Source organism: Rhodoferax sp. RT5P35 (assembly GCF_056521385.1).
Genome location: NZ_JBWMAX010000014.1, coordinates 57,286 through 114,956 on the forward strand (window position 1 = coordinate 57,286; position 57,671 = coordinate 114,956).

A 57,671-nucleotide genomic window follows, 5' to 3' on the forward strand; every position below is an offset into this window, starting at 1 on the left:
CAAACCCATGACCCAGCCTTTGATGCCTTTGCCATCCTCGGGCTTGGGCGGGGCATTGGTCTCGGCCACCAGCACGTCGCCATTGGGCAGCACGTACAGCCAGCGCGGGTGCGCCAGGCCGGTGGCCAGTGCCGCCACCTGGGTACCCGGCGCAGCGGTGGGTCGCATGCCCTGCGCCCAAGGCTGGGCGGGTGCAATGTTCACCGTGGGGACCAGCGACGCCACAGGCTGGGGCAACACGGGCTGCGGCCCCGTGCCGTCCGACACCGACAACCTCGCCATCTCCCCACAGGCCCCCAGCAAGGCCACGCCCAGGCAGGTAAAAATGGCAGTCGCTCTCACCCTAAATCCTGCCCATCAGCAACAGCACAATAACGATCACCACGACCAGCCCCAAGCCGCCGGTAGGCCCATATCCCCAGCTGCTGCTGTGCGACCAGGTGGGCAGCACGCCGATCAGCATCAAAATTAAAACGATCAGAATGATGGTGGTAATACTCATAAAAATTTCCTTGTGTTGGGTAGCCTGCAGCGGTTGCTACATGCCCTCAATCTAGGGCCTGGCGGTTCGATTTACCGTGCGCTAGCGCACATAACGGGGATACGCCTGGCGCAATTGCTCCAGCGCGTCGGCACACTCCAACACCACAGGGCTCACCGGATGGCCTGTGGAATCACTTACCACGGTATCGCGCAGGCGCTTCAACACCGCAGCAAACAAAAGCTCCCAGTCTTCGAGCGCGACCCAGAAGGCCTCGTCGGGCAGGGGATTCGGTGGATAAGATGCAGGCATAAAAGCGTGAAATAAACGTAACAGTGGACTGTATGGGCGTTAATACCTAGACAAAGTGTCAAAAGACATGGTGGTTTTCCCCCCACAGCTACCTACCCCAAGGAAACCCCATGGACGAAGTCCTGTGCAGCGCCTGTCCCCTGCGGCCGCTGCCTTTGTTTATTGAACACAACGGCGACGAGCTGGCACTGGTGCAGTCACTCAAACGCCGAGAAATCCATTTGCGCGCGGGCGAAACCCTGATCTTTGAGGGCCAAACCGATGCGCCGCTGTACACCCTGCGTTCTGGCTGGGCCTTTCGCTACAAAACCCTGAGCGACGGGCGGCGGCAAATTTTGACGTTTTTGCTGGCGGGCGACTTCATCGGCGTGCAACAAAAAATGGGGGATGCCTCGGCCCACGGCGTGCAGATGCTCACCGATGGGCAGCTCTGCGTGTTCCAGCGCGATGCCCTGTGGGAGTTGCACCGCCAGTCCCCCACCATGGGTTTCAACATCACCTGGCTGACCGCGCACGAGGAATCCATGGTGGACGACACCCTGCTGTCAGTCGGGCGGCGCAGCGCCGAAGAACGCATCGCCATGCTGTTGATCATCCTGTTCAAACGCGCCGCAGCCTTGCAGGCGGACGGCGGAAAGGCTGGCGTGCCATTTCCCCTGACCCAGCAGCACATTGCCGACGGCCTGGGCCTGTCGCTGGTGCACACCAACAAAACCCTGCGCAAGCTGGAGCGCCGGGGCCTGCACCGCATGCAAGACGGGCGCTTGGTGATGCAGGATGTGAAAGCGCTGGCCCGGCTGGCCGACCTGTACGGCGATGGCAAGCCCGCTCCACGCCCCCTTATTTAGCTATATGTTTAATAGCTAAAAGCGTATATTTCGTATGCGCTAGAGGCCTAAAAACCACTTATTTTTTGACTGGCGAGCGCTGTGTCAAGGCGGCACAGCCCGCTGCGCCGCGCTTGGCGGCATCGGCATCGCCCGGATCCACCCAAGGGATCAGAGCCGCCAGCGGATTCACCAGCGCCAACAGCAGCGAAGCCGCCGCCTTTTTCGCCAACGGGGCTTTCTCCAGCGACACCTCAGGCTTGCTGAACGTGCCCTGCACCTTGATCGGCGTGCGCACACTCAGCGGGCTGAAATCTTTGGGGATCACCACAGCGCGCAGGTCCAGGGCCTCGGTGGCCAGCGACAGCGAACCATCTATCCACACCGCCGAATCGGCCGTATCCACCACCATCACTTTGGGGCGGAAGCTGCCGCCTTTGGCCACCAGGTCGGCCACCGCGCACTGCACAGGCAGGGCATCGTCGCCCTTGACCAGCATGCCCAGGCCCTGGGCTATGTCCAGCCCGGCCAGCTCCACACCCAGGTGGGACACCGCACCGTTGCGCAAGGTGGTGCGGGCCGTTCCTTGCAGGCTGGCCAAAATCTCCGCCGTCGACCGGCCCTGCCCCGCCAGCTTGGCCTCGCCATACAGCTGGCCCGATACATACGGCGGTGCCCCATTGGAGCGGGTGATTTTGAGCCAGCGTTCCAGCCGCACCGCGTCCCAGCGCAGATCGGCCGTCCACAGCGCCGTCTCGGCCCGGCCGTCCAGCGCCAGATCGCCACGCAACTGGCCCTGGGCTGTACGGGCCACCAGATCGCGCAGGCTCAGCACCCCGCCCGCCAATTGCAGGTGCACCGACAAGGGCTGCAAGGGTTCCAGGTAGCTGGTGTTCAGGTTCACCTCACCGATGTTGATCAGTACGTTGGCATCCATGGCGCGCAGGGCGGCCAGGTCGAACGGACGGTCCGGCAGCACCCGCCCCTTGGCCTTGGTGTTGTTGGCCACAGGTGCTTCCGCATCGGCCATCTCGGTGGAGGTGGTACCCACCACCGGCCCCAGATCGGCCAGCAACAGGCGGCTGCCGCCCAGCTTGCCCGACAGCATCGGCACCCGGCCCACGGATTCGTAATTGAACGCACCATTCAGGCGGCTGGCACCCACGGTGGCGTCAGTCACCACCACCTGCCAGCGGCCGCCGGTTTTGACCAACGTGCCATCGGTTCTGAACGCGGCCGTGGTCGGCAGCGTCACCCCCAGTGGGTCGCCTACCGCCGCCAGCGATGGCCCTTTCAGGCTGAAATGGCCGCTGAAGTTTTGCGGCTGCAGCGCATCGGGGGCCGTGCCTTTGAAGTCCAAATGCGCTTTGCCCACAGTGGCGTTGATGGCCACCGCCACCGGCAACACAGCTACCTTGCCGCCCTCGGAGGGCAGCACGGCCGACGAGGCCAGCAAAATCTTCAAAGGCAACTTGCGGTAGCGGCCATTGGCTTCTATCTTGACCACACTGCTGGTCTGCCCATCACCAGAAACGCTGCCCGGCACCAGCGACAAAGTGGCATCCATGTTGGCCGACAGCGGGGCATCCACGTAGTGCACCAGGCCACCGCTGATCTGCAACCTGCCAAATTGCGGAAGGCGGGTCGGGGTGTCGGTCTTGTCCGCAGGCGCAGCAGCGTTGCCAAACTGCCAAGAGGCCCGGCCGTCGGCCCGGCGCTCTATGTTGCCGTCCAGGGTACGGGCTTGCAGGCTCTGGATGCGGACTGGCTCGCCCCGGTAGGCTCGCCACAGATCCACATAGCGCAGTTCCAGTGCCACGTCTTGCGCCCGCAGCATGTTGGGCGCGCTGCTCCAGGCCGGGGCAGCAATCTCCAGCAGCGGCGATTCCAGACGGATACCGCCAACAAAGCGCACCGCAAAGCCGGTTGCAGCTTGGCCGTCTTCGGCAAAGCGCAGCTTGCGGTCCAACTTTTCAGAAAGAAAGTTTTGCAGCGGTACCGCCAGAAACGGCCAGCCCAGCCACTCGCCCACCGCCACCCCACCTGCGGCGCAAAGCAGCACCGCCACCAGCCCCACGCGCCATGGGCGGCCAGTTCGTATCACAGTTGTATTCATAGGGGCATGGTAACGGGGGCCAAGAACCGGGTTACGACAAATCCGTCAAGGTTTCATGCGACCCCAGGCCCAGCGGGCGACCCACCACGGCCGATGCGGCCATGGCCACCAGCCGCACCATGCGGCTGTGCGGCACGTCCCAGTATTCGGCGGCATGCGGCACAATTTTCAGCAGGCACAGGTGGGTAGACTCCACGCCATCGGGGAACCAGGGCCGGGCCATGGGGGTCCACAGGCGCTCCAGCTCCTCGCGGTCGGTGTGGATCTCGCCCTGGCCGGAGATTGACACATAGGTGGCCTTCTCGATATCGCTAAAAGCCAGGTTGACCACCTGCAAATGCTCTATTTTTTCAGAACGCAAGTCGGTGAAGAACCACAGCGCGCCCTGGGCATCCATCTCCAGCGGCACCATCGGCTGGCTGACCAGCGCGCCGTGGTGGTCAAAGGTGGTCAGCATGGCTACGCGGATGGATTCAATCAGTCCGCAGATGTGGTTGAGTTCGGGTTTGGTTTGGGGTTCGATGTGCATGGGTTTCTCCGAGTGGGCAATAGCCGCATCTTCGGGGGGAGGCCGCCCCCACGCCATCGGTCACAACCGGCTCTGCGTGTGGGTGCTCTCCTACACCTGCCGCACCCACTACCCCAATGCTACAAAGCGCTCCGCCCGCGCGGCATTCAACACATCGGCCGGGTTCGACTCCAGCACGTCGGCCGGGCGCTCACCCTCCAGCCAGGGGTTGGGCTGGGCAAACCAGGCAGCCAGCGCCCAGGGCGAATACACCGGGTTCAGCTCGGCCAGCACCGGGGCCAGTTGCGGCAACGGCACCATGTCCACCAGGTCAAACTGGAATACCGGCATCCAGCTTTGCGCATGCCAGTCCAGGCAGACCACTTCGCGCCGCGCCATCCAGCGCGCCACCCTCGCCAAGTCCGGCCCGCCACGCCGCATGAACAGCTCCAGCGTCTCCTGCGCCCGCGCCAGCCCGCCGCTGGGCCGGTACGCGTCCAGCAAAGCGATGAACTGCAGATCCACCCCCAATGCCATCGGCGTGTGGCTGTCGCGGACCGCAAAAAAGGGAGCAAACGGCAAAGGCGAAGGCATGGCAAAGGTCTGCATGGAATCTCCATGGGAGTAGATGGGAACAGTCTCTAAGGTAAGAGCGCCCACCGGCCCGGTCTGTGCGTTGGCACACGTACGCAAACAAATCTGCAGCCCAGACAAAATTCCTAAATGCATAGCATCTAGCGTAGGCAGGATATACGGCTAATGCCCTTTTTCCTTCTAAACCGCCTATGTGTTCTACCGCACGGACGGGAAGTGCGCTGCGGCCTAAGGTAGTGGGATTGCAACCCCAGCGAAGCAGCTCCCATGCCCAAACGAACCACTCCCACAGTGCGCTCGGTCAACACCGCCACACCGGCCCGGCGCAAGCCGAACACACTCGGCTCCAGCAAGCCCAAGCTGCCGCACGAGCGAGACCAGTCGGTGGGCATGACGGACGGAGCCCCCAGCAAAACCGTGCAACAGGCCTACCGGGATGTCACCCAGGGCCAGCAAGACACCGACCGCGGCCCCGAGGCCGACCGCGCTTACCAAAAGCTGAAAAAGTAAGCCCCCCACAAGGATTTCCCATGACCCCCTCCTCCAACCAAGACAAGGCCCAAGAACTGGCCCAGGACAAGGCCGACTTCACCGCCGAAGGCGCACCGCCGCCCGGCAAGGTGGCGACTGCCCCGCCCGTCATCCTGGCACTCGCCGAGCCGCTCACCACCAACCAGGGCCTGGCCTTCCCCGACAACCACAATTCTCTGAAAGCCGGTGGCCGCGGCCCCACGCTGTTGGAAGACTTCATCCTGCGCGAGAAAATCACCCACTTTGACCACGAGCGCATCCCGGAGCGCGCAGTCCACGCCCGGGGCGCAGGCGCGCACGGCTTCTTCGAGGTGTATGAAGACATGGGCGAGCTGACCAAGGCGGGCTTTTTATCCACCCCCGGCGTGCAGACCCCGGTGTTCGCCCGCTTCTCCACCGTGGCCGGGTCGCGCGGCTCGGCGGATACGGCGCGCGATGCACGCGGCTTTGCCGTGAAGTTCTATACGGCAGAAGGCAACTACGACTTGGTGGGCAACAACATCCCGGTGTTCTTCATCCAGGACGCGATCAAGTTCCCCGACCTCATTCACGCCGTCAAGCCCGAGCCGCACAACGAAATTCCCCAGGCCGCCAGCGCCCACGACACCTTTTGGGACTTTGTGACGCTGATGCCCGAATCCACCCACATGCTGATGTGGGTGATGTCTGACCGTGCCATTCCCCGCAGCCTGCGCATGATGGAAGGCTTTGGCGTGCACACCTTCCGGCTGGTGAATGCCGCAGGCGTGGCCAGCTTTGTGAAGTTCCACTGGAAGCCCCTGCTCGGCGTGCACGCCCTGGCTTGGGACGAGGCGCAAAAGCTGGCCGGCAAAGATGCCGATTTCCACCGCCGCGACCTGTGGGAAGCCATCGAAGCCGGGCACTTCCCCGAGTGGGAACTGGGCGTGCAGGTGGTGCCAGAGGAAGACGAGTTCCGCTTCAGCTTCGACCTGCTGGACCCGACCAAGCTACTGCCCGAAGAGCTGGTGCCGGTGCGCCGCATTGGCCGCATGGTGCTCAACCGCAACCCCGACAATTACTTCGCCGAGACCGAGCAGGTGGCCTTCCACCCCGGCCACCTGGTACCGGGCATCGACTTTTCGAACGACCCGCTGCTGCAGGGGCGGCTGTTTTCGTACACCGACACCCAGCTATCACGCCTGGGCGGGGCCAACTTCCACGAGCTGCCGATCAACCAGGCCAAGTGCCCGATGCACAACTTCCAACGCGACGGCATGCACCGCCAGCAGGTCAACACCGGACGGGTGGCCTACGAGCCGAATACGCTCGCACATGGAAACCCAGGTAGCGAATTCCGCGTGGACGGCCGACAAGCCCGTGCCAGCGGCTTTGCCAGCGTGCCCGAAGCATCGCCCGCCTCGGAATCCCCCAAGCTCCGCCAGCGCAGCCCCAGCTTTGACGACCATTTCTCCCAGGCCCGCATGTTTTGGATCAGCCAGAGCCCGGCCGAGCAAGACCATCTGGTCGCCGCCTTCCAGTTCGAACTGTCCAAACTGGGCACGCCCGCCATCCGCCAGCGCATGGTGGACAACCTGGCCCATGTGGATGCCGACCTGGCCACCCGCGTAGCCGCGCCACTGGGCATAGGCGCACCCGATGCGCAGGCCGCCACCCAGTGGCCTGGTTTTCGGCACGCGCCACACCCGGTGGACGTGGTGGCCTCGCCCGCTTTGAGCATGCGGCCCACCGGGCCCGGCAGTGTCACCACCCGCCAGGTCGCCATCCTGGTGTGCAATGGGGTGGATGCCACCTCGGTTGACGCCGTGCAGCAGGCTCTGGCGGCAGCCGGTGCCAGCAGCAAAATCATCGCTGCTGCGCTGGGCAGGGTCGAGGTGGCCAATGGTGGCCACCTGGCGGTGGACTGCACCCTGATGACCACGCCGTCGGTGGTGTTCGACGCCGTCTACCTGCCCTGCATGGGCGTGCACGCCGCGGCGCTGATGGCCGATGGAGACGCGGTGCACTTTGTGCTGGAGGCCTACAAACATTGCAAACCCATCGCCGCCTCTGGCTCCGGGGCCGGGCTGCTGGCCAGCCTGGGCATCACCATGCCCACCGACCCCGGCGTGACCCAGCCGCAACCCGGCGTGGTACTTGCTTCGGCAGGCGTGTTGCCACCGAGCTTTGCGCCCGCGTTCATACAGGCCATCGCCCAGCACCGCCACTGGGACCGGCATGGGCTGGCAACGGTTCCGGCCTGAAATTCCTATATTGATAGCTACCAGCGCATATAAAACCTGTGCTAGAGCCCGATTTGACGCTTAACTTTAAGGAGCGACACCATGCCCACCATCACCACCCAGGACAACACCCCGCTGTACGTGAAGGACTGGGGTACCGGCCGCCCGGTCATCCTGCTGCATGGCTGGCCGCTGTCGGCCGACAGCTGGGACGACCAGGCCATGGCGATAGCCGAGGCGGGCTACCGGGCCATCGCCTACGACCGGCGCGGCTTTGGCCGCTCGGGCCAGCCCTGGAGCGGCTACGACTACGACACCCTGGCCGATGACCTGGCGGCGGTGGTTGACTATGCCGGTGCGGCCAACACCACCTTGGTAGGCTTCTCGATGGGCGGCGGCGAGGTAGCGCGCTACATGTCGCGCCACGCTGGCAAGGGCGTGGTGCAGACGGCACTGGTGTCGTCTGTACTGCCGTTTCGCCTCAAGACGGCAGACAACCCCGAAGGAGCACCGCAAGCCGGGTTTACGTCCATCGCTGAGGCCCTGCGCGAGGACCGGGCAGCGTTTTTCACCGACTTCTTCAACGACTTCTTTGGTGTGGGCCTGCTGGTGCAGCCGGTCAGCGACGAAACCCTGGAATGGGCCCGCCATGTCGCCATGCAGGCCAGCCTGCGCGCCACGCTGGAATGCCTGAAAGCCTTCAGCACCACCGACTTCCGCGCCGACCTGCCTGCCTTCAAGGTGCCTACATTGGTCATCCACGGCACCGATGACCTCACCGTACCAATAGAAACCTCGGCCCAGCCCACGGCGAAAGAAATTGGCATGTCCACCCTGCTGGAATACAAAGGCGCCCCCCACGGCCTGTTTGCCACCCACAAAGAACGCCTGACGCACGACCTGCTGGCATTTTTGGCCAAATAGGTGTAACCAAGTGCAATGCTGAGTGCGCTCCACCCTTCCAGCATTGACATGGTCAATGGCTTGCATTACAAACTTTGGCCCTATGCAATTGCGGTGCAGGCGACGGGTATACAGGCTGCTATCAAAAGAATTTTTTTGATAGTAAACCCACTCTAGCGCTCAGTTATTGCATTGGTACTACGCAAATCAACACACTAACAAACCTTATACAGAAAGGCAAACCAGCACGCTGTCTGCCCGCGCCGCGGGTTCCACACATCGGAAGTGCATGGCACACGGTTTTTCACTTTATGCGGATACAGCCGCTTGGGCTCCCGAACACACCCGCAGCGTTGGAGACGCTTACATGCCAAAAGCACCTCACTCCACCGTGAGCGAGTCGATCCAGGGAACGCTGACGCAACGCGCTGGTGGTGCACCCGATGCCACCGCCGTGGTCAATGCGGTCACGCGCACCTGGCAGTTCATGGCGACCCAGCTAGAACCGGTGATCGGGGTGCGCGGTGTCGGCGTGCTGCTGGAGCGCGCGCTGTACCTGACGGGTAAAAACTTTCCCTGGCTGGCACAGACCGGGCCGCTCGAGGCCGGGGCCGATCTGCTGGCACATCTACAAGCCCGGTTTGCCAACCGCGATGCGAAAGAAGCGGCCGAGGCGGGCTGCGGCCTGCTGGTCACATTTACCGAACTCCTGGCCAGCCTGATTGGCGAGCCCCTGACCGAACGCCTTCTGGCCTCTGTGTGGCTGGATGCCCCTCCCCCCACCTGAAAAGGACCCGCATGACCCATCCCGTTACCCTGCGCCGACTCGCCACCGGCGTACCCGGGTTAGATGCCATTCTGGGCGGTGGCCTGCCCGAGTTTTCTTTCAACCTGGTGACCGGGCCGCCCGGCGCGGGCAAAACCACGCTGGCGCACCAACTCATGTTTGCCCTGGCCACACCGCAGCAGCCCGCGCTATTTTTCACTGCCCTGGGCGAACCGCCCTGGAAAATGCTGCGCTACCAGCAGCAGTTCTCGTTTTTTGCGCTAGACAAGATCGGTAGCAGCATCCGTTTTGTGGATTTGGGGGAGGAACTGGCCCAGGGTGATTTTGCGCAGGTGCTGGCACGTGTCACCACCGAGGTGAAGGCCTTCGGCCCGGCCTTTGTGTTTATGGATTCCTTTCGCGCGGTGGTGGCCGAAGTCCACCAGCGCGACAGCAGCAATACCGGCATGCGCCGCTTTACCCAACAGCTGGGCACAACCCTGGCGGGCTGGCAAACCACCAGCTTTTTGATCGGTGAATATTCGCCCCACAGCGACCCGCACCCGGTATTCACCGTGGCCGACGGCATTCTGGCGCTGGACCAGAGCGTGCAGCGCAATTCCATGGTGCGCAAGATCCAGGTGGTAAAAATGCGCGGCCAGGCCCCCAGCCCCGGGGTGCACACCCTGCGCATCACCGGCGATGGGCTCAGCATCTTTGCGTCGGCCGTGGTGCCCGACGACAGCAGCGCCACCCCGCAGATCACGGCCCCCGCCCGCGCCGAAACCCGCATCCCCATGGGCGTGCCGCTGTTGGATGGCATGTTGGGCGGTGGCCTGCCCGCAGGCTATTCGCTGCTGGTGGCCGGGCCGTCCGGCTCGGGCAAAAGCATTTTGGCCACTGCCTTTTTGCAAGAGGGCGTGCGCCTGGGCGAAGCGGGTGTGATCGTGGCTTTTGAGCAAACCCCCAGCCGCTCGCGCAGCCACACCATCGACGACATGGTGCGCGCGGGCTGCCTGGGGCTGATCAACACCCGCCTGCTAGACCTGTCGATAGACGAGATCGTGCAAAGCATGGTGCAGAAAATCACCAGCCTGAAAGCCACCCGGGTGGTGATTGACTCGCTGTCGGGCTTCGAGCTGGCAGTGGCTCCCACCTTCCGCGAAGACTTTCGCGAGTCGCTGTTTCGCATGGTGGCGGTGTTGTCGGGCATGGGCGTAACGGTGCTGATGACCTCGGAGCTGGAGGACCGCTACACCGACCTGCGCTTCAGCCCCTACGGCACGGCGTTTTTAACCGACGCGATCATCGTCCAGCGCTACATCGAGCTAGACAGCAGCTTGCAGCGCGTGATGGCAGTGGTCAAAGTACGCGACAGCCACCATAGCAACGACATCCGGCGCTACGAGATCACCAACGACGGCATCGCCATTGGCAAGCCGGTGCTGCATTACGAAGGGCTGCTGGGTGGGCGACCCATGCATACCCAGGCAGTCCACACACTGGTAAGGAGCGGCACATGACTTCCCACATACCGTCCCTGGAGCAAAAGGATGTGCTGGCCGGATCGGCCGAAGCCCAGGCTTGGGAAAAGCAGTCCTACCTGCTGGCCCAGCGCGAAGCAGCGGTAGAGCTGCGCGAAAAAGCCCTGCGGCTTCAAGAAGATGCCGCCCAGGCCAAAACCGCATTGGAAGAGCAAACGGCGACCCAGCTGCGCGAAGCCAACGAGCACCTCATCATGGCGACGGTACATGCCCAAACCCTGACCGAGGCGGCCGAAGATGCCACTGCCCAGATGTCGCACATGGCCCAGCACGACATCCTCACCGGCCTGCCGAACCGCGCTTTGCTCACCGACCGGCTGGCCCAGTCCATGGCGCTGGCGCAGCGCCATGACCAAAAGGTGGTGCTGGTCTATCTGGACCTAGACAACTTCAAGCACATCAATGACTCGCTGGGCCATGCCGTGGGCGATGAACTGCTGCAGGCGGTAGCCCAACGCCTGAATGAAAGTGTGCGCCAGTCGGATACCGTCTGCCGCCAGGGCGGCGACGAATTTGTGCTGCTGTTGGCCGAGGTGGATACGGTGAAGGATGCCGCCCGCGCAGCCGCCATGCTGATTGAGGCCACCTCCACGCCCTATGTGGTGGGCCGCCAGCAACTCCATGTATCGGCCAGCATTGGCCTGAGCATTTACCCCGACGACGGCAGTGACGTGGAAACCCTGCTGCGCAATGCCGACACCGCGATGTACCACGCCAAGAAAAACGGGCGCAGCAACTTCCAGATGTTTTCGCCCGACATGCATGCGCGGGCGCTGGCACGGCAGTCCATCGAATTGGCCTTGCAGCAGGTGCTGCAAAGCGAAGGACTGGTGCTGCACTACCAACCCAGGCTGAACCTGGCCACCGGCAAAATCACGGCCACCGAGGCCTTGGTGCGCCTGGAACGGCTAGACCAGCCGCTGCTGTACCCGGCCCATTTTGTCGGCATTGCCGAAGAGTGCGGCCTGATCGTGCCGCTGGGCCAGTGGGTGCTGCGTACCGCCTGCCAGCAGGCGGTAACGTGGTTACAGGCCGGGCATGCTTTTGGACGCATAGCCGTCAATGTGTCGGCAGCAGAATTTCACGGCAAAGATTTCCTGCCAGGCGTGCAAGCCGTGCTGGAAGAAACCGGCCTGCCCCCGGCAGGCCTGGAGCTGGAGCTGAAAGAAAGCAGCCTGATGCAAGACACCCAGGCCACCACCACGATTTTGCGGGCGCTTAAAGAGCTGGGGGTACACATCACCGTTGACGACTTTGGCACCGGGCACTCCAGCCTGGGTGTGCTGCGCCGCTTCCCCCTAGATACGCTGAAGATCGACCCGTCCCTGGTACAAGGCATCGACAGTGCCCAAGGGGACATCCCTTTGGTCAATGCCATCATCGCCGTCGGCAAGAGCCTGGACCTGCAGGTGCTGGCCGAAGGGGTAGAGACGCAGGCGCAATTCAGCCACTTGCAGTCACAAGGCTGCGCCGAGGGCCAGGGCTTCTATTTCAGCCGGCCGTTGGCAGCCGACATCTACACAGAGCTGTTGCAAGACCATGCCATTTAGCCCAGCCTGGACAAGCATAAAACTTGGCATTAAATTGGCCTCTAGCCCATACAAAACATGCGCTAGCAGCTATATTTTTAGGAGCATTGTATTTTTGCTGGTGCAGCGACTACACTTCCAACCGCTGAAGTGCCTGCATGACCCTTCTTCGTAACCGGAGAACACCATGGCAGCCAACGCAAAAACCCGCAAGTCCCCAGCAACCGCCAACGTAGTGCTGGCAGACATCCGTCTTTCTCCCGTCGCCCCCAGCTTCCCCATCGTCGGCATAGGCGCATCTGCAGGTGGGTTGGCCGCGTTTGAAGCCTTCTTTTCCGGCATGCCCGCAGACAGGGAGCCCGGCATGGCTTTCGTGCTGGTGCAGCACCTAGCCCCCGACCACAGCAGCATACTGACCGCACTGGTGCAGCGCTACACCCGCATGCAGGTGCGCGAGGTGGAAGACGGCATGGGGGTGCAGGTCAACTGCGCTTACATCATCCCGCCCAACCGCGACATGGCGTTTTTGAACGGCACCCTGCACCTGCTGGAGCCCACCGCGCCGCGCGGCCACCGCCTGCCTATCGACTATTTGTTCCGCTCGCTGGCACAAGACCAGCACGAGCGGGCCATTGGCATTGTGTTGTCGGGCACCGGCAGCGACGGCACGCTGGGCGTGCGCGCCATCAAGGGTGAAGGCGGCATGGTGATGGTGCAAAACCCCGGCTCGGCAGAATTTGACGGTATGCCACGCAGTACGCTGGCCACCGGCATGGTCGACTTTGAGCTGCCCCCGGCCGAAATGGCGGCCCAGCTGATGGCATACGTGGCCCACGCGTTTGGCCGACCGCCGAATGTCGCCTCGGCCAGCGTACCCCTCACTGAAAATGCCCTGAAAAAAATCTTTATCTTGCTGCGCACCCACACCGGACACGATTTTTCGCAGTACAAACCCAATACCATCTATCGGCGTATTGAGCGGCGCATGGCCGTGCACCAAATTGCCACGTTGGACAGCTACGTCAAGTACCTGCAGCACGCCCCGGTCGAGGTGGATGCACTGTTCCACGACCTGCTGATCGGCGTGACCAATTTCTTCCGCGACCCCGAGGCCTTTGCGGTACTGGAGACAGAGGCGATTCCCAAGCTGTTCGCCAACAACCCCCCCGGATCGGTGGTGCGCGTGTGGTCGGCCGGTTGTTCGACAGGCGAAGAAGCTTATTCACTGGCCATCTTGCTGCAAGAGCGGCTAAACGTGCTCAAGCTCAGCTACAAGGTACAGGTGTTTGCCACCGACCTGGATAACCGCGCCATTGCCACCGCCCGTGCCGGACTGTATCCGGCCAGCATTGCCGACGACATCTCGCCCGAGCGGCTGGCCCGCTTTTTCACCGCCGAACCCGATGGAAGCGCCTACCGGGTGCACAAGGGTATCCGCGACATGCTGGTGTTCTCGGAGCACGACCTGATCAAAGACCCGCCGTTTTCCAAGCTCGATCTGGTCAGCTGCCGCAACCTGCTGATCTACATGGGTGCCGAGCTGCAGAAAAAGGTCATGGCACTGTTCCACTACGCTTTGCTGCCTGGTGGCATGCTATTTCTGGGCAGCTCCGAAACCGCAGGCGAGCTGACAGACATGTTTGCCGTGGTCGACCGCAAAGCTAAGGCCTACCAGCGCAAGGAAGATTTCCGGGGTGCCCAGCGTGCCGCGTTAGGCCGGTTCTTACCACCACTGATAACCCGCGAAATGGAGCTGCCGACAGTGATAGACAAAGTTGCCAACCTCACGAAGCTGTCGCTGCGCACCCTGACCGAGCAAACCCTCTTACAGCACCTGGCACCGGCGGCGGCACTGGTCAATGGCCAGGGCGATATCCTGTACCTGCATGGCCGCACAGGCATGTTTCTGGAGCCCGCGCCAGGCGAGGCGGGCGTCAACAACATCCTGAAGATGGCCCGCGAAGGCTTGCGCCGCGACCTCACCACCGTGCTGCACAAGGCGGCTGCCAGCAAGGAGCCCGCGTTGGCCTCGAACCTGCGGGTCAAAACCAATGGCCACTTCAGCATGGTGCACCTGGCGGTGTGCCCGGTGGCCACGGGTGGTACATCGGCGCTGGAGTCACCGCTGTATCTGGTGGTGCTGGAGGTGGCTGCGGTGCAGGATGCGCCTACGCGTCTGCCGCCGCCGCCGACAACCACCCGCCTGGATTCGCAGGAACAGATCAATGCGCTGAACGAAGAGCTGCAAGCCAAAGAAGAGTACCTGCACGCGGCCAACGAAGAGCTGGAAACCTCGAACGAAGAGCTCAAGTCCTCCAACGAAGAAATGCAGTCGGTGAACGAAGAACTGCAGTCCACCAACGAGGAACTAGAAACCTCCAAGGAAGAGCTGCAGTCCATCAACGAAGAGCTGGCCACCGTTAACACCGAGCTACAGACCAAGGTAACCGACCTGTCCCGCGCCAACAACGACATGAACAACCTGCTGGCGGGCACCGGTATTGGCACCATTTTTGTAGACTACGGCCTGCGCATCCTGCGCTTTACCCCGGCGGCCACGCTGATCATTAACCTGATTTTGAGCGATGTGGGCCGCCCGGTGGGCCATATCGCGTCCAACCTGCTGGGCTACGACCGGTTGGTGGCCGATGTGCAGGCAGTGCTTAAAAACCTGCAGCCGATCGAGGCCGATGTAGAGACACTGGAGCACCGGCACTACACCATGCGCATCCTGCCCTACCGCACGCTGGACAACGTGATCGAGGGCGTGGTGATCACCTTTGTCGAGACCACTGACATCGTGCGCACCCGTGTTGCCCTGCGCAAGGCCAACGAACTGCTGCGCCTGGCGGTGGTGGTGCGCGATGCTTTCGATGCCATCACCGTACAAGACCTGGAAGGCCGCATCCTGGCCTGGAACCCCGGTGCCGTGCGCATGTACGGCTGGACCGAAGCTGAGGCCTTGCAAATGAATGTGCGCGACCGCCTGCCGCCGGGCGTGGCGGCCCTGGCCCTGTATACCGATCCCACTGCACAAGCCACCTTACAACCTACAACCCAGCGTTTGACAAAAGACGGTAAGGTACTGACCATCTCCTTGACATCCACCGAGCTGCTGGATGCCAACGGTCGCATCTATGCTATCGCCACCACCGAACGCAGTGAAGACAACGCCACCAATGAGGCCCGCCATGGATAAAACATACGCTGCCCAAGCCTTGCGCATACATGCTGAAGCCATCGCCCGTGACAAAACCGCGCTGCACACCATCCCGCCCGAAAACCTGACGCTGGACGACGTGCTGCTCGTGGTACACGAGCTGCAGGTACACCAGATCGAGCTGGAAATGCAAAACGACGAGCTGCTCCGCACCCAGTTGCTACTGGAAACGGCCAGGGCCCGCTACTTCGAGCTGTACGACCTGGCCCCCGTGGGCTATTGCACGGTAAGCGAAAGCGGGCTGGTGGTGGAGGCCAATCTGGCTGCTGCGGCGCTGCTGGGTTTGCCGCGTGCTGCCTTAGTGGGGCAGCGCATCAGCCGATTCATTGACAAAGACCACCAAGACACGTACTACCGCCTGCGTCGGCAACTATTGGAAACCAGCGCACCCCAAACCTGCGAACTGCAGGTGGTGACCCAGGACGGCCATACGTGCTGGGTGCAACTGACCACCAGTGCTGCCCAGGATGCCGCCGGTGCACCCGAACAGCACCTGGTGCTGGCCGACATCAGCGAATCCAAAGTCATGGCAGCCGCCATGCAAGCCAGCGAGACACGCTACCGAGCGCTGGTAGACGGCTCGCCCGAGGCCACCAGCGAACGCAAGCGGCAAGACGGCAACAATTAAGCCCCGGTCGTGCTAGGCCGCCATCGACATCAAATCGCGCGGGCGTGACTTGCTGGCACCCTCGAATTCGCAGGCACCCTGCTCCAACCGAGGGCGGTTCAGCACCTCAATGTGGCCGCGCCGGTACGCGATGACCCCCGCCAGTTGCAGCTTGCGGGCGGCCGCTGTGACCCCCTCGCGGCGCACGCCAAGCAGGTTGGCGGCCAGTTCCTGGGTCATGGCCATTTTGTTGGTGGGCAGGCGGTCCAGCCCCTGGAGCAGACGGCGGCAAAACTGCTGGTCGATCGAGTGGTGCCGGATGTAGGCGGCAGTCTGCGTCACCTGGGCGATCAACGCCTGGGTGTAGCGCAGCAGCATGCGCATCACCGGGCCACCCGTTTCGGCCTCGGCGTTCACGCGGTGCGCACTCAGCCGGTAACCTTGCCCGGCACTTTGCACCACCGCTTCATGGGGACTCACATCGCCGCCCATGAAAAGCGACAGGCCCACCACGCCGTCCAGCCCCACCACGGCCACTTCTGACGAAGCACCACCCTCGCCCAGGTACATCAGCGAGACGATGGCGGTGGTCGGAAACACCACATAGCCGGGCGTGCTGCCTGAACGGCATAGCACCTTGCCCAGCGGCAGGTCCACCCATTCCAGATACGGCTGCCAGCGTTTCCAATCGGCATCTGACAAGGAAGCCAGCAACTGGTTCTGGCGCGGGTCGGAAACGGTTTGCAGAGTGGTAGGCATGGAAGTCCTCAAAAAAACACAGACTTCATCATTGCCATCTGCACTGGCATCGGCTATCGGCGGGGGTCGGTATTGCGCGTCGGCATCGTCCTACACGTCGCGGAACTTGTAGCCAGCGTCCTACCCGGGGCGGCGCAATGTCCGACAGACATCCCACATCCCCCTTCCTACCATAGAGTTACGGAATAGCCGGGGCACCCAGCCCTGGTGAACCGGCCACCGTTTGTCTTGTGTTCAACCTTACCCGCGCCGTGCGGATGGAGAGTTTCATGCCTGCTTTTGCTACCGCCTCCCTTGCTTCCACCGACTACGCCGGCCCTAACTGGAGCACCTCGTCTTATGGTGATGCCACTGCCAGCCAACCCATGGAACTGGCGGCCCTGGGCGAGCACCTAAGCCTGTGCCAGGGTGGCAACAAGCGCTGGTCCACCCTGCGCTATGTGGGCAGCAGGCTGCACCGGTTTGCCGCGTCGCGTTTCGTTACCACCCTGGCAGTAGCCGCTTTGTTGATTGGTGCCACTTTGCTGGTGCTGTAACAGATGGCGACCGAGTTGCTGCGCCTGGTGCCAAGTGCATCCCCCATCCTGTGCCAGATGTTGGACGGGGTGCGTGGCCCGGTGCAGCCGCCGATACGGTCCGAAATTTTTGGCCTGCAGCGCTTTGCGCAACACGGCCGCAGCCTGGGTGAAACACACCGCGCCGAGCGGCCCAGCCTAGGGGCGGCCAGCTTTTTCCCGCGTCTGCGGGAAAACATCCACACGCTGGACGAGGCCCACCGCTACATCGGTGTACAGGCCGCGACCGGTTACGACGTTAGCCCGGCAGCCGAGTGGCTGCTAGACAACTTCCATTTGATCGAAGCCCAGCTGGAAGAAATCCACGCTGGGCTGCCGCGCAGCTATTTCCGCGCCTTGCCGGTACTGCAAGACGAGCCGCTGGCCGGGCTGCCCCGCGTCTACGGCATCGCCTGGGCCTTTGTAGCGCACACCGATGGCGCATTTGACGAGGCGCTGCTGGTGCAGTTCCTCAGCGCTTACCAGGAAACCCGCGAGCTGAACCTGGCCGAGATGTGGGCCTTACCCACCACCTTGCGTGTGGTGCTGGTGGAAAACCTGCGCCGCCTGGCCGAGCGCGTGGCCACCAACAAGGCGGCCCGCGAGATCGCCAACCTGTGCTGCGACCACCTGGCTACAACTCCCCTGACTGCCCTGGACGCGTTGCTGGAGCTGATGCAGCAGCGCGGTGTGGGCCGGATGTTTCTGACCCAGATGGCGCTGCGCCTGCAAGACAACCGTAGCAGCGCAGATGGACAGGCCGAGACCCAAGTTAACAACTGGCTGCTAAATGCCCTGCCCGACTTTGCCGCCGCCCAAACCCAACACAACGTAGACCAGGCCGCCGACAACCTGAGCGTGAGCAACGCCGTGAAGTCGCTACGCGCCATTGGCGATGCCGACTGGCCCGACATCGTCTCGCGCACCAGTCTGCTGATGCAGCGCATGCTAGCCTCCCCCATCTTTGAAGCCGAGCACCCCAGCACCCGCGATGCCACCCTGCACGGCATTGAGCGTCTCGCCAAACGCAGCGGCCACAGCGAAGCCTCGGTGGCGCAAACCCTGCTGGGTCTGATGCAGACCGGCAACCCGTTCGATGCGGCCACCGGTGTACCCAGCTACTGGCTGGAAGGCGCGGGCCGTCCGGTGCTGGTCAAATCCCTGGGCCTGCGTGAAGACGCCGCGGCACTGTGGCGTTCCATCACCCGCCGCGCCGCCCTGCCCGCCTATCTGGGCGCTTTGGGTGTAGTCAGCGTGGGCTTGGTCGCCTGGATGCTGCACCATCCCACCGGCGGACTGGCCCTGGTTTTGCTGACAGCGGCGCTGATGCTGTTCCCGGCATCGGAAGCCATCGTGGCCATCCTCAACCGACTGATCAGCGAATCGGTGCGGCCACAGCACCTGCCGCGCCTGGGCCTGCTCGACGGCATACCGCCTGCACACCGGGTGCTGGTGGTGATTCCCGCCATGCTGACCAGCGCAGCGTCCAGCCACGAGCTGGTGCACCGACTGCACCTGCACTACATTGCCAACCCCGAGCCCTGCGCCCAGTTCGGCCTGCTGTCCGACTGGGTGGATGCCGATACTGAACGCACCCCGGCCGATGCCGACCTGCTGTCTACTGCCGCCCAGGAGATAAGCGCCCTGAACCTGCGCTACCCGACGCCTTTGGGCTCCGCCCCGCGCTTCATCTTGCTGCACCGCGAGCGCAGTTTCAGCCAGACCGAACAACGCTGGATTGGCTGGGAGCGTAAGCGCGGCAAACTGGAGTTACTGGTGGAAGCCCTGGCTACCGACTCACCTACCGCCTTCATGTATTTGGGCGACACCTCGCGCATTGCGCCCCGCACGCCCTACATCGTGACCCTGGACAGCGACACCCAGTTGCCACCCGGCCGCCTGCGCGAGCTGGTCGGTGTGGCTGCGCACCCGCACAACCAGCCCCGGCTGGATGCCAGCGGGCGCAGCGTGGTGCAAGGCTACGGCATCCTGCAGCCGCGCGTGGCCACCCCGTTGCCTGCGCGCAAGGACTTCACCCTGTACCACTGGCTGTTTGCCGGGCAGTGCGGCATTGACCCCTACAGCGCCGCCACCTCCGAGGTCTACCAGGACGTGTTTGGCGAAGGTAGCTTCACCGGCAAGGGCTTGCTGCATGTGCAGGCCCTGCACGCCGTGCTGTCGGGCCGACTGCCCGAAGGCCAGGTGCTCAGCCACGACCTGCTGGAGGGTTCGTTGGCGCGCTGCGCTGCGGTGACCGACATCAGCGTGATCGAAGACGCGCCTTTCCACGCCGATGTGGCAGCCTCGCGTGTGCACCGCTGGACCCGTGGCGACTGGCAACTGCTGGCGATTTTGCTGAACTCCGGGCGCTACCCGCTGCGCGCCATCAACGTGTGGAAGATGTTTGACAACCTGCGCCGCTCGCTGGTAGCCCCCGCATCCCTGCTGTTGCTTCTGCTTGCGCTGTGCGCTCCTGGTGTATCGCCCTGGGCCGCCCTGGCGCTGGTGGCGGCGGCTTTTTCTGCCGGGCCGCTGATGGGTGCGGTCGCAGGCTTTTCGCCCAGCCGCGACGACCTGGCCATGCGCCACTTTTACCGCCAGGCCGGGTCTGACCTGGCCCGCACGGCGTGGGGTGGGCTATGGCACGTAGCCCAGTTGCTGATGCACGCGCTGCTGGCGGTGGACGCGATTGGCCGGGCGCTGTACCGCATGTTCGTAAGCCACCGGCATCTGCTGCAATGGACTACGGCCGCGGCGGCCCAGGCCCAGGCACGCACCCATTTGCCAGCGCTGGTACGCGCGCACTGGAGCCTGCCAGTGGTGGCGCTACTGCTGTTGGCCGGGATGCTGGCAGTGGGCACGGCACATCCGGTATTGGCCACCGTGCTGTGCCTGCTGTGGGCAGCGTCGCCAGTGTGGATCTGGTGGACCAGCCGCCCTTCGTACAAAAACGGTGCAAGCAGCGAAGATGCCCGCCTGCCCGCCGCCGACCTGGCACGGCTGCACGGCATTGCCCGCGACACCTGGCGCTGGTTTGAGCGCTGCATCGGACCGGATGACAACTATCTGCCGCCCGACAACCTGCAAACCCTGCCGGTGGACATGCTGGCGCACCGCACCTCGCCGACCAACATCGGCCTGTACTTGCTTAGTGTGGCCTGCGCCCGCCAGTTTGGCTGGATCGGCACCCAAGACCTGCTGGCGCGCCTGGAGGCCACCCTGGCCACGCTGGGCCGTATGCAACGCCACCGGGGCCACTTCTACAACTGGTACGACACGCAGACCTGCGCACCGCTGCTGCCGCTGTATGTGTCCACCGTGGACAGCGGCAACCTCAGCGGCCATTTGCTGGCCGTGGCCCAGGCCTGCCGGGAAATGGCCGCTGCGCCCTATGACACCACGGCAGCTGAGCGCGCGCTGCTGGCGTCTCGCAACCGCATCGCCCCGCTGCTGGTCCGCCGCCGCCACCTGACCCCGGCCCAGCGCCAACAGCTGCGCTGGATGTTGGCCGACCACCGCGCCACCCGCCAGTCTGCCGCGCTAGACCTCGGGAGCAACGCCCAAGCCGATAGGCAACGCCTGCTGGATCTGGCACACGCCATGGAAGACATGGCCTGGGCGGCCGACTACCGCTTCCTGTACCACCGCAAGCGGCACCTGCTGCACATTGGCTACCGCGTGGCCGAGCAGCAACTGGATGCCGGCTTTTACGACTTGCTGGCCTCCGAGTCGCGCCTGACCAGCCTGCTGGCCATTGCCAAAGGCGATGTACCGGTGCGCCACTGGTCATCGCTGGGTCGGCCGTTTTACGCTATCGGGTCCGACGCGGGCCTGCGCTCGTGGTCGGGTTCGATGTTCGAGTACCTGATGCCCACCCTGGTGCTGGTCGAGCCCCCCGGTAGCGTGCTGCAAGAGGCCTGCCACGCCGCGCTGCAGGAACAAATAGCCTTCGCCCAGGCACGCAAGGTGCCGTGGGGCATTTCCGAATCCGCTTACGCCGGGCAAGACCACACCCTGGCCTACCAGTACGCGCCGCAGGGCGTGCCCCGGCTGGCACTGCGCCGCACGCCGGTCGACGAATTGGTCATCGCCCCCTATGCTACCGGGCTTGCAGTGCAGGTATCGCCTGCACTAGCAGCTGCGAATTTTGTAGCACTGGAGAATTTGGGTGCGCACGGGCGCTACGGCTTTATCGAGGCGCTGGACTTCACCCCGGCACGCCAGGCCGATGGGGAAGCTTTTACCCCGGTCAGCACCTTCATGGCACACCACCAGGGCATGACCCTGGTGGCCCTGGCGAATCTGCTGCTGGACGGCCCGGCCCAACGCTGGGGCATGGCCAATCCCTCCATCGAGGCGGTGACCTCGCTGCTGCACGAACGTGCGCCGCGTGAGGTGTCTCTGCTGAACGCCCCCCCGGCCGGGCCACCCAGCCAGCTGATGCAGCAGCGGGCCCCAGGTTTGCTGCGCGAAGTGGTGCCCGGAGGCACCGCGCTGGAGCCCACGCACCTGCTGTCCAACGGGCGCTACCACGTGGCGCTGCGGGCCAATGGCGCGGGCTGGAGCCGCCGCAGCAGCACTGGCATCACCCGCTGGCGCGACGACGCACTGCGCGATGCCTATGGCAGCTTCTTTTATCTGCGTTGGAGCGAAGAGCAGCCACTGGTGTCCATCACCCAGCACCCGGCCCCCGACCCGGCCGCTGACTACCACAGCACCTACCACGCCGACCGGGTCTGCTTCGAGGCCGCATGGCCGGGCGTGCAAGCGCACACCACCGTGTGGGTCAGCCCGGAGGACGACATCGAGTTTCGCCAAGTGGAGCTGCGCAACCTGGGCGACAAGCCGCTGGAGATCGAACTGGTGTCGGCCTTTGAAGTCACGCTGTCCGATGCGCGGGCCGACGAAGCCCACCCGGCCTTCACCAACCTGTTTGTCCGGGCCCAGTGGCAGGCGGAAGACCAGGCCCTGGTATTCGAGCGCAGCCCGCGCCTGCCCACCGAGCAGGCCTTGCAAGCCGCCCATTTCATGGTCGATACCGACCCACAGGTGCTGGGCGTGCGCATCCAGACCGACCGCCAGCACTGGCTGGGGCGCAACCGCGATGCCAGCCAGCCGCAGGCCCTGTTTGCAGCGCCGCCCGCATCGGGCGCGCTCGATACCGGTCTGGACCCGGTCTGTGCCATGGCCGTCAAACTGCGCATTGCCGCGCACGGCAAGGCCCGGCTGACCTTTGCCACCGCGGCCAGCGACAACGCCGACACCCTGCAGGCCGTGATCGACAAGTACCGCCAGCACAGCCATGTGAAGCGCTCGTCGCTGATGTCGGCCACGCTGGCCGGCATACGCCTGCGCACCTGGGGTTTGTCGCCCGACAACCTGGTGGCCATCCAGACCCTGACCAGTGCCCTGGCGCTGAGCCTGTCCCGCCCGAATGTGCGCACAGCTGCCGATGGCATGGCCCCGGTGAGTGACCGGCGGCTGCTGTGGCGTTTTGGTATCTCGGGCGACCGCCCCATTCTGCTGGTGTCTGCCAGTGCCATGGAAGGCCTGGGCCTGCTGCGGGCGCTGGCCAAGGCGCTGCGCCTGTGGTCCTGGGGCGGACTGGGCTGCGACCTGGTGGTGGTAAATGCCGAGCCCGCGTCCTACCTGATGGCACTGCACCGCGAGATCGGCATCCTGCGCGACCGCCATGCAGCCGACCGGGGTGGCGAATCCGCGCCCACCACCATGTACTTGCTGCGCGCTGATGAACTGACCCCCGACGAATACAGCACCCTGCATGCCCAGGCCCGCGTGCGCCTGCTGGCCGATGGCCGTCCGCTGCTACACCACGTGCAGGCCTGGGCCGCGCTGCACGAGCAAGCACTGGAGAACCGGCACACTGTCTCGACCCTGGATGTGCCCCTGGTGCCTTTGCGCCACGCAGTCGTGTCGGCTCCCGCCGGGGTGTTTACCGCCGAGGGCGAATTCCGCTTTGATGTCAGCCCCACGCTGCGCACCGTGCGGCCTTGGACCAATGTGCTGGCGAACCCGGCGTTTGGCGCGCACATCACCGAAGCTGGTGGGGGCTACAGCTGGGGCATGAACAGCCGTCTGAACCAGCTCACCACCTGGTCCAACGACCCGGTGGGTGACACGCCCTCAGAATGGTTTTTACTGCAGGACCGCAAGACGCTGGAGGTGTGGAGCATTGCCCCCAACGCCTGGGGTGACCCGCAGGCGGTCTACCACGTGGCCCACGGCCAGGGCAGCACCACCATCCGCCACCGCCGGGGCGACATCGACGTGGCTGCCACCTGGTGCGTAGACCCCGACACGGCGGTGAAGCACGTACGGATCCACACCATCAACCGGGGCCACCGTAGCCTGCAACTGCGCATCATCGGCATGGCCGAATGGCTGATGGGGGCCAACCGCAGCGACCGCAGCAGCGTGCATACAGGCGTATTCCAGCAGAGAGCCACCACGGCGCTGCTGTGCACCCAGCGCGAACGCAGTGCAGGCTTTGGCGAAGGCACGGCCTTCCTGGCCTTGACCGGCGACGACCACCACGCGGTAGACGACTGGACCTGCGACCGCCGCGAATGCTTTGATGCGCGCGGCCGCCTGGTACTGCCCGACCATTTTGGCCACGTTACGGGTGCCGGGCTAGACCCCTGCGCAGCCCTGTCCACCACGCTGCAACTGGCCGCAGGCGACACCGCCGACCGGGTGTTTTTGCTGGGCTTTGCCGCCAACCCATCGCTGGCGCGCGGGTTGGTACTGCAAGCCGCTGCGGTCAATGCCACGCAGCGCCTGGACTTGGCTCGCGTACATTGGGACACGCTGCTCGGGGCCACCGTTGTGGCCACGCCCGACCCGCTGTTCGATGCCATGGTGAACCACTGGCTGCTGTACCAAACGGTAGCCTGCCGCCTGTGGGCCAAATCGGGCTTTTACCAGGCCGGTGGGGCCACGGGTTTCCGCGACCAGTTGCAAGATGCGATGGCATTGGCTTGGGCCGCACCCGGCATGCTGCGCGAGCAGATCACCGTGTGCGCGGCGCGCCAGTTCCCCGAGGGCGACGTGCAGCACTGGTGGCACGCTCCGACCGGAGCGGGCGTGCGCACGCACTTTTCGGACGACCTGCTGTGGCTGCCGCACGCCTGCGCCCACTATCTGCGCAGCACGGGCGATGCCACGTTGCTAGAGGTCCAGGTTCCGTTCCTGGAAGGTGCGGCCATTCCCGAAGGCGCAGAAGACGCGTACTACACACCTGAGACCGGCATGGACAGCGCCACGGTGTACGAGCACGCCGCGCGCACCATCGACCGCAGCCTGGCGGTGGGCACGCACGGCCTGCCCTTGATGGGCAGCGGCGACTGGAACGACGGCATGAACCGCGTGGGTATTGAAGGCCGGGGTGAATCGGTGTGGCTGGGCTGGTTCCTGTGCCAGGTGGTGGCCGAATTTGCGCCGCTGGCCCACGCCCGCGGCGACAGTGCCCGTGCGGAGCGCTGGGAGCAGGCGGCAGAGGGTTGGAAGACCGCGCTGGTCGGCCCCGCCTGGGACGGCCAGTGGTTCAAACGCGCATTTTTTGACAACGGTGAGGCCCTGGGCTCGCACTTCAACCCCGAGGCCAAAATCGATCTGATCGCGCAGGCCTGGGCCGTGCTGTCCCAAGCCGCACCCGTGGCCTTGCAACGCATTGCGCTGACAGCCATGGAGCAGCATTTGGTCGACCCGCAGGCCGGTTTGATCAAGCTGCTGGACCCGCCGTTGGCACACGCCGTGCCCAGTGCCGGTTATATCCAGGCCTACCCGCCGGGTGTGCGTGAAAACGGCGGCCAGTACTCGCATGCCGGGGTCTGGGCAATGATGGCGCAGGCGTCCTTTGTGCAGGGCCAGCCCGACAGCAGCGTGGCCGAGCGGGACACCGCCTACCGCTACTTCACCTACCTGAACCCGGCCCACAGGGCCAGCAACCCGGCGCAGAACGCAGCCTATGGCATTGAACCCTATGTGATGGCCGGCGATGTGTACACCCAGCCGCCTTACGTGGGGCGTGGTGGCTGGAGCTGGTACACCGGGTCGGCGGGCTGGATGCACCGCGCAGCCATCGCGTCCATCTTTGGCCTGGAACAGGGTGCGGATACGCTGCGCTTCACCCCCTGCCTGCCCTCGCACTGGCCGCAGGCCGAGCTGACTTTGCGCCGGGGTGAACGCATCATGCGCTTCATCTTTACCCGCAATACACCGGATACCGTGCTGGTCGCCAATGGACCGAACGCCCAGTTGCTGCGCGTAGACGAAACGTTGCCTTGGGCCGGCCTGGATGCGCAGACTTGCTTCGTGGTCCCGCTTTAAGTTTCAGAACTACACACTTAGGCTAAGGGCCGGGCTGCCGCAGACCAACCGACACGCTCATGCGGCATCCTCCTACAAGGCCTAGCGGCACAGGCCGATAGGGCGCATCGAACCTCGGTTTTAAAGTTCAGTCATCGGTTGGGCAATACCCAAACCCTTAGACCGACCAACCAAGGAAATACGATGGCCGCCAAGAATGAACCCACGAATATCACGCAACTGCAGACCACGAACGTTGATCGCATGGTGTTGAACGAAGCGGCTCTCGGCGCCGCCCGCCGTAGCCTGGACCAGGGCTCCGTAACCCCTAGCTACGGCCCGTGGCGTGAAGACATCATCCAGCTACTGAACGACTCGCTGGCTACCGAACTGGTGTGTGTGCTGCGCTACAAACGCCACCACTTCACCGCTGACGGTTTGGCTTCCTCTGCCATTGCAGCCGAATTTTTGGTGCATGCCACCGAGGAATCTGGCCATGCAGACCGGTTGGCACAGCGGATCGTGCAGCTCGGTGGTGAGCCCGACTTTTCGCCGGACACGTTGACCAAGCGCAGCCACGCCGCTTACGACGATTCAAAAGAATTGAAAGAAATGATCAAAGCCAATCTGGTGGCCGAACGCGTGGCGATCGAAGCCTACAGCCAGATGATTGCGTTGATTGGCGACAAAGATTCGACCACCCGCCGTTTGCTGGAAGACATTTTGAGCGACGAGCAAGAGCATGCGGACGAGCTAAAGGACTGGCTGGCCGCCTAGCGTTTTTGCCCTGGCTGGTGGGGCCATTCACCATGCAAAATCTACTTTTTTATCAACTGGAGTACTTAAAATGAAACTGACCTTCCGCACTACCCTTGCTGCTTCCATCACCGCTATCGTCTTGCTGACCACCGCCGGCTGTGCCGTGACCCGTGGCCAGGAATCTGTGGGTGCCTACGTGGACGACTCGGCAGTAACCACCAGCGTCAAGGCACGTTTTGTCGAAAACAAGGAAGTTGACGCATCGGCCATCAGCGTGGAAACCCTGAACGGTACCGTCATGTTGTCTGGCTTTGCCAAGAACATGACCGAAAAGAATACGGCTGAAAGCATTGCCCGCAACGTCAAGGGCGTGAAGGCTGTGAAGAACGTGATCACCATCCGTCCTTAATTTTTAACCCGCAACTGCAAGGAGACAGCTATGAATTGGGACACTATCCAAGGTAACTGGAAACAGGCTACTGGCAAAGTTAAAGAGCAATGGGGCAAGCTGACCGACGACGACCTTGATGTGGTGGCCGGTAAGCGTGACCAGCTCGCTGGCAAGATCCAGGAACGCTATGGCATTGCCAAGGACGAAGCTGAAAAGCAATTGTCCGAATGGGAAAAGAAGTCTAAAGACGACTCCTGGACCAAATAAGCCAACCGTCTGACGGTTAAAGCGCCCCAAGATCGGCTGCGATCTCGGGGCGTTTTAGCGTGTGCTGCGAGCCGCTTGGCGGATCGCCTCCAGCGTCACGTGGCCCAGCAAGGCACCGGTGGCATGCACCACCTGCGCGTCCACCGTACCCGCATCCAGCATGGCCGACAAGGCATCACGCAGCGGCGTGGCCGCTGGCAGACTAGGTGCACCGGCGCTAGCAGCCCCATGTTCTGCGTACGCCCCCACGCTCAGCAAAGCCAGGCGCTTGAGCGAACGGTCGCCGCCCACAAAGGCCTCAACGAACGCATCGGCCGGTTGGGCCAGAATCCGCTCAGGGGTGTCGTACTGCACTACTTTTCCCGCTTTTAGAATGGCAATCCGCGTACCCATGCGGATTGCCTCGTCGATATCGTGGGTAACAAACACAATGGTTTTGCCCAGCTCGCGCAGAATGCGCAAAAACTCGGTTTGCAGGCTGGCGCGGGTGATGGGGTCAATCGCGCCAAAGGGCTCGTCCATCAGCATGACCGGCGGGTCTGCCGCCAATGCGCGGGCCACACCGATGCGCTGCTTTTGGCCACCCGACAGTTCACGCGGATAGCGGTGGCGGTACTGGCCGGGCTCCATGTGCACCAGGGCCAGTAATTCGTCTACCCGTTTGGCGGTGCGGGCCGCATCCCAACCCAGCATTTTGGGCACGGTGGCCACGTTTTCGCCAATCGTCATGTGCGGGAACAGGCCTACTTGCTGTATCACATAGCCAATCGAGCGGCGCAGTTCCACCGGGTCCAGTTGCATCACGTCACGGCCACCCACTTCGATGCGGCCCGAGTCAGGTTCTTCCATGCGGTTGACCATGCGCATGGTGGTGGTTTTGCCGCAACCCGACGGGCCGATCAGCACGCATATTTCACCTGTGTTGATGGTGAGCGACAGGCCATCGACTGCAAAGCTGCCGCTGGTGCCGAATTGTTTGCGTAAACCGTCAAGTGTGATCATGCAGAACGAAGCCCCATGGGTGTCATACGGCGCTGGAGCACGCCAAAAAGAAAGTCGGTTGCCAGCGCTAGCAGGGTCACTGGAATGGCCCCCACCAGCAGCTGCGGTACGGCCATCATGGCAATACCGGCGGTAATGAAGTCCCCCAGCCCGCCACCGCCAATAAAGGCTGCCAGCACTGCGCCGGAAATCACCTGCACCGCACCGGTACGCAGCCCGGCAAAAATGACCGGCAAGGCCATGGGCAGCTCGATCTTCCAGAGCAACGCAGCCCGCGTCATCCCCATGCCTACCGCGGCATCCACCACATCGGCATCCACCCCGCGCAGGCCGGCAATGGTGTGGGTCACGATAGGGGGCAAGGCAATCAGCGTCAGGGCAAACAGGGACGGTGCAAAGCCGGTCCCCAGCAGCGGCATCACCAGCGCCAACACTGCCAACGACGGCAGGGTGCGGGCCACATTGGCCACATTCACCACGCCCAGCGCCAGATGGTGGCGCCGGGCGACCGCGATGCCGGCCGGGATGCTCAGCACCGCCGCCAACAACAGGGCCGAGGCCGACAGCGCCATGTGCACACCCAGCGCGCGCCAAAACTGGTCGGGATGCGTTATCAGATACGTCCAGGCTTCTTGCAGCATCTTTTCCCTTTAAGCCGCTTGGCCCGCTCTGAGCCTGCGCTCGGTCCAGGCCAGCAGCAGATCTACCGCCACAGCCAAGGCACAGACCGTGAGCGCACCGGTCCAGATTTTGGCGGTGTGGTCGGTGGCGATGCCGTTAAAAATCAGCGTGCCCAGCCCGCCCGCGTTCACATAGGCCGCCACCACGCTGACGCTGATCACCGTGACCGCCGACACCCGCAGGGCAGCCACGATCAGTGGCAAGGCCAGTGGCAGCTCGATACGGCGCAAGATTTGGCCGGCATCCATGCCCATGCCGCGCGCTGCGTCGATGATGTCGGTGGGCACCTCGCGGATGCCGGTGGCCACGCCGCGTATCAAAATCATCAGTGAAAAAGCCACCATGGTGATGGTGGCGTTGGTACGGCCCAGCCCCACCAGCGGAATCAAAAATGCCAAAAAGGCCAGCGTAGGGATGGTGTACAGAAACCCCGAGATAGTCATCACCGCCGCGTACAGGCGCACCCGCCGGGCGGCCACAACCCCGATCACCAGCGACAAGGCAAAGGCAATGGCCAGCGCGGTGAGGGAAATCGCCACGTGCTCCCACAGCGCAAGGGCTACATCGGTCCAATGGCGTAAAAACCAGGTCACGCGCTATAGTCCTTTGGAAAGTTAAACCGGCCTGCCGCCACAGCCTGGCGAATGCAGTCGATATCCGGCCCGAGCGGGCGGTCTTCGTCCAGTACGGGCACCAAGGCCCGCACCTGCAGGTAGGCCGCGCGTGCGCCCTCGCCCAGGGTAGCAATGTCGAGTGCCCGCAGGTCCACCGCCTGGGCCGCCACCAGCAGTTCGGTAGCGATGAGGTAGTGCACACGGTCCAGCAGCTCTGCCAGCTTGTCCACCACCCCCATCGCCATGCAGGCGTGGTCTTCCAGGCCCTCAGACACCGGCATGAAGTCCAGCGAGCCGGGGTTGGCGCGCAGTCGGATGTCGGCCCACAGCGCCACCAGTGTTTTTTGTACTGCGGCAAAGCCGGAATGGGCCGGGCCGTGGCGCGTGAGCTGCAGCGGCAAATCGGTCAACGTGGGCGACATGAAGCGCTGGCAGCGGGCCACCGACATGCTGGCGGTTTGCGCCAGTGCAATCGCGCACGCATCTAACGCCAATGCCAATGCGGGCAAATGGAAGTTGCCGTTGGACAACATCATCTCCTCATCCACCAGCACCAGCGGGCTGTCGGCGGCGCTGTTCAATTCCATTTCGACCTGTGCCTGGGCCGTCTGCACCATGCCCAGCGCCGCACCGTGTACCTGGGCCACCACGCGCATCGACACCGGGTCTTGCATGCGGCGGGCCGCCCCCGGTGCCCACAGTGCGCTTCCGGCCAGCAGACCCCGCAGCTGCTGGGCCACAGCGACCTGCCCGGTTGCGGGCCGGGCAGCCACGGCGCCAGCGTGCAGGGGCGACAAATTGGCCCTAAAACCCTCAAACCCCAGCGCCACCCCGGCCAGCCATGCCTGCAGCGCATCGCCCACATCACTCAGCACCAGCGCCGCCCGCCCCACCGTGGCCGCGTTGGAACTGATCAATGCCAGGCCGTCTTTGGCTCCCAGCACCACCGCTTGCAACCCGGCGCGCTCGAGGGCCTGTGCGCCATCCAGCACCTCGCCCTGGAATTCTGCCCGGCCCTCGCCAAACAAGGGCAAGGCCAGGTGCGACAAATGGGGCAAGTCGGCCACCGCCATCGAGCCGGTGCGTGGAACTTGGGGGTGTACCTGGTGGTTCAGCAGCGCGATGCAGGCATCCAGCACGGCAGGCGACACGCCTGACCCGCCCTGCGCCATACCGGCAATGCGAGCGAACTGCATGGCCCTGACGGTGGCGGTGTCAAACACAGGCCCCACAGCCACGGCACGGGCCCGCACCGCCCTACGTTGGTAGGCCTGCATATCGCCTTCGACCAGTGCCGCACCCGTGTTGGCCCCGAGGGCCGAATTCAGGCCGTAGATGGGCTGGCTGGACTGGGCCAGGCGCAACACCACCGCGCGCGCAAGCACAACCCGCGCACGCGCGCTGTCGGCCAGTGCCACAGGCATACCGGCACGGGCCACCTGGACCAGGTCGCCAATACAGACCCGGTCTTCACCCAGTGTGATGGTCATGCCGGAACGCTGGTGGATGCTTACTTGACCAGACCTTTGGTTTTCAGGAAATCGTAGGCCACGTCTTTGGGTTCTTCTTTTTCGCCATCCACCTGGTAGTTCATCTTGGCCATGCTGGCTTCATCGAGCAGCGCGCTGACGCGGTTCAGCACCTCGCCGATTTTGGGGTTGGCCTCCAGCACTTCGCGGCGGATCACCGGCACCACAAAGTACGGCGGCCACAGGCTCTTGTCGTCGCGCAGGCGCTTGAGCTTCATGGCGCTGATCATGCCGTCGGTGGCGTAGCCGTTGATGACCTGGATCTGGTCGCTTTTCAACGCCTGGTAGCGCAAGCCAATGGCCATTTGCAGGTCTTCACCAAACACCATGTCGTACTTGGCTTTCAGGCCGGGCAGGCCGTCCTTGCGGTCGCGAAACTCGGGGCCCGCACCGATCTTCAGCTCTTTGGCGACCTTGGCCAGGTCGGACAGGGTTTCCAGCTTGTACTTTTGCGCGGTTTCAGGCCGCACCACCATGGAGTAGCCATTGTTCAGATTGGACTGGTTCAGCAGCACCAAACCCATCTTGGCATAGGCCTCTTTGACCTTGTCGTACACCGCTTTGGGGTCGCTCATGGGTTCGGCCTTCAGCACTGCCAGCAGCATGGTGCCGGTGTACTCCGGGTAGAAGTCGATCTGCTTCTCCTCCAGGGCTTTTTGCGCAATCAGTGTGCCGCCCAGGTTGAGTTTTTTCTCGGTCTTGATGCCCGCAGCCTCCAGGGCTTGGGCGTAAATCTCGCCCAGCACAAACTGCTCGGTGAAGTTTTTAGACCCTACCCGCACAGCTTGTTGGGCCTGCGATGCCAGCGGTAGCACGGCGGTCAGGGTCAAGGCGGCCAAAGCCAGTATTTTTTTCAATCGCATGGTGAACTCCACTTGTATAGACAACATTCTAAAAACAGTATGCAGGCTTCGTGCCAAACACATAAGCTCAGCGGAACCGCAGCCGCTGGCCCAGGTTCATCTTGGCTGCTTTTTCCAGCATAAAAGCCCCCAGCGCGATATCGGACAGCGACAGGCCACGGTGCCAGAACAGATTGGTTTCCGCATCGCTTTCGCGCCCGGGTTTCAGCCCCGCCACGATCTGGCCCAGCTCGGCGTGCAGCGTAGCTTCAGACAGTTTGCCTGCGTCCACATGGGCGCGCAAAGAACCTAACGGCCCGGCCTTGGCCTGGCCCCAGTCGTCCATCACCATCTTGTCCATGATGTCGGTCAGCGACAGCTCCACCGCGCTCATGGTGCCGTAAGGAATCACGCAGGCACCCTTTTTGATCCACTCGGTTTTGAGCATGGGCGTGGGTTTTTCCAGGCGCGACGCCTCGACCACGATGTCGGCTCCGCGCACGCAGGATTCCCAGTCATCGGTCACGGTAATCTTTTTGCCCAGGTCTTGCTCTAGCCGCGCGGCAAAGGCGTTGCGGCTTTCGGGGCGGCGCGAGTGCACCCGGATTTCGTCAAAATCAAACAGGGAATTGAGCAGGCGCACATTCCAGTACGAGGTACCCCGCGCACCAATGTGGCCGGGGATTTTGGAATTCTTGCGGGCCGGGTGTTTGGCCCCCAGGGCGGTAATGGCTCCGGTACGCATGTCGGTAATGTCCGATGCGTCGATGATGGCCAGAGGTGCGCCGTTCTTGGGGTCGAACAGATTCAGCACCGCCAGTTCAGACGGCAGGCCGATCTCGTAGTTGCGGTAGAAGTCCCCCACTACCTTGACCCCCGCCAGGCCCAGCGGCCGGATGTACCCACGCAGTACGTTGAAATGGCCGGGATAGTCTTTTTCCGGCACCAGGTGCATGCGTGGCTCAATGGTGGTTTGCTGTAAACCCTGGGCCAGCAGCGCCGACTCCACTGCCGCCAGAATTTCCGCGTCGGTAAGGGCCAAGGCCTGTACATCGGGGTGGTTGAGGTAGGTGAGGTAAATTTCAGCAGTGCTGTCAGACATGTATGAGGTTCCCTATACAGGCAGTTTACGGGCAAGAACAAAGCACTGCCCACGCTCGTTAAGATCACCCCCTCTTTTGCGCCCTCACACACCATGCAACTCGCCACCTGGAACGTCAACTCCCTCACCGTACGCCTGCCCCAGGTTTTGGACTGGTTGGTGGCCAACCCGGTCGCAGTTCTGGCGCTGCAGGAAACCAAGATGACCGACGACAAGTTTCCGCACGCGGCCTTTGCCGAAGCCGGTTACCAGGCGCAGTGGTTTGGCCAGAAAACCTACAACGGCGTAGCCCTGCTCAGCAAGACACCCGCCACCGAGGTGGTGAAAAACATCCCCGGTTTCAGCGACGAGCTAGCCCGCGTGATCACCGGCACGGTCAAGGGCGTGCGCGTTATTGGCGCCTACTTTCCCAATGGCCAGGAGCCCGGCAGCGAGAAGTTCGACTACAAAATGCACTGGCTCAAGGCCCTGCGCGACTGGGTCAAGGCCGAGCTGCTGGTGCATCCACGACTGGTGCTGATGGGCGACTACAACATCACCTTCGACGATGCCGACGTGTGGGACCCGATCGGTCTGAAGGACACCATCCACTGCACCGACGAAGAGCGCTACCACCTGCAGGCCCTGGTGGCGCTGGGCCTGACAGACAGCCACCGCCTGTTTCCCCAGCCCGACAAATGCTTTTCCTGGTGGGACTACCGCGACTTTGGCTTTCGCCGCAATCGGGGCATGCGCATCGACCACATTCTGGTGAGCCCGTCTTTGAAGCCGCTGGTGACGGCCTGCGTGATCGACACGCTGCCGCGCAAGAACGAGCGACCCAGCGACCACGCACCGGTGGTGGTGACGCTAGATCCGCTATAACTTATATAGCTACTAGCGCATACAGAATATACGCCAGAGGTTTATTTTATTAAATATTTGTAGAAGCTAAACCGGCCACATATCCTCGCTCGCAGCCAACTGAATCCGATTTCTGCCATTGCTTTTTGCAAGATACAGGGCTTTGTCGGCCCTCTCAATCAGACAGATTCCATCTCCATTTTTAGCCGGAACAGCACAACTCACCCCGGCACTCATGGTCAGGCATTGGTTGTTTGAAAACATGATCCCTAGACCCAATACGGCCAGTCGAATTTTCTGGGCCAATGCGAAGGCATCTTCTGCCGATGTATTGGCCAAAACCAGAACAAACTCTTCCCCTCCGAAACGGGTCGCCAAATCACTGGGGCGCTTTGTAAATTGGCGCAGAATTTTTGCCACCTGGACGAGGCATGCATCTCCACCGGCATGTCCTAGGGTGTCATTGACCATTTTGAAATGGTCAATATCAAAAACCACCACGCTGATCGGCATCTGTTGCCGCAAGGCTCTCTGCCATTCGTCACGGAGAAAACTATTTAGCCGACGGCGGTTGGCCAAACCGGTCAGAGTATCGGTGAGGGACAAGATTTCCACCGCTTCTTCAGCCAGTTTTCGCGCTGTGATGCTGGTATGTGAAACTACCCATAGTTTCTGCTCTAAATAATCCATGGCGGCAATGCGCATCATGAACCAGCGTCTTTCCAAAGGACTATGGCAGGGATAATCGGACTCAAAAACATGCATCGCGCCCGACAGCACTTGGCGAATACCATCTGCGGTGGCCTGTATGGAGGCACTTAAATCACCCCCCTCTACATTGCAAACATGAATGTAATTGCGCCCCAGCCAATTAAAAATAGCTGGCATGCCATTCAATATGCCAAACTCCACCCACACTTTATTGACATAAACAATACTCCCCAATTGGTCAATAACAGCAATTTGATTGTCCAATGAGTCCAGCAAAGTTTTATAAAACTCGGGCTTTGTGTGCATGCTTAAGAAGCCGAAATATAAGGCGGGGTGAGAACTGGTCAAGTGGGGCCATGGATTTAGAACAGGTGTTCAGTCGCAGCCTGCGGCGCTCAAAAACTACTCCACTCGCCATCTGCTCCTGTTTGGGCAGTTTTGGCGCTACGCTTGATGGCAACAGGAAAGACCTTGGGAGTAGCCAGATAAGCACCGGGTTTTGCACCAGGTCTTGCACCGGATATTGGCTTGGTAGGAGCAATGGCTGGGCTGGCGGGCTGGCGGGTCCGTGCTGCGGGTGCAATCGCCTGCTGTAACTGCTGCCCGCCCAGCTTGAAGACCGCAACCACATTCACCAGTTCCTCGGCCTGGGATTTGAGGCTGCTGGCAGATGCCGCCATTTCCTCGACGAGCGCGGCGTTTTGTTGGGTTGCACGGTCCATTTGGGTGACCGCCTCACCCACTTGCGAAACCCCCACGCTTTGCTCCGAACTGGCGGCGCTGATCTCCCCCATCAAATCGGTAACCCGTTTAATGGAGCCCACAACTTCGGTCATTGTGATGCCGGCCTGGTCCACCAAGGCGGTCCCTTGCGCAACCCGCTCCACGCTGGCACCAATCAAAATTTTGATCTCCTTGGCAGCCTCGGCAGAACGTCCAGCCAGGGAACGGACCTCAGAGGCCACAACCGCAAAACCACGGCCTTGCTCACCCGCGCGGGCGGCTTCTACTGCCGCATTCAGTGCCAGGATATTGGTCTGAAAAGCAATACCGTCAATCACACTGATGATGTCTGATATCTTCTTGGAAGAGTCGTTGATGCCCTTCATGGTGCCCACAACCTGGGAAACCACTTCCCCCCCTTTGATGGCCACCGCGCTGGCACTTTGGGCCAGTTGGTTGGCTTGGCGGGCGTTGTCTGCGTTTTGCCGGACAGTGGAGCTCAACTCCTCCATGGACGCAGCGGTTTGCTGTAGCGCACTGGCTTGTTGCTCTGTGCGTCCGCTCAGGTCGTGGTTGCCTTGGGCAATTTCAGCACTGGAAGTGGAAACGCTTTCGGCGCTTTGGCGGACATTCGCCACCACCCCAACTAGGCTGTCCTGCATGGCTTTGAGCTGGGCCATCAAGCTGCTTTTATCGCCAGGCTTGACAAGAATGGGCATGGACAAATCACCCTGGGCCACGGCACTGGCCACGCCAGCAGCAGCACGGGGCTCACCACCCAGCGAGCCCACCAAATTGCGGGTAATCAAAATGCCCAGAGCCACGGCAGCGGCCATCGCGATGGCACTGGCCAAAATCAGCAACCAACGGGCATGGGTGTATTCGGCCGCAGCGGTGGCAATACCCTCTTCCCCGAGCTTGTTGCTATAGGCCAGGTAATCATTGGCGGCCTTGAGCAAGGCAGCCAGCAGTGGCCGACACTCTTTGTTCATCTTGGCGGTAGCTTCTTCTTTTTTCCCCTCCAGCGCCATCTTCACAATGTCGAGGGCCACAGGGCCGTACAGACCCTCAACCCGGCTAATTTCAGACACCAAGCGGCGCTCTTCAGAACTGCTTTGCGGGTTTTGCTTGATCGCGTTGTTCAGCTTGAGCAATGTGTCCTGGGTATCTTGGTGGCCCTGTATCACCAGCTGTTTTTCAACCGCCATATCTTCCGGAGTCGCCAACAGCACCAGGTTGCGTGCGGCAATGGCGCGGCGACTCACCGCGCCTCGGATATCCGTGACCATTTGGGCTTGCGCTACATTCACCTGGTGGTACTGGACAAAGTTTTCGTTGGTACTACTGAGCGCGTTGATGGCCACTAACGCGACAGCCAATACCAGTGCAGCCAATAGGCCGAACGCAGAGCCCAGTTGGCCTTTGACGGTGAAATTCTTAAAATTCATAGGGACACCTCTTGGGGTTGAAATAGTGCGGGGGTGGTTGCGGACATAGCGAACAAGAGTCAGGTTTTTTCCAGATATTGCCCCCTTTGCTTCACAGTCAAACTGTGGGAGTACAGCTGGGCCAAGGCCTCAAACTCCTCCAACGGCACTGGTCTGCCACTCAAATAACCTTGGTAAGACAGGCAGCCGTAGTCTTCTAAGCAAGCACGTTGCTCTTCTGACTCCACGCCCTCGGCAATGATGGCCACGCCCAGGCTTTTGGCCATACCGATGATGGTTTTCACAACCACCGAGTCGCTGTGCCTGGTGGGAATGTTGCGCACAAAACTGCGGTCAATCTTGAGCTGCTGGATGGGCAAACTGGTCAGGTGCTCCAGCGATGAATAACCGATACCAAAATCATCCATCGAGAAATGGATGCCGTCCCGGTTGAGCAGCTTCATCTTGTCAACGGTGTCGACAATGTTGTGCAGCACCAGACTCTCGGTGAGCTCCAGCTTGAGGCGTTGTGGATTGGCACGGGTCTGCGCGACCACCCTGCGCACAACATCGACAAAGTCGGGCTGGCGAAACTGCAGCGCACTCACATTGACAGACAGCACGTAATGGGCCGTGGCTGAATCATGGGCCCAACGCGTGAGCTGCTCGCAAGCCGTCCGCATGACCCATTCACCCATCGGCACGATCAAACCGGACTCTTCCGCAATCGGAATGAATTGGTCGGGAAATACCAGTCCATGCACAGGGTGGTTCCAACGCAACAAAGCCTCTGCGCCCAAGACCCCCTGTGATTTGTCTATTTGTATCTGGTAATAAAGCTGGAGTTGGTTGGCAGACAGCGCATCGCGCAACTCCGACTCCAACGTGATGCGGGCTTGCAATTTGGCCTGTACTTGGGGGTCGTAAAAACGGATGGCATTGCGCCCGCTGTCCTTGGCCTGGTACATGGAAATATCTGCGCATTTGAGCAGCTCATCCATGGTGGCGTTTTGCCCTATGAACAGGCTCACCCCCATGCTGGCAGTACCGTGGTGGAGGTGCTGCGCAAGCCAATGGGGTTGGTGGATGGCATCCAGAATTTTTTGGCCAATCGCCTGCGCCTTCTGTCGGGCTTGCAGCTCGTCTGCATCCAGCTCCACCAGCAAGACGATGAATTCATCCCCACCCAGCCGTGCCACCGTATCTGACTGGCGGATACAAGACTGCAAACGGAGTGCCATTTCTACCAATAGGCGGTCCCCTACATCGTGGCCCCGGCTGTCATTCACGCTCTTGAAATTGTCCAAATCCACCATCAGTACCGCGCCAAACAAATGGTTCCGCGTGCTGATAGACATGGCCTGCTGGAGCCGGTCACGCAGCAGCCGTCGGTTGGGCAAGTGAGTCAGCGGGTCGTAAAAAGCCAGTTGGTGGATGGCTTGTTCATCTGCGCCAAGCTTGGCTTGCATCAGCTGCAACGCACGCATAACCCGGCTGATTTCATCTCGACCATGGACATGGATGTGCGAACGGTAATGGCCCTTAGAGATTTGCCGGAACACGGCAATCACTTTTTTGAGCGACACAACGATAGATTTTGTAATTGCAAAACCGAGCCAGACCAACACCAGCAGTGCACCGCCCACTGCACCCCATGCCCAGTGCAGCGTACTTTCATAGTGCCTGACCCCATCGGTATAGATTTGATGGGCTGAATCAAAATGCAGTTGGCTCAAGGCTTGCAAGTCAGAGGCAGCCTTGTCAAACAGCCCCTGTGCCCGTGCCGCCAGGGGCTTTAGCTTTTCATACTGGGTAGTGCGCAGCGCACCAATGGCGGGCAGCATGGCTTCATCTAAAAGCACCAGCCGACTTTGCGCGAACTGGGACGCTCTTGATTTTTCATCTTCCGTCAACCGATATTCGTTGTACCGTAGCAACAGACCATTGATGGATGCGATGTTTTTTTCGAGCGTATCAGCGGTTTCTGCGGAAGTCATACGACTGATCGCACCGGAGTTGTTCGCTTCGCCACTGGCACCGAAGCTGGTTTCGCTCAAAGATCGCTGCAGTAGCAGCCGATTGGCCAACATCAGGTTATTGATTTTTGCCAACTGCTGGGTGGGCAACATGCGGTCTTCGTACATTGACCGCAGACTTTCGTTGGAAGCAGCAAGGCCCAAAATACCCTTGGTAGCCAGCAACACAGCCACAAATGCACCTAACCCAATCAGCGCCAGCAAACGTACGCCGATATCAACCTGAATCAAGAGCCTGCGAACGCCAGACTGGAACCATTTGAGTGAAGTGAACACGCTTCCTTGAACCCTAATAGGTTAGTTATCGGCTTTTAGTGCTGCACCAAAGCAGAACTGAGAGCCGTTTAACAAGGCGGGTTCAAGGCCTTAAAATTTTGGGCCGGGTTCAAGGGCCGATCGCTTCGTTTCGTTTCGATTATTTTCGTTACGTTACGATTTGTTGCTTTATCGCTTATTTAATCTTTAACGTCAATACGGGTTACCAGGGACTTTAAGGCCTCGTCCTTCAGCGAATTACTATTTAAGCTCAGAACATCCCGTGCCTCTACCACCTGTTTGGCAAGCCCAGACAGTTTGCAGCGATTTTTACGTGCAGCGTCACGCAATAACGAAAACGCTGCACCGCGGTTAAGCCGAAATTCCACCATCAATATTCCCGTCGCTACGCTGATGTCGCGCTCGTTGTCGAGTGCGTTTTGCAGTTGTTGCAGGGTTTCGCGCAAGCTCTGAAGGCTGTTAGCGCAAGCCAGTGCGGCTTCAATCGTCGGCACCAACTGTGACGTGTCCAACGGCTTGACGGCATAGCCCAAGGCACCTGACTGGGTGGCCTGCTCCACAAATTGCGGGTCGCTGTAGGCGCTGAGCATGATGAAAGGGATGCGGTCCAATTCACGCAAACGCCGAGCCAGATACAAGCCGTCCTGCCCCGGCATGCTCACGTCCAAAATAGCCAGGTCCGGTCGGTAACCACTGGCCAACAAAGCTTCCGCATCTTCGGCCGACTCTGAGGTAGTGACCTCATAGCCTGCGTTGGTGAGCCCACATGCGACCGTGACAAGTACCAATCGCTCATCGTCCACCAACAGAATTTTCTTACCCTGCGCAGACGCTTTGCCATTGCTCATAAGGTTTCCTTTTTGTTCTGGTAAATCACCGGAGGCCGCAACTCTAGCAAAGTCACCACATGGTCCCCACTTTGTTCTATTGCCATATGCGCGCCAATCGATGGCATCAATGCCGCGATTAGCTGCCGCCCTGTATGCGGGTCCTCGACCTGCCGATCCGCATCCAGGAGTCGGCCACGATTGCGGATCCGGATGTATACAACCTCCGTCCCGGCTGGTTGTTGGACGGCAATATCCACATATTTGAACTGCGGGTCAACGTGCTTGACGGCATTGGTAACCAACTCATTCAGCACCAAAGCAATCGGCACCGCTTCTTTTTCTGCAATATTCCAAATTGGCAAACTCGCTATCTCCAGACCCACTGGAATTTGCCAGACGTTTTGAATATCCGCGGCAATGGCCGAGGTCAAATCAAGCAGTTGCACCGCCGCATTTACCGTGCGGCCTTGCAGGCCATGGACGAAAGAGACGGCCCGTACCTGGTTAATAACCTGGTTCATCAACTCCGTCGTTTCAGGGTATTTGTAGGCAAAATGGTGCAATATGCCGGTAATACCCTGCAAATTATTTTTGATGCGGTGGTGTACTTCACGAACCAAGATTTGGCGATGCGCTGCTTCGTTAAGAAGCCGCTGTTGCTTTTGCAAATAGGTATTGGTGATGTCAATGCCATGCCACACGTAATGCGTCACCACGCCCTGTTCATTTTTAATTGCCTCTACGACCACCCGCGCCGGGTAATCTTCACCGTTTTTACGCCGATGCCACACCTGCCCATGCCACGATCCGTTGCGCAGCAAACTGCCACGCAGAGCCTCGTAAAACGAGGTTGGCAACTTGTCCGAGCGCAGAAAAGTCGTGGTTTTTCCTTGCACTTCCTGCTGTGAATACCCTGTGATACGGGTGAACGCCCGGTTGACACGCAGCACTTTCAAGTCCGCATCCATTACCGTGATGCTCTCCAGGCATTCAAAGGCGGCGGCGGCAATGCGCAAATCCTCTTCCATCCGCTTACGTTCTGTGATGTCTGTCGCAATGCTGCACACCGCGTAAATGGCACCATCCTCATTGCGTAAGGGCAATTTGACAGTCAGGTAGGCAGTGACTTGGCCATCTTTGCGGACCGTGGTTTCTTCCGTCTTCAATGTGAGTCCGTGGTCCAAAACCCGTTGGTCATTCTGGCGCAACTGGCCTGTGGTTTGTGCATCAAAAAATGCTTCATCGGTTTGTCCGAGTTTGTCCGCGTACATCCCCAGCCACGCTCGGGCCGACTGGTTCGCAAACACGTACCGAAACTCGGTGTCTTTGACATAGGTAAGCGCATTGGCATTTTTCAGGATGTCAGACAAGGCGCGCTCGCTTTGCTTCAGCGCCACAACCCGTCGGCTCAAGGTGTCCAGCAGTTGGTTGAATCCCGCTATCAACGTGCCAATTTCATCCTGGCTGGCCCCCGGCAGGGGAGACAGAGGACGCAATACATCCACCGTCTGGACCAGCTTTGCGGCAGCCACCACCAAAGGAGACATTTGACGCCGCACCGTCCACCAAATGAAGCCCCCCATCGCCACAACAGCCAGTGCCGAGGCTATTAAAAATTTCTTTTGCATGCGGTAGATGCTTACAAAAGCGTCATCTGCAGCCACAGCTGCAACTAAGCACCAATCCACCATCGGCACCATTTTTGTCGAAAAGAGAACCCCTGCGCCGAATGCATTGGTGACGACGCCCCAATGCTCACCCTGTGCAATGAGCGGCTCCAACAAAGGGCAAGTGCGTGCAGCAGAGAGCAGATTCAAAGTAAAGAACTGGTTAGTCGCGGCAACCACCGTCTGTGACCGCCGGTCCACCACGGCATAACCCACACCATGCAAATCCATGTTTTGCACAAGTTCGTCTGAGAAATTGATTTTTCCAAGTTCTACGGTACCTAACAAAACCCCGGCCACTTGGCCCTGCGCATCCCAGATCGGCACCGCCAATGGCACGGCAGGCGGCTCGAGCGAAGACCGCAACACGGGCAGCCCCGCCGCCCGCCGACTCTGGTGCAACACTGCCTCCACCGCGACACGGTAGGTCGGATTTTGGGCAGAAAACCCGGACATCGCAGCCTCCCCCACCTCCACGCCGTCCAGCCCCACCACATGCAAATCCAAGTGGACGTAGCCTTTCAAAAGAATCTTTTTATCCAGCGATTCGCGCAAGGCCGGTGGTTGCTGCAACAGTGCCAAGTCGATAGACCGGGCCGCAAACTCCAGCAACTCAAACCGCTGCGCCAGTTGCGCACCGATCACAGCAGCAGCATACGAGGCTGCTAAAAATTGCTGCTCGCCCAACAGGTGTTCTATGTTTTTGCGCCGCTCATGGCCCATGTACAACGTCAGCACGCAAAAAATAAGAACGCCCCCCCTATAGCGCTGAGCGTAACTCTCGTTTTAACGGAATTCAGCAAAGGGGAAATAGAGCGCATACACGGTTTAAACCCAACTTAAAACAGACGGCAATACGCCAATCGCAATGCCTCGACTACTACTTTTTTTATAGCGTTATGTGCAGAGAAAATATACGCCAGGAGCCTATTTATCCTCCAAATTCTGTACAAACTCCAGAAACCGCGCTGCAGGCAAAGCCCAGCTGAACAAAAAGCCTTGGTAGGCATGGCAGCCGCACTGGGCCAAAAATTCTCTTTGCGCCAGGATCTCCACACCTTCGGCCATCACAGCCGGGCCCAGGTGCTTGAGGCGCTTCGGCTGGGCCCCGGTGGTGACCAGCAGGGCCAACACGCTGTCTACAAAGTCAGCCTCGCGAAACTGCCTGGCGCTGACATTCACCACCAGCACCAGTCCGGCCAGCAACGGCTGTTGGGCCCAGGCCACCAGTTGCTTGCAGGCCGTCTCCAGCACCCATTGGCCTTGCGGCAAGATGAGGCCGGTCTCCTAGGCCAGCGGAATAGAGCTGCTTGGCGACACCCAGCCACGCGCCGGGTGGAGCCAACGCAGCAGCGCCTCGGCTTCTGTAACCCGCCCTCGCCCGTCTGCCTGTGGCTGGTAGTGCCGCTCGAATTGAGGAAGGGCCATGGCCAGGCGGAGATCCGCCTCCAACGCGGCACGGGCGTTGACTTCCGCCTGCATGGCAGGGTCATAGAACCGCAGTCCATTGCGCCCAGCAGTTTCGGCCTGGTACATGGCCAGATAGGATTGCTTGAGCAGCTCGTCCATGGACAGGTTTACGCCATTGAAAAGGACCACACCGACGCTGGCCATGCTGTTGAAGCCAAAGTCGCCCAGTTGGTAGAGCTGGTTTAACGCAGTCACGATTTTCTCGCCTATGGCGCGTACGTCGGCCGCGGCGGTCACCAGATGGGTGTCCAGGTTTTCCAGCACCATCAGAAACACGTCGCCACCCAATCGGGCCACGGTGTCACAGTCGCGGATACAGGCCGACAAACGCAGGGTGGCCCGGCGCAGTAGCAGGTCGCCCTTATCGTGGCCTCGGGTGTCGTTCAGGGTTTTGGAGTTGTCCAGACCAATGAACAGCAAGGTCCCGGTGCGCTGGTTGCGTTCGCAGGAAGTCAATGCCCGTTGCAGCCGGTCCATCAGCAGTCGGCGGTTCGGCGGCTCGGTCAGGGGGTCAAAAAAATGCCAGCTGGCGGATCTGGTCTTCGGCTACCTTGCGCAAGGTAATGTCGGACAGCGTGGCTACCGTCCTTGTGTTACAGCACCAATTCACCGGCCGGAATCAGCTCACAGGTGGCAAACATATGCTCCATTGCCTGGCGCGCACCCTCGCGCATGGGCACCGGGATGATCAACTCGCGCAAATTGCGGCCAATGGCTTCTTGGGCGGTAAAACCGTACGGCCGCTCAGAGGCCTGGTTCCAGAAACGGGTGCTGCCATCGGGTGCGTAAGCTTGCACCGAGACCCCGGGAATGACCTTGATCAGAGTGCGTAAGCGGGCCTCGGACTCGCGAAGCACCATGGCCAGCAGCAAGTTGGCCGGTGTAAACGCGGGTATCAGCGCCAGGGAAATGGATAAGAGTTATGCCGCAGGCAGCGGCGACCAGAATAGCAAACCCTAAACCCACTGCCCCCACCGCAGATGCGCACGCCACAGGCGTAAATGCAGGCACTGCAGCACGCCCAACACCAAAATCCAAGCCACATCCTGGGCCAGGTAAACCACCATAGATGCACTACCAACCTAATGCACGCACCGTATCAGGGGATCTAACGCGAGTTTGTTACAAGTCAAGCTTGCTTTAGTACGCTTTAAGCCGAGCTGGGGAGGAAATTTTTGTGCAAGATCTCGCGCAAATAACTATAAAAATAAGAGCATCTAGCGCATATGAAATATACGCCAGAGCCTTATTTCTTATAGTTTCACTCCAGACCCAACTCCTGGATCTTGCGGGTGATGGTGTTGCGGCCAATGCCTAGCTTTTGCGCCGCTTCAATGCGCCGTCCCCGGGTGTTGTGCAGGGCAGTGAGGATCAGCTTGGACTCGAATCGGCGCGACAGCACGTCCCACACATCGTGCCGGTCGTTGGCCAGTAGCTCCAGCGCCTCGGCCTCCAGGCCCAGTTCCCAACCGGTCTGGGCACTGGGTGCATGGGCGTGGGCATCTGGGGGCCGCGCCGGCTCGGCGCTGGCGGGACGCAAAGCAGATTCGGCATCCATGTCCGGGCTGATATCCACATGCACCAGCGGCACGCCGATAGTACGGGTCGCCGTGGTGTGGCCCAGGCTGGATGGCGGAACCGTCACACCCAACACATCGGGCGGTAAATCTTTGGGCTCAATGGTCTGGGCCGGGGCCATCACGGTAAGCCAGTGGCACAGGTTTTCCAGCTGGCGGACGTTGCCAGGGAAAGGAAACAGCGCAATCTGTGCCAGCGCCGCGTCAGAAATACGTTTCGGCTCCACACCGAGCTGTTTGGCGCTTTGCTGCAAAAAGTGCCGGGTCAGCATGGGCACGTCTTCGACCCGCTCGCGCAGCGCGGGCAAGCGCAGGCGGATGACGTTCAGGCGGTGGAACAAATCTTCGCGGAACACGCCGTCACGCACGCGCTGCTCCAGATCCTGGTGGGTGGCGGCGATCACACGCACCTGGGCCTTGACGGCGTTGTGGCCGCCGACGCGGTAGAAATGCCCGTCGCTCAGCACCCGCAGCAGCCGCGTTTGCAGGTCAAACGGCATATCGCCGATTTCGTCCAAAAACAACGTGCCGCCATCGGCCTGTTCGAAACGGCCGCGGCGCATGGTTTGTGCGCCGGTGAAGGCACCGCGCTCATGGCCAAACAGCTCGCTCTCCAGCAGGTCTTTCGGAATTGCTGCGGTATTGATAGCTACAAACGGCCCATTGGCGCGAGGCGAATGCTTGTGTAGTGCACGGGCTACCAACTCTTTGCCGGAGCCGGATTCGCCAGTGATCATCACCGTGACGTTGCTTTGGCTGAGGCGGCCAATGGCGCGGAACACGTCCTGCATGGCCGGGGCCTGGCCCAGCATTTCTGGGGCGGCGGCCATGCGCTCTTCGGCCACTTCTTCGCGCTGGCTCTCTTCCACCGCGCGGCGGATCAGCTCCACCGCCTTGGGCAAGTCAAACGGCTTGGGCAGGTACTCAAACGCGCCGCCCTGGAAGGCCGACACGGCGCTGTCCAGGTCGGAAAAGGCGGTCATGATGATCACTGGCAGGCCGGGGTGCATCAGCTTGACCTTCTCCAGCAAGTCCAGACCCGAGCCACCAGGCATGCGGATATCGCTGACCAAAATCTGCGGGCCGTCTTCGTCGGTGGAAGATTCCAGCGCAGCCAGTACGTCGCGCGGATTGGTAAAGCTGCGGGTTGGCAGGTCTTCGCGCAACAGCGCTTTCTCCAGAACAAAGCGGATGGATTGGTCGTCGTCTACTATCCAGATCGGCTTCATAGTGGGGGGGTACCTTGGGTCAGGCTGCCTCAGGCTTATCAAGGCAGCGGGATGAGTAATTTGAAATCCGTGCGGCCCGGAACACTGTCACATTCGATCAAGCCATGGTGCTGCTGGACGAAGGTTTGTGCCAACGTCAGCCCCAGCCCAGATCCGCCCTCTCTGCCCGACACCAGCGGGTAAAAAATACGGTCCTTGATCGACTCGGGAACCCCCGGGCCGTTGTCGATGACATGCAATTCCAGTGCCAACCGGTAACGCTGTTTTCCAAAGGTCACTTGGCGCGCAATACGGCTGCGGAAAGTGATCTCGGCATCTCCTTCGGCAATGCGCTCGGCCAACGCCTGGGTCGCGTTGTGGGCCACGTTAAGCACCGCCTGGATGAGCTGTTCGCGGTCGCCGCGAAACTCGGGGATGGACACGTCGTATTCGCGCTCGATCTTCAAGCCGCGTGGAAACTCGGCCAGGATCAGGGAGCGCACGCGTTCGCAGATTTCGTGGATGTTGACGTCGCCCACCACGTGCGGGCGGCGGTGCGGGGCCAGCAGGCGGTCCACCAGGCTTTGCAGGCGGTCGGCCTCGTGGATGATGACCTGGGTGTACTCAATCAGCTCGCGCGACTCCATCTCCATCTCCAGCAACTGCGCCGCGCCGCGGATGCCACCCAGTGGGTTCTTGATCTCGTGGGCCAGATTGCGGATCAGCTCCTTGTTGGCCTGGGCCTGGTCGATCAGGCGCTCTTCCCGGTCTTGCTTGGCCTGCTGCTCCTGGGGCAGCAGCTCGATGATGATCTCACCGGGGCGCTCGGTCTGCGCCAGGATCACGTGTACCGGCACCGGCTCGTGGTTCAGGCGCTTGAGCCAGGCGTCGTAGCGCAGCGCGGCAAATTCGTTGCTGCCTGCACCCTCCAAGGCGTTTTCAAGAATCAGGGGTTCGGTAAAGCAGTCAGGGAAATGCGAGCCCTCGATGGTGCGGCGCGAGGTGCCCAGCGCGTCTTCCAGGGCCGCGTTGGCAAACAGCACCGCGCCATCGCTGGCCAGCACCGCCACCAAGGTGGCCAGCAAATCAAACGCGTGAAAGCGCGTGATGTAAGGGTGGGTGGGTGTAGTCAAACTAGGCATTTCAAGGCGGGTTGCGGGATGGGGGCAGGCGCGACAGCTCGCGCTTCAGGCCTGCAATGTCACTGTCGTTGCGGGCGATACTAGCTTTCAGTTCGGCCACACGGTCGAGGTATTTTTGGTAGTTGCGGGCCTCGCCACCTTGTTTGTCGGGCTCACCGCTGTTGTACTCTTTGAGCAAGTCGGCCTGGCGGACTTCGGCTTTTTTCAGCTCGGACTCCAAAATCATGCGGGCATCAGAGTCGCGTGCACGCTGCTCGGCACCGTCGTTGCGCGGGCTGCTGGGCGCTGGGGCACGCACCGGGGCGGGTGCAGTCCCTGGCGGGTTGCTGTGGACAATGGTGACGTTGCCGCCCTCCACCAGCTTGCAGCCGCGGGCCTTGGCATCTTTGGCATCCCTGACGGCATTGGTGTACTCGTTGCCGCAGCGGTAGACAGCCGTGTCCTGCGCCCACACGGTGGCCGATGCGCATACCAAAATCAGACCAAAAAAATGTTTCATGCGTAAAAGTTAAAGCCCAGCCAGGCTTGTTCTAGGAGGAAATGCGCAACGGTACTCTGTTTTTCACAGGCCACAGGTCCTAACTTTCATGAACTCGGGCGCAGAGCATTCCTTGCCAGACAAGTTGTTCCACATTAACGAAAAAAGGACGGCTTGCGCCGTCCTTTTGAGAGCCTGGGTGTCGCAATAAGTTGCGCCTCCGAAGGCCGTCGCTCTTAGAGCGAGTAGTACATGTCAAATTCCACCGGGTGGGTGGCCATGCGCATGCGGGTTACTTCGGTCATTTTCAGCTCGATGTAAGCATCAATGTACGCGTCGGTGAACACGCCGCCCTTGGTCAGGAAGGCACGGTCTTTGTCCAGGCATTCGAGGGCCTGGTCCAGGCTGTGGCAGACGGTAGGGATCAGCTTGTCTTCTTCGGGAGGCAAATGGTAGAGATCTTTGGTGGCGGCTTCGCCAGGATGGATCTTGTTTTCCACGCCGTCCAGGCCCGCCATCAACAGGGCTGCGAAGCCGAGGTAAGGGTTCATCAGGGGATCGGGGAAACGTGCTTCCACGCGGCGGCCCTTGGGGTTCGCCACGAAAGGAATACGGATCGAGGCAGAGCGGTTTTTGGCCGAGTACGCCAGCTTCACCGGCGCTTCGTACCCAGGCACCAGGCGCTTGTAGCTATTGGTGCCGGGGTTGGTGATGGCGTTCAAAGCGCGAGCGTGCTTGATGATGCCGCCAATGTAGTACAGGGCGTATTCGCTCAAACCGGCATAGCCGTCGCCAGCAAACAGGTTCTTGCCGTCTTTCCAGACCGACTGGTGCACGTGCATGCCGGAGCCGTTGTCGCCCACGATGGGCTTGGGCATGAAGGTGGCGGTTTTGCCGTAGGAATGCGCAACGTTTTGGATCACGTACTTTTGCAGCTGAACCCAGTCGGCGCGCTCAATCAGCGTGCTGAAACGGGTGCCGATTTCCATTTGGCCAGCGTTCGCCACTTCATGGTGGTGTACTTCGACCGGGATGCCCAGGGATTCGAGCACCAGGCACATTTCGGAACGCATGTCCTGGAAACTGTCGACGGGGGGCACAGGGAAGTAACCACCCTTGACGGCGGGCCGGTGGCCGGTATTGCCGTGTTCGTATTCCTTGCCGGTGTTCCAGGAGGCTTCTTCCGAGTCGATCTTGGAGAAGCAGCCGGACATGTCGTTGCCCCAACGCACGCTGTCGAACACGAAAAATTCGGGTTCTGGACCGAAGAAGGCAGTGTCGCCCAGGCCAGAAGCTTTCATGTAGGCTTCTGCGCGCTTGGCCAGCGAACGGGGATCGCGCTCGTACGGCTTGCCGTCGGCGGGGTCGATCACGTCGCAGGTCAAGATCATCGTCGTTTCTTCGAAAAACGGGTCGATGTTGGCGGTGTTGGCATCGGGCATGAGTTGCATGTCCGAAGCTTCAATACCCTTCCAGCCGGCGATGGAAGAACCGTCGAACGCGTGGCCCGAAATGAACTTGTCTTCGTCGAAATGGGACACCGGCACGGTGACGTGCTGTTCTTTGCCACGGGTATCGGTGAAGCGGAAGTCAACGAACTTAACTTCGTTCTCTTTCACCATCTTCATCACGTCAGCGACGGTCTTTGCCATCAAGAATCTCCTGGTAGGGGTTAGGTTTAATTAGGATTGCAGTTATTCGGCACATCAACCAATGCAGTTTTTGTGCCACCGCACAGTGAACCCACATTCGCAAGCACCTGCACAGCAACCGCTTTCCACGCGGGCATTTTGCGCCATAAAGCCGCGCTAAAAAGCCCCACAAAGCCCAAATTGCACCAACAAAGAGCACAATGAGAATGCACCAATAGTGTGCGACTAACTTCGCACCAGTTCAGGGCCAAGCCGGGCGTCGAAACCGTGCAATCCTGCCAGCAGCGCCGGATACGCAAACTCCACCCGCTCTGGCGTGCCCTTCACACCCAGCTCGATATGGCGGCCATATTCCGGGTGGTCCACACTGGGCAGGCTGAATACCTTGACCCCTTCAAACTGGCGCTCCAATGCTTCCATCAACGGGGTCAACGTGGCTTCCATGCTGCCAAACACGATCACGGACTTCTCGACCCACGCAGCTTTCTGAAACCACGGGGTGTAGTGCTGGTCCAGTACCCATTCCACCATCGGCCAGGCCATCACCGGGAAGCCCGGAACAAAGTGCACGTGGCCCATGCTGAAGCCGGGGATTTTGTTGTACGGGTTGGGAATGATGTGCGCGCCCTGCGGAAACACGCCCATGTTCAGGCGGTGGACGTTGTCCGGGTGCGTGGGCTCATAAGGCACACCCTGGTCACGGGCAGTGTCTTGCATGCGTTCGCGGATCAGCGCCTCGGCTTGCGGGTGCAAGGCCAGCGGCAGGCCCAGGGCCTTGGCAGCGCACTGGCGGGTGTGGTCGTCGGGCGTGGCACCGATGCCACCGGTGGAGAACACCACATCGCCTGAGGCAAACGCCCGCTGCAGGGTGCTGGTGATGCGCGCCGGGTCATCGCCCACGTAGTCGGCATAGCCGAGTTGCAGGCCGCGTGCAGCCAGCAGTTCGATCACCTTGGGCAGGTGCTTGTCAGCGCGTTTGCCTGACAGGATTTCATCACCCACAATGACTAGCCCAAAGATGGGCGCAGAGTCAAGGGGGCGGAAGGTAGGAAGTTCCAGCGTCATAAGTGGGTTTTGATTGAACAGGTTCCAAAATTTCCAGCGGGGCAGCAAACGGTGCCCCTACGGGTGCGGCCTGCAATGCCGTCTCGGCCCGCAAGGCTTGTAGCGCGGCCAGCACGTAATGGGCAAACCACAGCGAAGAAAAGGCAAATACCAAGGTGTAGATCCAGATGGCCAGCGGCACCAGCACCACAAAGGCAGCCGCAAACAAAGCCCCTGAAGCCCATACCAAGCTGGGTGCTGCCCCCAAATAGCCGGTCAACACGCCCATGCCCATCAGGGTGATACGGTGGCGGCGGTAGATCTCGGTGCGCTCTTCCTTGCTGGCGTGCAGGGCCAGGGCATCGTAGGACATGACACGGTAGGTCAACCAACCCCAGATTAGCGGCGGCAGCACCAAAATGAGCGGAGGCACCAGCCACAGTGGAATCGACACCAGCAACGCCACCAGGGCCAGCACAATGGAGCCGAGCGACCAGAACAGTCCGCCGATGAAGGTGCCGCCCTTCTTTTTTTCCAGCTGGGGAAAGCGCCGCTCGGACACCAGCGCCACCAAGGCCGGGGTCATCATCATGGCTACCGCCAACAGCGACAGCACCACGATGAAGGGTGTCACGGCAAAGATCACCAGCAAGGGGGCCAGTGCCACCTTGAGCTGGCCCACCCCGGCGCTCTCCAGCCAAGCCCATATGCGGGCCACCCACTCCGACGCATCCAGCATGCCACGCACCATGTCCAACGCGGGCTCCCAGTAAAAATACCCCAGGCCCAGCGACACTGCCACCAATACCAGCAAAGGCAAAAACGACAGCGCAATCACACGGTGGTGCATGCAGTAGGCCGCAGCGCGCCAAAAGGAATCCAAAAGCAGTTTCATGGGGGTGAGGATACCCGTATCGAATTAACGCAGCACGGCCCACAGCCGCCGCAGGCCCAGCCACTGCTGCTGCCAGAAACCCCGACCGTAGTCGCGCCCGCCCTCCTCGGCTAGCTGGTCGCGGATGCCGGTCGGGTCGTAGCGCAATTCGAAATTGGCAGTGCCAAACAGCATGTCCCACCAAGGCAACAGCACCCCAAAGTTGTGTCCGCCCAGCGTATTTTTGCCCGCCGACTCGTGGCCGATACCGATGCTGTGGTGCCGTCGATGGAAGCGCGGGCTAACCCACAGCCGCTCGCCCACCCGGCCAAACCAGACGCGCAGATTGGCGTGTTGCAGGCTTTCGCTGAGCTGGGTAAAGGCCACGATGGCAATGAACTGGCCCGGGGCCACACCGACCAGCTGGGCCACCAGGGCCACGATGATGTCGCCGACCACGTCGTCCAGCAGGTGGTTGCGGTTGTCGCTCCACAGGGTCATTTGGCGCTGCGAATGGTGCAGGGAATGCAGGCTCCACCACCAGGCAAACTGGTGCTGGCCCCGGTGCACCCAGTAGCCTAAAAAGTCGAAGGCCACCAGGTACAAGGCAAAGCTGAACAACGCCTGATCGGTCACGCCGGGCCACAAAGCATCCAGGTGAAAAGTTGCCATACCCGCCACCCGCATCTCGCCAAACAGGCCATCCATGATCGGGGCGAGGGTAAAAAACAGCAGCAACCGGAACGCGCCCAGCCGGTGCAACAGGGTGTAAATGATGTCAATGCGTACCGCCGTGCGGTCTTGCAGCGGCTCCACCGGCCGCCAGCGCTGCAACGGCCCCAGCACCGCGACCAGCACCAGTAACTGCAGCAAACCCACCAACAACCAGCCGGTAGCGGTGTAAGCATCTTCCACCCAGCCACCAAAGCCCAGGTCAAACACCAGGGGCTGGACGAGCGCTTCAAACAGCCACTGCTGCGCGTCGGAAAACAGGTTGGTCAAAAAATCCATAATAAAAAAATAATGACTTCCACACCGTCCAACTACCGGGCTGACCCTGATGGTCAGACGGTGCAGAACTCTGGCGATTATTGGGTATGGGCGCTTATCCACGCGGTGTAGTCGGGATGTTCACGCAGGGTGCGAAAGCAAAATCCGCGCTCTTTCAGGCCGACGATCAGCGGCTCCAGCACCGCGGGGGCCCAGGGGTCTTTGCGCGACCAAATGCCCAGGTGGGCCAGCAAAATATCGCCGTTGCGGATGGTGCGCAGGGCCTGGGCCAGCAGCGCAGGATTGCTGGCTTTTTCACTTGACAGCTCGTCGCCCAAGAATCCGGCCGGGGCCCAGCCCACGTGCGCATAGCCACAGGATTTGGCCGCTGCCAGCAACGCAGGCGAGGTCTTGCCACCGGGCGCGCGGAACAAAGGTAGCGGTGCCTGGCCGGTCATGGCCTGCATACGCTGGCTGGCACGGTGGATTTCTTCGCAGTACTGGGCTGCGGTCCAGGTGAATTCGCGGTCGGTATCCGGCCCGGCCGAGGGCTTGACGCGGAAGCGGACCGGCGTACCCGGCTGACCTGGTAGATCAGCCTTCCAGTACACGTGGTCAAACGTGTGGGATGCAAAGGCGTGGCCCTCAGCGGCACGGGCCTTCCACCACGGTGCCCAGTACGCGCCCAGGCTACCGTCACCTTCCTGGGTGCGCTCTTGGGCACCAAAGAAAGTCACCTTGACCTGTTGGCGATTTAACACCTCGGCCACCAAAGGGGCGATACCCATGTGGCCGGTGTCAAACGTCAGGTAAAGTGGTTTTTCACAAGGTTTTTCGGCGGTAGCGCATATAGCACCTGCACTAGCAGCTACTAATACCGTAGCAAATGCATATTTAGCGTGCTGCGTGGTCCAGAGTCCAAACGCCATGGGGAGACCTTCCAACATTGATTTGACGCACGACTTTTTTGGATTCCAGGTCGATCACCGTGAGCTTGCGGGCCCAGCGCGACGACACCAGCAGCAGCTTGCCATCGGCCGACACATCCATGCAGTCCGGCCCGCCGGGTGCCGGGTAAGTGGCTACCGACTCCAGGGTTTGCAGGTCGATCTTGCTGATGCTGTTGGCGACCCGGTTGCTGACGAACACGTGGCGCTTGTCGCCCGCCGCGCGGAACGCGTGCGAGCCCTTGCCCGTGGCGATGACCTTGGTGCGCACGGGGGCCTTGCCCGACACGTCGTACACCTCCACGCCCTCCCCGCCCGTCAGGCCGACCAGCAGGGTTTTGTCATCGGCTGTGCCGTAGATATCGGCGGGCATGGCCCCCGTGGGGATACGCCATTTGATGGTTTGGGTGGCCAAGTCCACCGCGACCAGCTCGTCGCTGTCTTGCATGGTGGAGTAGATGGTGGTGCTTTTGCTGTCAATCCACAGGTGGCTGGGCGTTTTACCGGTGGCCACGCGCTTGACTAGAGCGATGTCCTTACCGTCCCAGCGGTAGATGTCGATGTGGTTGAGCCGGTTGGCTGCAGTGACAAACCACTTCATATTGGGCGAGAAGCGCAACTGGTATGGGTCCAGCACGTCGCGTACTACCCGCTGGATCTCGGCCGTCTTGGGGTCGATGAAGGTCAGCGTGTCGGACAGGGCATTGGCAATCACCAGCGACTTCTCGTCGGGGGTGAGGTACATGTGGTGCGGCTCTTTGCCGGTCGGGATGCGCTGGGTTTCGGTCCAGCTACCGGGGTCGATCACGCTTACGCTGGCATCCAGCGAATTGAGCACAAATATCGGCGAGGAAATAAGGGTGGACTGGGCCCAAGCGGCAAGCGGGGTGGCTACGGCAAAAGCAAGAACAGAGGCCAAAAAGGCAAAACTTCGGACAAACAACTTCACAATGCACCACTAATAACAAACAGCTTGGCAGTGTAGCCGCCGGGCACGGCCCCTCTGGGCCGCGGATGTAACAACTAAGAACTTGTCTGCGCGGCAGAAAGTTGGGCCAGATCCTCGGCACTGAGCCAGCGCCATTGCCCTGGCAGCAGGTCGGCAGGCAGCGCAAAACGGCCCATTTGCGAACGGTGCAGGCCCTCTACCCGGTTGCTTACTGCCGCCAGCATGCGTTTGACTTGGTGGTATTTGCCTTCGGTCAAGGTCAGGCGCAGGTGGTGGCTACTGACGGCCTCGCACGCAGCAGCCCGGACCGGCTTGGGGTCATCGTCCAGCACTACACCAGCCAACAGCTTGGCCACCTGCTGCGCGTCCAGGGGGTGCTTGGTGGTCACCTCATAGACCTTGGGCACATGCTTTTTGGGCGAGGTCATGCGGTGGATGAACTGGCCATCATCGCTGAGCAGCAGCAGGCCCGTGGTGTCCTGGTCTAGCCGCCCCACGGCCTGTACGCCTTGCAACGCGCCTTTTTGCGGCCGCAACCGCAAAGGCGACGGCAGCAGTGTGTAAATGCTGGGATAGGTGGACGGCTTTTGCGAGCACTCGGTACCCGCCGGCTTATTCAGCAGCACATAAGCCTGGCGGTGGTAGGGCCAGTCCACACCTTGCACCCGAAAGCGCATGCCTTCTGGATCAAAATCCATAGCTGACTCTGCACATACAACCGGCGCTAGAGCCGTATTTTCCGTATAAACCTCGACCAGGCCCTGCTGGACCAGACCGGCACACACACGGCGGGTACCAAAGCCCTGCGAATAAAGAATGTCTTGAAGCTGCATGCTGCGAGTATCGCAAACGCCGCACCCTGTTCTGCGCAACTGGTGCATCCCATACATCCACAATATGGTGCACAAACCGTGAACCAATTCACATGGATATGCAGCGTATGCGGATACAAACTAGGCTTTACCGGAGTTCTTCATGCGCGAACTATTTACCACCCTGTTTGTTTTTGCCGCCGCCTTCATGCTGTGGCGCACTGTGCGCCCGCACCGCCACAACGGCTACCAAATCGCTTCCTCACACCCACTACAAACCGCTGAAGCAGCCTATCACCACACTTTCAAATGGCCTTCTTTGGGCTTGTTCCAATTAGACACAGCAGACAGCTCGCGCTACCAAACCGCCCTGAAATTGGTGGCCGATGGCACACCCATCAGTTCGACAGGTATGCAGGTGGTGGCCCAGTTACACACCGGCGGCAACAATGCCGAAATCTGGAAACCGGTAGAGATTCGGGTACACGGAGAGCGCGTAGGCTTTTTGTCGAGTGGCGATGCCAGCCGCTTCCAGCGCCGTCTGGCCTATGAAGGCCACGCCGGACAAACCACCAGCTGTGATGCACGGATCACCCTCAACGGCAGCCACTACGACATTCGGCTGGATTTGAAAGAGTTTCGCCACTGAGCACTGGCTAATGGCCATCGCACTGCTTAAGTCTGGCCTAAGCCAGCATCCTGATAGTTGGGCATCACAACCCAACCACCCAAGGATGCTCTCATGCAAGTTCTGTCTCTCCAAAACACCAAACTCGTTTTTGCCCTGGTTGCCGCCGGAGCCATTGGCGGTACGGCTGGGTCCCTACTGCACAACGTTGGCGAAGCCCGCGCAGCAGCACCCCTCGTAAGCACTGCCACCAGCCCCGCCACAACCATGGCGTTGCCTGATTTTTCGCAGATCACCACCCAGTACGGCCCTGCAGTCGTCAACATCAGCGTAACCAGCGTCGCCAAGGCCGGTGACGACGACACAGAAACCGCCCAGCATCCCCAGCGCGACGACCCGTTTGGCAACGACCCTTTCTTTGAATTCTTTCGCCGCTTTCAGCAAGGCCAAGGCGGTATCCCCGGCCAAAAAGAAGCACCCACGCGCAGCCAGGGCTCGGGCTTCATCGTAAGCGCCGACGGCATCGTGATGACCAACGCCCACGTAGTAAAAGATGCCAAGGAAGTCGTCGTCAAACTCACCGACCGCCGCGAATTTGTCGCCAAGGTACTGGGAGTTGACCCCAAAACCGACATCGCCGTATTAAAGATAGAAGCCAAAAACCTGCCCGTTGCAACCATAGGCAAATCCAGCGATTTAAAAGTCGGCGAATGGGTATTGGCCATCGGCTCGCCTTACGGATTTGAAAACACCGTTACCGCTGGTGTGGTCAGTGCCAAGGGCCGTTCCTTGCCTGACGACAGCGCGGTGCCGTTCATTCAGACCGATGCGGCCGTCAACCCAGGCAACTCGGGTGGCCCCCTATTCAATAGCCGGGGCGAGGTGATTGGCATCAACTCCCAAATCTACAGCCGTACCGGTGGTTACCAAGGTTTGTCGTTCGCCATCCCCATGGATCTGGCGGGCAAGGTCAAAGACCAGATCGTCGCCCACGGCAAGGTTGAGCATGCGCGCCTTGGAGTATCGGTGCAAGAGGTCAACCAGGCCTTGGCCGATTCGTTCAAGCTAGACAAACCCGAAGGCGCGCTGGTATCCAGCGTTGAAAAAGACGGCCCCGCCAGCAAGGCCGGTTTAGAGCCGGGTGACGTAATCCGCAAAGTGGATGGCCACGCTGTGGTGTCGTCGGGTGACCTGCCTGCCGTCATCAGCCAGGATGCACCGGGCGACAAGGTCAAGCTGGACGTGTGGCGCAAAGGTGCTGCGCTGGAAATTGAAGCCAAGTTGGGCAACGCCAACGACAAACCGGTGCAGGTCGCCGCCAGCAAAGAAGCGGCATCGCAAGGTCGCCTGGGTCTGGCCTTACGCCCCTTGCAGCCAGAGGAACTGCGCGCAGCCGGAGTTGCCAATGGCCTATTGATCGAATCTTCCGCAGGCCCGGCCGCCAATGCAGGTGTCGAAAGTGGCGACGTGTTGCTGGCCATCAACGGCACGCCCGTCAAGAGCATCGAGCAGGTAAAAGTCGCTATAGCCAAGTCCGATAAATCGATTGCGCTGCTGATCTTGCGTGCCGGCGACACCATTTTTGTACCGGTTCGGATGGGCTAAACGCCATGAAACAGGCAGTCCTCACAAGAGTGGGCTGCCTAAAAACAGGTTTATTGATGGCCTGTTGTGTAAAACACAACGGATGCAACCGAGTCTTTACCGGCTCTAAAAAATCATTTTTTAGTATACAAAATAGACATTTAAACTAAAAAATAAACCTACAAACTCCACAAAAAATCAGCCCTTCGGCTACCAACACCGCGCTTGCGTAGCTCCGCATGTGCGCTGCAAACGGAGTGCACCTGCTGTCTTTTCGCTAGCAGTAGCATTTTGTAAGCGACTTGAAACCTTGCCTTACAGTGGCCTTTTGTAGAGTTGCACTCCGATCACACCAGGCCATAAAACTGTACACTTGAACAGTTTTAAAATGCATATCAACCAGCATTGATATGCTTGACTCGATATTAATAGTCCTCCTAGAATTCGCCGTCCCCCCTACAACCACAGGGACACACCGAACCCGCTGCCGAACCCCGGCTAAGTCAAATCGCTGCCAAAGCCCCATGGGTACCGCAGGATTTTGATGGCGTACCCACCCAATCGAGGTGCCCCAAGCGAATTGCTCTTACGCAAACTTTATCGCCCCAGGCCTTCGCTAGATGAGGAAGTGCTATGACAGCGTTACAAAAGATAGGCCAAGGGCTGCGAACCATCGCAGCAGATATTACCCAAGGCTTTTTTGAGATTACCCATAACGGATTTGCCCTGCTGGGCTTGGTCGTTGCCTTTTTGGTCGTGACCATGACCGCCCGGCCCGATTTGCGCCAAGTTGCCGAAGTCCAACTGATGGGCTGGTTGCAAGAACGCCAAGTGGT

General features: G+C 60.9%; 49 protein-coding genes (2 of these 49 only partly in view). 18 read left to right on the forward strand and 31 right to left on the reverse strand.

Annotated features, from left to right (window positions below; all coding sequences use genetic code 11):
* The 3 genes from AC097L_RS19500 to AC097L_RS19510 form a co-directional block, all read right to left on the reverse strand.
* Positions 1-282, reverse strand: partial view of a PQQ-dependent sugar dehydrogenase gene (locus tag AC097L_RS19500; protein WP_479588449.1) — the beginning only. Its footprint begins 966 nt before the window's first position; only the first 282 of its 1,248 coding nucleotides appear in the window; the start codon lies at positions 280-282; its stop codon lies off the left edge, out of view.
* Positions 283-343: 61 nt separating this feature from the next.
* Positions 344-502: a DUF3309 family protein gene (locus tag AC097L_RS19505; RefSeq protein ID WP_479588377.1), complete on the reverse strand. Its 159-nt coding sequence runs from the start codon at positions 500-502 to the stop codon at positions 344-346.
* An 81-nt stretch (positions 503-583) separates the two neighbouring features.
* Positions 584-793, reverse strand: coding sequence for a hypothetical protein (locus AC097L_RS19510; RefSeq protein WP_479588378.1), 210 nt, complete (start codon positions 791-793; stop codon positions 584-586).
* A gap of 110 nt (positions 794-903) precedes the next feature.
* Between AC097L_RS19510 and AC097L_RS19515 the strand changes: the two genes are divergently transcribed.
* A complete protein-coding gene (locus tag AC097L_RS19515; protein WP_479588379.1) occupies positions 904-1,641 on the forward strand; it encodes a Crp/Fnr family transcriptional regulator in 738 nt (245 codons plus the stop codon).
* Between the two features lie 58 nt (positions 1,642-1,699).
* Here AC097L_RS19515 and AC097L_RS19520 read toward each other — a convergent pair whose 3' ends face one another.
* The 3 genes from AC097L_RS19520 to AC097L_RS19530 all read right to left on the reverse strand — a co-directional run bounded on the left by AC097L_RS19520 (position 1,700) and on the right by AC097L_RS19530 (position 4,853).
* A complete protein-coding gene (locus AC097L_RS19520; RefSeq protein ID WP_479588380.1) occupies positions 1,700-3,736 on the reverse strand; it encodes an AsmA family protein in 2,037 nt (678 codons plus the stop codon).
* Positions 3,737-3,767: 31 nt separating this feature from the next.
* A complete protein-coding gene (locus tag AC097L_RS19525; protein WP_479588381.1) occupies positions 3,768-4,265 on the reverse strand; it encodes a pyridoxamine 5'-phosphate oxidase family protein in 498 nt (165 codons plus the stop codon).
* Positions 4,266-4,373: 108 nt separating this feature from the next.
* Positions 4,374-4,853, reverse strand: coding sequence for a hypothetical protein (locus tag AC097L_RS19530; RefSeq protein WP_479588382.1), 480 nt, complete (start codon positions 4,851-4,853; stop codon positions 4,374-4,376).
* A 252-nt stretch (positions 4,854-5,105) separates the two neighbouring features.
* Here AC097L_RS19530 and AC097L_RS19535 point away from each other — a divergent pair, with 252 nt between their 5' ends.
* From AC097L_RS19535 to AC097L_RS19570, 8 genes are all read left to right on the forward strand, one after another.
* A complete protein-coding gene (locus tag AC097L_RS19535) occupies positions 5,106-5,348 on the forward strand; it encodes a hypothetical protein (protein WP_479588383.1) in 243 nt (80 codons plus the stop codon).
* 20 nt (positions 5,349-5,368) lie between these two features.
* Positions 5,369-7,591 carry a catalase gene (locus AC097L_RS19540; RefSeq protein ID WP_479588384.1) on the forward strand — a complete coding sequence of 741 codons (2,223 nt, stop codon included), beginning with the start codon at positions 5,369-5,371 and terminating at the stop codon, positions 7,589-7,591.
* Between the two features lie 81 nt (positions 7,592-7,672).
* Positions 7,673-8,494, forward strand: a complete 822-nt coding sequence (locus AC097L_RS19545) for an alpha/beta fold hydrolase (RefSeq protein ID WP_479588385.1) — start codon at positions 7,673-7,675, stop codon at positions 8,492-8,494.
* 346 nt (positions 8,495-8,840) lie between these two features.
* Positions 8,841-9,260, forward strand: a complete 420-nt coding sequence (locus AC097L_RS19550) for a hypothetical protein (RefSeq protein ID WP_479588386.1) — start codon at positions 8,841-8,843, stop codon at positions 9,258-9,260.
* Positions 9,261-9,271: 11 nt separating this feature from the next.
* A complete protein-coding gene (locus AC097L_RS19555) occupies positions 9,272-10,762 on the forward strand; it encodes an ATPase domain-containing protein (RefSeq protein ID WP_479588387.1) in 1,491 nt (496 codons plus the stop codon).
* A complete protein-coding gene (locus tag AC097L_RS19560; RefSeq protein ID WP_479588388.1) occupies positions 10,759-12,333 on the forward strand; it encodes a putative bifunctional diguanylate cyclase/phosphodiesterase in 1,575 nt (524 codons plus the stop codon). The genes AC097L_RS19555 and AC097L_RS19560 overlap by 4 nt, the downstream gene beginning before the upstream one ends.
* Before the next feature lie 166 nt (positions 12,334-12,499).
* Positions 12,500-15,511, forward strand: a complete 3,012-nt coding sequence (locus AC097L_RS19565; protein ID WP_479588389.1) for a chemotaxis protein CheB — start codon at positions 12,500-12,502, stop codon at positions 15,509-15,511.
* The gene (locus AC097L_RS19570; protein ID WP_479588390.1) at positions 15,504-16,160 is read left to right on the forward strand and encodes a PAS domain S-box protein; all 657 of its coding nucleotides are present in this window, start codon (positions 15,504-15,506) and stop codon (positions 16,158-16,160) included. Before AC097L_RS19565 ends, AC097L_RS19570 begins: the two co-directional genes overlap by 8 nt.
* Before the next feature lie 12 nt (positions 16,161-16,172).
* Here AC097L_RS19570 and AC097L_RS19575 read toward each other — a convergent pair whose 3' ends face one another.
* Positions 16,173-16,898 (reverse strand): Crp/Fnr family transcriptional regulator, encoded by a 726-nt coding sequence (locus tag AC097L_RS19575; RefSeq protein ID WP_479588391.1) that lies wholly within the window; start codon positions 16,896-16,898, stop codon positions 16,173-16,175.
* Positions 16,899-17,167: 269 nt separating this feature from the next.
* On the opposite strand from AC097L_RS19575, the gene AC097L_RS19580 reads away from it, so the two are divergent.
* The 5 genes from AC097L_RS19580 (at position 17,168) to AC097L_RS19600 (ending at position 27,197) form a co-directional block, all read left to right on the forward strand.
* Entirely contained in the window at positions 17,168-17,434 is a 267-nt protein-coding gene (locus tag AC097L_RS19580; RefSeq protein WP_479588392.1) for a hypothetical protein, read from the forward strand.
* Between the two features lie 3 nt (positions 17,435-17,437).
* Positions 17,438-25,801 carry a glycoside hydrolase family 94 protein gene (locus AC097L_RS19585; protein WP_479588393.1) on the forward strand — a complete coding sequence of 2,788 codons (8,364 nt, stop codon included), beginning with the start codon at positions 17,438-17,440 and terminating at the stop codon, positions 25,799-25,801.
* Between the two features lie 243 nt (positions 25,802-26,044).
* Entirely contained in the window at positions 26,045-26,557 is a 513-nt protein-coding gene (locus AC097L_RS19590; protein ID WP_479588450.1) for a ferritin-like domain-containing protein, read from the forward strand.
* A gap of 76 nt (positions 26,558-26,633) precedes the next feature.
* Positions 26,634-26,948: a BON domain-containing protein gene (locus tag AC097L_RS19595; RefSeq protein WP_479588451.1), complete on the forward strand. Its 315-nt coding sequence runs from the start codon at positions 26,634-26,636 to the stop codon at positions 26,946-26,948.
* Positions 26,949-26,978: 30 nt separating this feature from the next.
* Positions 26,979-27,197, forward strand: a complete 219-nt coding sequence (locus tag AC097L_RS19600) for a CsbD family protein (RefSeq protein ID WP_479588394.1) — start codon at positions 26,979-26,981, stop codon at positions 27,195-27,197.
* A gap of 54 nt (positions 27,198-27,251) precedes the next feature.
* Here AC097L_RS19600 and AC097L_RS19605 read toward each other — a convergent pair whose 3' ends face one another.
* The 6 genes from AC097L_RS19605 to AC097L_RS19630 form a co-directional block, all read right to left on the reverse strand.
* Complete coding sequence (locus tag AC097L_RS19605; RefSeq protein WP_479588395.1) at positions 27,252-28,199, reverse strand: ABC transporter ATP-binding protein; 948 nt, start codon at positions 28,197-28,199, stop codon at positions 27,252-27,254.
* Positions 28,196-28,840, reverse strand: a complete 645-nt coding sequence (locus tag AC097L_RS19610; protein ID WP_479588396.1) for an ABC transporter permease — start codon at positions 28,838-28,840, stop codon at positions 28,196-28,198. The genes AC097L_RS19605 and AC097L_RS19610 overlap by 4 nt, the downstream gene beginning before the upstream one ends.
* A gap of 9 nt (positions 28,841-28,849) precedes the next feature.
* The gene (locus AC097L_RS19615; protein WP_479588397.1) at positions 28,850-29,473 is read right to left on the reverse strand and encodes an ABC transporter permease; all 624 of its coding nucleotides are present in this window, start codon (positions 29,471-29,473) and stop codon (positions 28,850-28,852) included.
* Positions 29,470-30,984 carry an HAL/PAL/TAL family ammonia-lyase gene (locus AC097L_RS19620; protein WP_479588398.1) on the reverse strand — a complete coding sequence of 505 codons (1,515 nt, stop codon included), beginning with the start codon at positions 30,982-30,984 and terminating at the stop codon, positions 29,470-29,472. Before AC097L_RS19620 ends, AC097L_RS19615 begins: the two co-directional genes overlap by 4 nt.
* Positions 30,985-31,004: 20 nt before the next feature.
* Positions 31,005-31,886, reverse strand: coding sequence for a glycine betaine ABC transporter substrate-binding protein (locus tag AC097L_RS19625; RefSeq protein WP_479588399.1), 882 nt, complete (start codon positions 31,884-31,886; stop codon positions 31,005-31,007).
* Between the two features lie 67 nt (positions 31,887-31,953).
* Positions 31,954-32,967 (reverse strand): ornithine cyclodeaminase family protein, encoded by a 1,014-nt coding sequence (locus tag AC097L_RS19630; protein WP_479588400.1) that lies wholly within the window; start codon positions 32,965-32,967, stop codon positions 31,954-31,956.
* Positions 32,968-33,060: 93 nt separating this feature from the next.
* Between AC097L_RS19630 and AC097L_RS19635 the strand changes: the two genes are divergently transcribed.
* Positions 33,061-33,831 carry an exodeoxyribonuclease III gene (locus tag AC097L_RS19635; RefSeq protein WP_479588401.1) on the forward strand — a complete coding sequence of 257 codons (771 nt, stop codon included), beginning with the start codon at positions 33,061-33,063 and terminating at the stop codon, positions 33,829-33,831.
* A 66-nt stretch (positions 33,832-33,897) separates the two neighbouring features.
* Here the strand turns inward: AC097L_RS19635 and AC097L_RS19640 are convergent, their stop codons facing one another.
* From AC097L_RS19640 to AC097L_RS19725, 18 genes are all read right to left on the reverse strand, one after another.
* On the reverse strand, positions 33,898-34,827 hold the full coding sequence (locus AC097L_RS19640) for a sensor domain-containing diguanylate cyclase (RefSeq protein ID WP_479588402.1): 930 nt from the start codon (positions 34,825-34,827) through the stop codon (positions 33,898-33,900).
* A gap of 89 nt (positions 34,828-34,916) precedes the next feature.
* Positions 34,917-36,692, reverse strand: a complete 1,776-nt coding sequence (locus AC097L_RS19645; protein ID WP_479588403.1) for a methyl-accepting chemotaxis protein — start codon at positions 36,690-36,692, stop codon at positions 34,917-34,919.
* A gap of 59 nt (positions 36,693-36,751) precedes the next feature.
* Entirely contained in the window at positions 36,752-38,983 is a 2,232-nt protein-coding gene (locus AC097L_RS19650; protein ID WP_479588404.1) for an EAL domain-containing protein, read from the reverse strand.
* Positions 38,984-39,162: 179 nt separating this feature from the next.
* Entirely contained in the window at positions 39,163-39,831 is a 669-nt protein-coding gene (locus AC097L_RS19655; RefSeq protein WP_479588405.1) for an ANTAR domain-containing response regulator, read from the reverse strand.
* Complete coding sequence (locus tag AC097L_RS19660) at positions 39,828-42,203, reverse strand: PAS domain S-box protein (protein ID WP_479588406.1); 2,376 nt, start codon at positions 42,201-42,203, stop codon at positions 39,828-39,830. Before AC097L_RS19660 ends, AC097L_RS19655 begins: the two co-directional genes overlap by 4 nt.
* Before the next feature lie 204 nt (positions 42,204-42,407).
* Positions 42,408-42,752 (reverse strand): hypothetical protein, encoded by a 345-nt coding sequence (locus tag AC097L_RS19665; protein WP_479588407.1) that lies wholly within the window; start codon positions 42,750-42,752, stop codon positions 42,408-42,410.
* A gap of 15 nt (positions 42,753-42,767) precedes the next feature.
* Complete coding sequence (locus tag AC097L_RS19670) at positions 42,768-43,427, reverse strand: diguanylate cyclase domain-containing protein (RefSeq protein ID WP_479588408.1); 660 nt, start codon at positions 43,425-43,427, stop codon at positions 42,768-42,770.
* Positions 43,428-43,543: 116 nt separating this feature from the next.
* Positions 43,544-43,810, reverse strand: coding sequence for a PAS domain S-box protein (locus AC097L_RS19675; protein WP_479588409.1), 267 nt, complete (start codon positions 43,808-43,810; stop codon positions 43,544-43,546).
* A 401-nt stretch (positions 43,811-44,211) separates the two neighbouring features.
* Positions 44,212-45,756, reverse strand: a complete 1,545-nt coding sequence (ntrC, locus tag AC097L_RS19680) for a nitrogen regulation protein NR(I) (protein ID WP_479588410.1) — start codon at positions 45,754-45,756, stop codon at positions 44,212-44,214.
* 38 nt (positions 45,757-45,794) lie between these two features.
* The gene (glnL, locus tag AC097L_RS19685; protein ID WP_479588411.1) at positions 45,795-46,877 is read right to left on the reverse strand and encodes a nitrogen regulation protein NR(II); all 1,083 of its coding nucleotides are present in this window, start codon (positions 46,875-46,877) and stop codon (positions 45,795-45,797) included.
* Between the two features lies 1 nt (position 46,878).
* Positions 46,879-47,376 carry a hypothetical protein gene (locus AC097L_RS19690; protein ID WP_479588412.1) on the reverse strand — a complete coding sequence of 166 codons (498 nt, stop codon included), beginning with the start codon at positions 47,374-47,376 and terminating at the stop codon, positions 46,879-46,881.
* A gap of 215 nt (positions 47,377-47,591) precedes the next feature.
* Positions 47,592-49,007, reverse strand: a complete 1,416-nt coding sequence (gene glnA, locus AC097L_RS19695) for a type I glutamate--ammonia ligase (protein ID WP_479588413.1) — start codon at positions 49,005-49,007, stop codon at positions 47,592-47,594.
* Between the two features lie 225 nt (positions 49,008-49,232).
* Positions 49,233-50,072 (reverse strand): competence/damage-inducible protein A, encoded by an 840-nt coding sequence (locus tag AC097L_RS19700; RefSeq protein WP_479588414.1) that lies wholly within the window; start codon positions 50,070-50,072, stop codon positions 49,233-49,235.
* Positions 50,038-50,946: an EI24 domain-containing protein gene (locus AC097L_RS19705; protein ID WP_479588415.1), complete on the reverse strand. Its 909-nt coding sequence runs from the start codon at positions 50,944-50,946 to the stop codon at positions 50,038-50,040. The genes AC097L_RS19700 and AC097L_RS19705 overlap by 35 nt, the downstream gene beginning before the upstream one ends.
* Before the next feature lie 24 nt (positions 50,947-50,970).
* Complete coding sequence (locus AC097L_RS19710) at positions 50,971-51,936, reverse strand: sterol desaturase family protein (RefSeq protein WP_479588416.1); 966 nt, start codon at positions 51,934-51,936, stop codon at positions 50,971-50,973.
* Positions 51,937-52,013: 77 nt separating this feature from the next.
* The gene (locus AC097L_RS19715; RefSeq protein ID WP_479588417.1) at positions 52,014-52,844 is read right to left on the reverse strand and encodes a polysaccharide deacetylase family protein; all 831 of its coding nucleotides are present in this window, start codon (positions 52,842-52,844) and stop codon (positions 52,014-52,016) included.
* Positions 52,810-53,781, reverse strand: a complete 972-nt coding sequence (locus AC097L_RS19720; protein WP_479588418.1) for a YVTN family beta-propeller repeat protein — start codon at positions 53,779-53,781, stop codon at positions 52,810-52,812. Before AC097L_RS19720 ends, AC097L_RS19715 begins: the two co-directional genes overlap by 35 nt.
* Before the next feature lie 104 nt (positions 53,782-53,885).
* Positions 53,886-54,644, reverse strand: a complete 759-nt coding sequence (locus AC097L_RS19725) for a 16S rRNA pseudouridine(516) synthase (RefSeq protein WP_479588419.1) — start codon at positions 54,642-54,644, stop codon at positions 53,886-53,888.
* A 142-nt stretch (positions 54,645-54,786) separates the two neighbouring features.
* On the opposite strand from AC097L_RS19725, the gene AC097L_RS19730 reads away from it, so the two are divergent.
* The 3 genes from AC097L_RS19730 to AC097L_RS19740 form a co-directional block, all read left to right on the forward strand.
* On the forward strand, positions 54,787-55,272 hold the full coding sequence (locus tag AC097L_RS19730; RefSeq protein ID WP_479588420.1) for a hypothetical protein: 486 nt from the start codon (positions 54,787-54,789) through the stop codon (positions 55,270-55,272).
* 93 nt (positions 55,273-55,365) lie between these two features.
* Positions 55,366-56,856, forward strand: coding sequence for a Do family serine endopeptidase (locus tag AC097L_RS19735; protein WP_479588421.1), 1,491 nt, complete (start codon positions 55,366-55,368; stop codon positions 56,854-56,856).
* Positions 56,857-57,468: 612 nt separating this feature from the next.
* Positions 57,469-57,671, forward strand: partial view of a transglycosylase SLT domain-containing protein gene (locus AC097L_RS19740; RefSeq protein WP_479588422.1) — the beginning only. The gene runs 628 nt beyond the window's last position; only the first 203 of its 831 coding nucleotides appear in the window; the start codon lies at positions 57,469-57,471; its stop codon lies off the right edge, out of view.

Coding starts and splice junctions, on each gene's coding strand:
- AC097L_RS19505 (WP_479588377.1), bottom strand. CDS start 502: ATGAGTATTACCACCATCATTCTGATCGTTTTAATTTTGATGCTGATC.
- AC097L_RS19510 (WP_479588378.1), bottom strand. CDS start 793: ATGCCTGCATCTTATCCACCGAATCCCCTGCCCGACGAGGCCTTCTGG.
- AC097L_RS19515 (WP_479588379.1), top strand. CDS start 904: ATGGACGAAGTCCTGTGCAGCGCCTGTCCCCTGCGGCCGCTGCCTTTG.
- AC097L_RS19520 (WP_479588380.1), bottom strand. CDS start 3,736: ATGAATACAACTGTGATACGAACTGGCCGCCCATGGCGCGTGGGGCTG.
- AC097L_RS19525 (WP_479588381.1), bottom strand. CDS start 4,265: ATGCACATCGAACCCCAAACCAAACCCGAACTCAACCACATCTGCGGA.
- AC097L_RS19530 (WP_479588382.1), bottom strand. CDS start 4,853: ATGCAGACCTTTGCCATGCCTTCGCCTTTGCCGTTTGCTCCCTTTTTT.
- AC097L_RS19535 (WP_479588383.1), top strand. CDS start 5,106: ATGCCCAAACGAACCACTCCCACAGTGCGCTCGGTCAACACCGCCACA.
- AC097L_RS19540 (WP_479588384.1), top strand. CDS start 5,369: ATGACCCCCTCCTCCAACCAAGACAAGGCCCAAGAACTGGCCCAGGAC.
- AC097L_RS19545 (WP_479588385.1), top strand. CDS start 7,673: ATGCCCACCATCACCACCCAGGACAACACCCCGCTGTACGTGAAGGAC.
- AC097L_RS19550 (WP_479588386.1), top strand. CDS start 8,841: ATGCCAAAAGCACCTCACTCCACCGTGAGCGAGTCGATCCAGGGAACG.
- AC097L_RS19555 (WP_479588387.1), top strand. CDS start 9,272: ATGACCCATCCCGTTACCCTGCGCCGACTCGCCACCGGCGTACCCGGG.
- AC097L_RS19560 (WP_479588388.1), top strand. CDS start 10,759: ATGACTTCCCACATACCGTCCCTGGAGCAAAAGGATGTGCTGGCCGGA.
- AC097L_RS19565 (WP_479588389.1), top strand. CDS start 12,500: ATGGCAGCCAACGCAAAAACCCGCAAGTCCCCAGCAACCGCCAACGTA.
- AC097L_RS19570 (WP_479588390.1), top strand. CDS start 15,504: ATGGATAAAACATACGCTGCCCAAGCCTTGCGCATACATGCTGAAGCC.
- AC097L_RS19575 (WP_479588391.1), bottom strand. CDS start 16,898: ATGCCTACCACTCTGCAAACCGTTTCCGACCCGCGCCAGAACCAGTTG.
- AC097L_RS19580 (WP_479588392.1), top strand. CDS start 17,168: ATGCCTGCTTTTGCTACCGCCTCCCTTGCTTCCACCGACTACGCCGGC.
- AC097L_RS19585 (WP_479588393.1), top strand. CDS start 17,438: ATGGCGACCGAGTTGCTGCGCCTGGTGCCAAGTGCATCCCCCATCCTG.
- AC097L_RS19590 (WP_479588450.1), top strand. CDS start 26,045: ATGGTGTTGAACGAAGCGGCTCTCGGCGCCGCCCGCCGTAGCCTGGAC.
- AC097L_RS19600 (WP_479588394.1), top strand. CDS start 26,979: ATGAATTGGGACACTATCCAAGGTAACTGGAAACAGGCTACTGGCAAA.
- AC097L_RS19605 (WP_479588395.1), bottom strand. CDS start 28,199: ATGATCACACTTGACGGTTTACGCAAACAATTCGGCACCAGCGGCAGC.
- AC097L_RS19610 (WP_479588396.1), bottom strand. CDS start 28,840: ATGCTGCAAGAAGCCTGGACGTATCTGATAACGCATCCCGACCAGTTT.
- AC097L_RS19620 (WP_479588398.1), bottom strand. CDS start 30,984: ATGACCATCACACTGGGTGAAGACCGGGTCTGTATTGGCGACCTGGTC.
- AC097L_RS19625 (WP_479588399.1), bottom strand. CDS start 31,886: ATGCGATTGAAAAAAATACTGGCTTTGGCCGCCTTGACCCTGACCGCC.
- AC097L_RS19630 (WP_479588400.1), bottom strand. CDS start 32,967: ATGTCTGACAGCACTGCTGAAATTTACCTCACCTACCTCAACCACCCC.
- AC097L_RS19635 (WP_479588401.1), top strand. CDS start 33,061: ATGCAACTCGCCACCTGGAACGTCAACTCCCTCACCGTACGCCTGCCC.
- AC097L_RS19640 (WP_479588402.1), bottom strand. CDS start 34,827: ATGCACACAAAGCCCGAGTTTTATAAAACTTTGCTGGACTCATTGGAC.
- AC097L_RS19645 (WP_479588403.1), bottom strand. CDS start 36,692: ATGAATTTTAAGAATTTCACCGTCAAAGGCCAACTGGGCTCTGCGTTC.
- AC097L_RS19655 (WP_479588405.1), bottom strand. CDS start 39,831: ATGAGCAATGGCAAAGCGTCTGCGCAGGGTAAGAAAATTCTGTTGGTG.
- AC097L_RS19660 (WP_479588406.1), bottom strand. CDS start 42,203: ATGGGCCATGAGCGGCGCAAAAACATAGAACACCTGTTGGGCGAGCAG.
- AC097L_RS19670 (WP_479588408.1), bottom strand. CDS start 43,427: ATGGACCGGCTGCAACGGGCATTGACTTCCTGCGAACGCAACCAGCGC.
- AC097L_RS19675 (WP_479588409.1), bottom strand. CDS start 43,810: ATGGTGCTTCGCGAGTCCGAGGCCCGCTTACGCACTCTGATCAAGGTC.
- ntrC (WP_479588410.1), bottom strand. CDS start 45,756: ATGAAGCCGATCTGGATAGTAGACGACGACCAATCCATCCGCTTTGTT.
- glnL (WP_479588411.1), bottom strand. CDS start 46,877: ATGCCTAGTTTGACTACACCCACCCACCCTTACATCACGCGCTTTCAC.
- AC097L_RS19690 (WP_479588412.1), bottom strand. CDS start 47,376: ATGAAACATTTTTTTGGTCTGATTTTGGTATGCGCATCGGCCACCGTG.
- glnA (WP_479588413.1), bottom strand. CDS start 49,007: ATGGCAAAGACCGTCGCTGACGTGATGAAGATGGTGAAAGAGAACGAA.
- AC097L_RS19700 (WP_479588414.1), bottom strand. CDS start 50,072: ATGACGCTGGAACTTCCTACCTTCCGCCCCCTTGACTCTGCGCCCATC.
- AC097L_RS19705 (WP_479588415.1), bottom strand. CDS start 50,946: ATGAAACTGCTTTTGGATTCCTTTTGGCGCGCTGCGGCCTACTGCATG.
- AC097L_RS19710 (WP_479588416.1), bottom strand. CDS start 51,936: ATGGATTTTTTGACCAACCTGTTTTCCGACGCGCAGCAGTGGCTGTTT.
- AC097L_RS19715 (WP_479588417.1), bottom strand. CDS start 52,844: ATGGCGTTTGGACTCTGGACCACGCAGCACGCTAAATATGCATTTGCT.
- AC097L_RS19725 (WP_479588419.1), bottom strand. CDS start 54,644: ATGCAGCTTCAAGACATTCTTTATTCGCAGGGCTTTGGTACCCGCCGT.
- AC097L_RS19730 (WP_479588420.1), top strand. CDS start 54,787: ATGCGCGAACTATTTACCACCCTGTTTGTTTTTGCCGCCGCCTTCATG.
- AC097L_RS19735 (WP_479588421.1), top strand. CDS start 55,366: ATGCAAGTTCTGTCTCTCCAAAACACCAAACTCGTTTTTGCCCTGGTT.